Below are 55721 nucleotides of genomic sequence, written 5' to 3'. Positions count from 1 at the left end.
AGTTGAGCAGCCTTCAGCAGCATGCAAACGAAGTTTCTGATATCCGAATCGGTTCATGGTGGAAAATATGTTTAGGAGTGGTTACACCACTTGTACTTGGGTATATGATGTTTGATAACTTCCGAAAAAATATTTCGGAAAATTACGAGCAGTATGCAACAACTTTTGTAGGTCCTTTTGGTTGGGGCGTGGCAGCTCTGGCAGTTATTTTAGGAATTGCTTTTTCTTTTGCACGATGGAAAGATGGGACGATTCGTTTGTCAGTTAAAGAGAAGGAGGTTTCTAAATAATGGATGGAAGTTCAATAACAATGATGGTTGTAGGGATGGTCATCATATGGGGCGGATTGGCCGCGAGTATTGCTCATGCTGTGAAAAAAGCAAAGGAAAGCAAAACATCAGGATAAAAAACAGGAAGCATCAGCTTCCTGTTTTTTTATTTTTTCTTTAGTTCTAAACGATCATTTCGTTCCCACGTTCTTAACTGAGGATATGGGTCAAACGACCACTCATTTTTACCGTTATCTTTATACATTCCATAATGTAAGTGAGGAGGGAATTTCCCAGAAGTTCCAGGAGGTCCATAACCGGAACTTCCTACTCCGCCAATGAGTGTTCCTGGTTCTACAATTTGTCCTACTTTTAAATTTTTTGCAAATCCGCTTAAATGAGCTAAATAGTGATAGTTATTATGAAGGTCACGAATACCGATTCGCCAGCCTCCATATTTATTCCATCCTTTAAGCTCAATAATGCCATAGCAAGGGGATTTTACTGGAACTCCGTAATCTGCAAAAATGTCTGTTCCTTCATGAATTCGTTTGCCACCCCAGCCGCGCGCATCTCCCCATGTACTGCGATAACTGTAGTTCGCACGCAGAGGCACCGGAAATGAAGAACCTTTTAAATCAATGCGTCCATAATGGCGAAAAATTTTGGCATTCCCTAAAATAATATCAACTGCTTTAGCCCGGTGATAATAGTTCCAAAGGGCAATTTTAATATAGTCTTCGGACACCCCGAACGTCCGAATATAATCTGCCATTGTAAAAAGCATATCTTCATCATTAAATTGGTCTGCTTTTTTATCTCCATTCCCATCTTTGCCCATTCCCCCGAGCAGAGAAATAGTAAGTGGGTTTGTATCTTCCAAATTTGGATTTAGAGAACCTGACCATTTTTCTGGAGGATAATAAATGGCGATCGCGCCTTTTTCTCTTGGAATATCTTTATGAGAGCGTCGAATATTTCGTTCATACTGGTCAATCCCAGCAAAATAATACCAAGGAATCGTAGTAGCGGCTTCCATTTGTTTATACAGCTCTAATCTCTTTTGAATAAGTATTTTTTCTTGATCTGCTGAAGATTCAGCTGTTACGTGGTGCCATCCTGTGAATATAGACATGAACATAAAAAGTAAGATAATCGTTTTGCGCATCGTGTTTCCCCCTTTCTAAAAATAGTGTGTAACACTAGTTTGCAGCGAGAAAAAAGATTTCATAAATATTAATTAATGGAAATCGCTCCAAAACTTTTTTAAAGAAGTTTATTCAGAAGATAAATGGAAATTATACGGAGGATGAAAACGCACACATTGGGATGGAAAATAGAAGAAAACTCAGGAAAATAAAGAGCAGACAACTTGTCGAATCTCACTTTTTTATGATAAAGTGACATATAGTTATGTTTTTAATATGTAGTTAAAATTAAGCATATAGGTTATAGACATTTTCTAGATTGGTGGAGTTGATAATATGGCAACAAAAGAAGAGCATGTCCGCAAACCCGAGTGGCTGAAGATTAAGCTAAACACAAACGAAAATTACACAGGCTTAAAGAAAATGATGCGTGAAAAAAACCTTCATACAGTTTGTGAAGAAGCAAGATGTCCGAATATTCATGAGTGTTGGGCTGTTCGTCGTACGGCAACTTTTATGATTTTGGGAGAAGTATGTACACGTGCCTGTCGTTTTTGCGCGGTTAAGACAGGTTTACCAACAGAATTAGATTTAGAAGAGCCAGAACGCGTAGCGGATTCTGTTCAGCTAATGAACTTAAAACATGCGGTTATTACAGTAGTAGCTCGCGATGATTTAAAAGACGGAGGAGCAAGCGTATTAGCTGAAACAATTCGTGCGATTCGTCGTAAAAATCCATTCACAACAATTGAAGTATTGCCTTCTGATATGGGCGGTGTGGAAGAGAACTTACGTATTGTAATGGACGCACGTCCTGATATTTTAAACCATAATATTGAAACAGTACGCAGCCTTACGCCTCGTGTTCGTGCTCGTGCTAAATATGAGCGTTCTCTTGAGTTCCTTCGCCGTGCAAAAGAAATGCAGCCGGATATCCCTACAAAATCAAGTATCATGCTTGGTCTAGGAGAAACAAAAGAAGAAATTATTGAAACGATGGATGATTTGCGTGCGAACAATGTAGATATTATGACGCTAGGCCAATATCTACAGCCAACTAAAAAGCACATAAAAGTTCAAAAATATTACCATCCAAATGAGTTTGAAGAGCTAAAAGAAATTGCATTATCAAAAGGATTCAGCCATGTCGAAGCAGGTCCTCTTGTACGTTCTTCTTACCATGCAGATGAGCAAGTTAACGCTGCTGCAAAAAACAAAGCACAAGAAAGCAAATAAGGTAAAAAGAGGCTGGAACAAAAGTAGTTTAGCCGAAGTGAAAAACGAACCACTAATCAAACTGTTTGATTAGTGGTTCGTTTTTTTTTGTTACGGTTAACGTAAAATTTATCTGTTTTGTTCCTTCTAGCAGTTGATTGGAGGGCAAGGCGAAGACTCCTGCGGGAACAGCGGCCGCTCGCGGAAAGCGAAGCCTTGCACGGAAATCAACTGCGGTGTCACAAGCGGTTCAGCTCATGTGTCTCATTTCTTCGTCTTTCGATTACATTCTTTTAGTTACGTCTCAACTTTTTTGTTTATTCTACCATATCTTTGTCCGTCATCGGTTCATTCAATTCGTTTTTCTCTCTTCCATTTGCATCTTCTCCGCCGTTCATTTTACGTCCTTGGGGAGATTTTAGCATTTGTTGAATAACGGCATCGATTCGTTTTCTAGCATCATTTGTTTGTGTATTCAATTCACTGATATTTTCGATTTGGTCCATATGTTTCGGATTATCTGAGACGTATACATGATAATAACGAGGGACTACAGACATAGCTGTACGTTTTACCTGATCGGCTGCGTTATTCCTATTTTTAGCATCTGTTTTATAAGCAACAAGCACATCTTTATCCGTTACTAGCGTAGCGGCTTGTTTAATATTTGGGATAGCGGTGCTCAGTTTACTAATATTGTCGGCTGCTTCTTCTCGATTAAATGTTCCTATTTGGTTCATATTGGAATTTTGTTCATTTGTGTTTTTAGTGTATCGGACATATCCATAATTTGTGCCGCTATTATTATTTGGATTATAATAATGATTAGGCTCGTTTACATTAATGGCATCTGGGTTGTTTGGTGATAAATTTTCATTTTCAGCTGTATTTTTATTTTGACAGCCAATGGTTAAAATACTTGTTATCAAAGCGATTCCAAGAATAGATTTCTTCACCATTTCCACCTCCTGTAGTTAAATATCGTACGCCAGGTAAACCGGCGAACCCTCATGTGGAGCATAAAAGATCAGTAGGTATACCGATAAAACTCCTACAGGATTAGAGTGCTGCTTATACGTGAAAAATTTCATGTTAATTGATGGTTTCATCATCATAATTATGGTATGGTAAATTTTAAGAGAAGAGGTGTGAGCAATGGTCTGTATCAATAATATTTGTTATGAAGTATTAAAAGATGAGCGCGAAGCATTTAATGAAGAGGCGTTTAGAGGTCGCTTTATTGACGTGCTGAGCCGCTATGACTATATTGTGGGAGATTGGGGATACAATCAGCTTCGACTGCGAGGCTTTTTTGATGACCGAAATCAAAAGGCAACGTATGATACGAAGATTAGTACGCTTCAAGACTATTTACATGAATATTGTAATTTTGGCTGTGCGTATTTTGTCTTAAAAAAAGTCCATAAGTAAAAAAAGGCAAGCCGAAGACACTAATTGTCCTTCACGCTGCCTTTTTTTTTAGATGATTTCATATAAAAATTCGCGAAGTTCCTGACCGTCTTCACTGTTTAATTTAAATACTTCTTCAAGATAGTTTGGTTCTTCAAGGTCATCTTGTCCAATGATGGCAAAGCGTCCTCCTTGAATATCAAGAACAACTTGTTTGCCATAATAACGGTCGGTTTGGATAATAGCTAAATCAAATCGTTGATTTTCGCCCATAAAGCTGACAAAACGGGTCTTTGTAGATACGACATCGTCATATAGATAAAAGCGTTCGCTCATAGGTATACTCCTTTCATAGGTTGTATTTGTATCATATCAAATAAGGTCAAAAACAAAAATGAATTTATCAAATGGATAATGGGTCATGATAAAATAGAACAGGAACCCCGTTTGTTTATGAAAAAAGATTTATAGAGAGCTGACAACTAGGGAGGAAATAATATGTACTTTGTAGATCGTGAAAAAATAGAAGCCACGCTTGTTTTTTTTGATGAGCACGTTCGTTTGTTTGCTGAGCATTCGAGCTGGAACACAGAAATAGAGAAAAAGGCATTAGAGAGAATTGTACATCTTTTAATTGAAAACGTTTTAGATGTAGGAAATGCAATGATTGATGGATTTATTATGAGAGATCCCGGCAGTTACGACGATATTATTGACATTTTAGTTGATGAGAAAGTGGTTAAAAAAGAGGAAGAAATGCCATTAAAAGAGATCGTTCAATTGCGTAAAAGCCTTGTTCAAGAATATGTAGATGTTAATCATCAGGATATTTATCAAAAAGTGATGCAGCATAAAGACGTACTGGCAGCATTTTCAGAGCGCGTAAGGACATATCTAGAGACAGAGTTAGGGCCTGTGTCTGCTTTTCGTAACTAAAGGCAAGCAAGTTGTAGTTGTATAAAAAATAAGCTATGATTTCAAGTATGAGACTTGAAAGGAGATCACACACAACATGAAGGAATATAAAGGATATTTGATTGATTTAGATGGAACAATGTACAAAGGAACAGAGCTAATTGCCGAGGCACGTGATTTTGTTATTAAATTAAAGGAAAAAGGAATTCCTTATTTATTTGTAACAAACAACTCAACAAAAACGCCCGATAAAGTAGCTGAAAAGCTAGAGGCATTTGGCATTCCTGCAACAGAAGAGCAAGTTTTTACAACGAGTCAGGCAACAGCTAATTATTTGCATGAACGCAAAGCAAACGCTTCAGCTTATGTAATTGGTGGAGAAGGAATCCGACATGCATTGCTTGAAAAAGGATTTACCATTGAAGAGGAAGATACGGATTTTGTAGTTGTTGGTTTGGATCAGGAAATTACATATGAAAAATTGGCAAAAGCATGTTTAAACGTTCGAAACGGCGCCTTTTTTGTTTCAACGAACGGAGATATTGCGATTCCTACTGAAAGAGGCTTACTGCCTGGTAATGGATCTATCACGTCCGTTATTACGGTTTCTACTCAAACAAATCCAGTATTTATTGGTAAACCAGAAAGTATTATTATGGAGCAAGCCCTTGAAGTCATCGGTACGCCAAAAGAAGAAACAATCATGATTGGTGATTACTATGATACAGATATTTTAGCAGGGATGAATGCAGGCTTAGATACATTATTAGTCCATACAGGGGTAACAACAAGAGAGTTACTAGAAGGATATGAGAAAAAGCCAACTTATACAGTAGATTCACTAAAAGAGTGGATGGAGCGAATTTAAAAAGCTGTCAATTGACAGCTTTTTTTGTTTTTAAAACCTATTCTTGACTGGCAGCCCGATGCGCTAACCGGCTAGAAGCAGCGGCAGCAATTGCGCCTACTAAATCATCTAAGAAAGTATGGCACTCTCCAGTAGATTTATCGTTTAATCTTTCTAAAATACCCGGCTTTTGTTTATCAATATACCCGTAATTGGTAAAGCCGATTGATCCGTACACATTTACAATCGATAATGCTAAAATCTCGTCGATACCGTATAAACCTTCGTCTTTCTCAAGAATATCCAACAGAGGCGGCTCAATCACTTTTTTTTCCGTGAGGACATCTAGTTGAATACCGGTTAAAATAGCATTTTGAACTTCTCGTTTAGAAATGACGCGCTCAACATTATATAAACAGTCTTCGATTGTTAAGTTTGGGTGATACTTTTTTTGCAAGTAATAGACCAGTTCAGCAATGTCTGTAAGAGCCACGCCGCGTTCTATTAACCATTCTCTTGCTTTTTTTTCTAACTCACTTTGTGTATGTTTTTTCTCCAAGTATCATCACCTGTTTTCTATATATTTTTAAGTCTAAAGTTGTTTCATACTACTAACCCGGAGTAAATAACTATAAATGGTGTATTTCTAATCTATTCATTCTTCCGTAAATATTATGACAAGTAATGTTGTTTTCCATCATATAATTTCTTGAATGAATGAAGAGAGGGATTAAAATGATACAAACCATTTATGAGCATTACGGATTACGTCCAAATGAATTTATGCCCGTAGGTAAATTTGAAGGTTTTCAGTATCGAGATATTTTATATACAATCATTAATGTAAAACAAATGGAACAAGACGAGTTAAATGAACTATATCAAATGAGTCAATTTCTGATGGGCCAAGGTGATCGCCATGTGGCAACATTTATGCCTAATTTGAATGGTGAAATGATTACAGAAACTGAAACTGAAAAATTTATCATTTGCCGCTGTCTTGCGGAAGAGAAAAACCCCAACTTTTCACCTGGGCACGAGCTAGCTGTTTTTCATCAAAAAGGGAGACTGTTTCCTTATGAAGTGGAAAAAGCAAACCGGCTAGGGCAATGGAAGTCCATGTGGGAGAAGCGTCTCGACCAGATGGAGCAATTTTGGTATGGAAGATTACGTGCTTTGCCTAATCAAGAGATGGAAAAACGTTTTTTAGAAACTTTTCCTTATTACCTAGGATTAACGGAAAATGCTATTCAATACCTAGTAGACACGGAAATTGACGATTTGCCTCGTTCAGTTGACGCTGCGACGATTTGTCATCATCGGTTCGGGCAAAAAACATGGGGGGAAGACCACGTTTACAAGCTCCCGGCAGACTGGGTTTTCGATCACCCTAGCAGAGATATTGCTGAATATATAAGGGAACAATATTTATTAACATACGCTGTCGATGAAAGGCACATGCATCAGTTTTTAAGTGAATACGAAAAGGTAAATCCGCTTTCTTCTTTTTCATGGAGACTGTTATATGCTAGACTTCTTTTTCCCGTTCATTATTTTGAGGTCATTGAAGGGTATTACAGTGTACAAGATGAGAGGCAAAAACAAAAGTATTATGAGAAGCTGGAAGGAGTATTAGCTCATTCTTCTCACTACGAAGCTTTTCTGAAGCGCTTTTACCAGTCGGTGGGTATTTCAACGTCTCGTTATCACATTCCTGAATTAACATGGATTCATTAAAAAGCGATTACTATAGAATATGATAAAATAGAAAAATAGGTGTTGGATAATCCAAACCTGTTTTTCTATTTTGTTTTTATGCATGCAGTTTAAAAAGGATAAAGAGGTGGCGTACATATGGACAAGCCGTTTGTATTTATTACGAGAAAAATACCGAATCAATTAATCGAACCTTTAAAGGCAGTAGCGAATGTAGAAATGTGGGATAAAGAAGATGAGGCAGTCCCTCATGAGCTGCTTTGTGAAAAAGCTAAGCACGCACATGCTCTATTAACAATGCTTTCAGATCGTATTGACGGTGAATTGCTTACGCAAGCTCCTCATTTAAAGCTTGTAGCTAACTTGGCGGTCGGATTCGATAATATTGATGTAGAAGCGGCAACTGAACGAGGAATTATCGTTTCTAATACCCCCGATGTTTTATCTGATACAACAGCGGATTTAACGTTTGGTTTATTAATGAGTGTAGCTAGACGTTTAGTAGAAGCTGCTGGATATGTGAAAGAAAATCAGTGGAAAAGCTGGAGTCCATTTTTGTTAGCGGGTAGAGATATTCATCATAAAACATTAGGTATTGTTGGAATGGGGAAAATTGGAGAGACGCTTGCGAAACGTGCTACAGGTTTTGATATGGAAATTCTGTACCACAACCGAAGCCGCAACCTTCAAGCAGAACAAAAGCTCGATGCAGTTTACTGTGAGTTAAATGAGCTGCTTGAACGATCTGATTTTATTGTTTGTTTGACACCATTAACGGACGAAACCAAACATTTATTTAATGCTGAAGCATTTGAACAGATGAAAACAACTGCAATTTTTATTAATGCTTCAAGAGGAGCAGTGGTTGATGAACAAGCATTGTTACATGCGGTTCAATCCGGTGAAATTGCTGGAGCTGGCTTGGATGTATTCGATCAAGAGCCTGTTTCTGCTTCTCACCCTCTTCTTCAATTGCCTAATGTTGTAGCTCTTCCTCATATCGGCAGTGCGAGTATCGAAACGCGCACGGAAATGATTTCTTTATGCGTAAAAAACATTAAAGCAGTGCTCACAAACGAGTCTCCTATTACAATTGTAAATAAAGAAGCGTTTGCGAAAAAATCATAATAAAAAAGGCAATTTCATTTCGGTGAAATTGTCCTTTTTTTATTAAAAAACAGGAGTAGCCATGTTATGATAATAAAATGAAATATTTTAAAAATTTACATTTATCTTTATATACCAATTTTTTTAACAAGTTTACGAGAAAAGATGGCAAGTAAACCTTGTAAAAAAGAAAAATAAGGTCTATAATGTCCTCTATAAGAGAACAAATGTATACGTAGAAAGAACACAGAGGTGAGGAATATGACAAAAAGTATTTCAGTAGGATTATTAGGATTAGGAACGGTAGGAAGCGGAGTAGTCAAAATTATTGAAAATCATCAGGATAAATTAAGTCATCAAGTCGGGTGTCCTGTAGAAGTTAAAAAAGTAGTAGTTAAAGATATTGATAAGAAACGTGACGTGGAGATCAGTGAAGATAAATTAACAACGAATGTTGAAGACGTTTTACATAACGCGGAGATTGACGTTGTCATTGAAGTAATGGGTGGCGTTGAAGAAACAAGAGATTATATCTTAACAGCTCTTCGTAATAAAAAGCATGTTGTAACGGCAAACAAAGATTTAATGGCGGTTTACGGCTCAGAATTGTTAACAGTAGCTTCTGAAAATAATTGTGATTTATTTTATGAAGCAAGTGTAGCTGGCGGTATTCCAATCCTTCGTGGATTAGCAGATGGGTTAGCATCTGATCGTATTACGAAGATGATGGGAATTGTAAATGGGACAACAAACTTCATTTTAACGAAAATGACAAAAGAAGGAAGCGCCTATGATGAAGTGTTAAAAGAAGCTCAGGATTTAGGATATGCTGAAGCGGATCCAACTTCTGACGTAGGTGGTTTAGATGCTGCTCGTAAAATGGCAATCTTAGCTACATTAGGATTTTCAATGAAAATTGACTTGGATGATGTTCGTGTTCAAGGTATTACAGAAGTAACGGAAGAAGACTTGCAATATAGTAAACAACTAGGCTATACGATGAAACTGATTGGATATGCACATCGTGACGGTGACAATGTAGAAGTTAGTGTTCAACCAACTCTTTTAGCAGATACACATCCTCTTGCTTCAGTAAGCGATGAGTATAACGCTGTATATGTATACGGAGAAGCTGTTGGAGAAACTATGTTCTATGGACCGGGGGCGGGAAGCCTGCCAACGGCCACTGCTGTCGTATCCGATTTAGTAGGTGTTATGAAAAACATGCGTTTAGGTGTGAATGGTAAAAGTGCGGTAACACCTCAGTATCCGAAACAGTTAAAAGCAGAAGATGAAATGTTCTCGAAGCATTTCTTACGTATTCATGTTAAAGATCAGGTTGGAGCATTTGCAAAATTAACAACGCTATTTTCAGAGCGTGGCGTGAGCTTCGAAAAAATTATCCAACTTCCTGTGAAAGGAAGCGAATTAGCTGAGATTGTTGTAGTTACACACAAAACATCTCAAAAAGATTATGAGGAAATCCTTCAGCAGCTTCGGGATTTACCAATTGTAGAAAATGTAAAAAGCAGTTACCGCGTAGAGGGAGTTGGCACAGTATGATGTGGAAAGGTCTATTAGCTGAATATAAAGAATTTTTACCTGTAACAGAGAAAACACCTATGCTTACATTACATGAAGGAAATACGCCTTTAATTCATCTTGCTCAGTTATCAAAAGAGCTAGGCATTGATCTACATGTGAAAGTAGAAGGGTTAAATCCAACGGGATCATTTAAAGACCGCGGAATGGTAATGGCTGTAGCAAAAGCAAAAGAAGAAGGAAGCAATACGGTTATTTGTGCATCTACAGGTAACACATCCGCAGCTGCAGCAGCTTATGCATCACGCGCTGGCATGCGCTGTATCGTTGTTATTCCAAATGGAAAAATTGCGATGGGGAAATTAGCTCAAGCTGTTATGTATGGTGCAGAAATTGTAGCAATTGAAGGAAACTTTGACCAAGCACTTTCTATGGTTCGTAAGCTGAGTGAAACATCACCGGTTGCACTTGTAAACTCTGTAAACCCATACCGTATTGAAGGGCAAAAAACAGCTTCTTTCGAGATTTGTGAACAGCTTGGAAAAGCGCCTGACGTTTTAGCTATCCCAGTGGGGAATGCAGGGAATATTACAGCTTACTGGAAAGGCTTCAAAGAATACAGTGAGCGTCACCAAACGTCTCTTCCTCACATGCACGGGTTTGAAGCAGAAGGTGCGGCGGCGATCGTGCGTAATCAAGTTATCGAAAATCCAGAAACAATTGCAACGGCTATTCGAATCGGAAATCCAGCAAGCTGGGATTATGCTGTAAACGCAGCAAAAGAATCAAACGGAAAAATTGATGAAGTAACAGATGAACAAATCTTAGAAGCATATCGTACAATTGCACGCAAAGAAGGTGTATTTGCAGAGCCAGGTTCTTGCGCTTCAATAGCTGGTGTGTTTAAAGATGTAGCTTCTGGTAAAATTGCAAAAGGTTCAACGGTTGTAGCTGTACTAACAGGTAACGGATTAAAAGATCCAAACGTAGCAATCGATGCTCATAATGTAAAGCCAGTGGTTTTACCAAATGATGAAGAAAAGGTATTTGAGTATATCCAAGGTGTCGTTGCTTCATGCTAGAAAATGAGCGTTTTGTCATTACGGTCCCAGCTAGCTCTGCTAATTTAGGGCCAGGATTTGATTCCATTGGAGTGGCTTTATCTCGCTACTTAAGATTAACAGTAGAGTGTCATGAGGAATGGATTTTTATCCCTGAAACGAAAGAAGTGCAAAGTATTCCTACAGGTACAGATAACTTAATGTATGAAGTGGCACAAGACGTGGCTCGTCAATTTAACATTGATCTTCCAAGTGCGAAGGTCAATGTTTGGAGCAACATTCCATTAGCAAGGGGACTTGGAAGCAGCGCATCGGCTATCGTAGCTGGAATCGAGCTGGCCAATGTACTGTGTGATTTGCGTTTATCAAAAAGAGAAAAGCTTCGCATCAGCAGCTTAATGGAAGGGCATCCTGATAACGTCAGCCCCTCTATTTACGGCGGCATCGTTGTTGGTTACCATCATGAAAATGAAACATATATTGCTCAAATACCTGAATTTGATGTCGATATCGTGATGGCTATTCCAGAATATGAATTAAAAACAACCGATGCTCGTGATGTGCTGCCTTTCGATATTAATTATCGCCACGCAGTAGAAGCTGGGGCAATCGGGAACATGCTAGTAGCAGCCCTTTTAAATAAAGATTTACCTCTGGTAGGCGAATTTATGGAGAAAGATTTATATCACGAACCTTATCGTATGAGACTCGTGCCAGAGCTTTCTCTTGTGCGAAAAGAAGCAAAAGCTCTCGGCGCATACGGTGTGTCATTAAGCGGAGCCGGTCCGAGTGTATTATGTTTAGCACCAAAAGGAAAAGGAAAAGCGATTGCTGAACATATGTATGCTTTACTGCCGAATTGCGAAATAGATGTTTTACAAATTGATCGCAAAGGTGTATTTGTAGAAGCTGAAGTCACAACGAGTTAATAAAAAAATCCTCATTCATTTGAATGAGGATTTTTCATTCGCAAGCCCCAATAAAATGGGAGGTTGCTTTTATAATAAAATCAAAGAGATTAGAATACTTGTTCTACTTCGACTACACCAGGTACTTCTTCTAAAAGGGCACGTTCGATACCAGCTTTTAGCGTGATTGTTGAACTTGGGCAGCTTCCGCAAGCGCCTAAAAGACGTAACTTTACAATACCATCCTCTACGTCTACTAGCTCACAGTCTCCACCGTCGCGAAGTAAAAACGGACGAAGTTTTTCCAATACTTCTTGAACTTGCTCGTGCATTTCTGACATAACTATCGACTCCTTTCTTCTACTCTTATTATAAACGGTCTTTCATGAAAAATCTATCGGAGTTATACATCGTAATGTTACCTTAAAAGAAAAAGATGTGCAATGAATCAGTTTTGTGTAAAATAGTATTCATAATGAAGTAAAAGTGTGAATAATCGTACAGTTTGAATGTAAAGATTCAAGGGGGATGTGCTATGCAATCAACTGAGGTAGAAGTGTGTATTTATGGAGCTGAAATTGTTTGTGCAAGCTGCGTTAACCTGCCGTCTTCAAAAGACACCTATGATTGGCTAGAGGCAGCTATTTCTCGTAAATATCCGAATCAGCCGTTTGCTATCACGTATGTAGATATAAACGAGCCGCATACGGATCTGGAAAAAGCAGCTTTTGCCAAGCGTGTGATTGAAGAAGATTTATTCTATCCTGTAGTGGTCATTAACGGAGAAATTGTTGGGGAAGGCAACCCGAAATTAAAGCGCGTATTTGAGGAAATGGAGAAGTATGGTTTCTGCGCATCATAATGAAAAAAGCCGTTAGATTGTCAGTCATCTAACGGCTTTTATTTTATCCACTATGGTGTTTATACATCCAAAGAATACCTGATTTTAATAATCGAGCTACGCGTCCTGTAATTGGACGTTCGGCAACTAAGCCAAATCCATGCTTTTTGCCTAATGAACCAAGTATGCCTTTTAATTTAATAGTTGGCAATTCATCCGGAAGCGCTTCGCCTTTCCAGCGGTGAAGAAGTACTTGCACGATTTGTTCAGCCTGACCTTCTGCCAGCTGAGCGCTTGGTGCATGCGGTAGGCTTGCACAATCACCTAAAATGTAGACATTTTCGTCGTCAGGCAAGTTATGGTATTTCGTTAAGACGACGCGTCCTTGAGGGTCTTTTTCTACGTCTAAATCGCGTACCACTTTATTTGGCTGGATACCTGCTGTCCACACGATTGCATCGCTTTGAATGGGCTCATCATGATTATAAAGAATGTTCGGTTCTACTTTTGTAATATTAGCACTATTTACGATTTCAACACCGTTTGAAGTAAACCAAGTTTGAACGTAGTTACTTAAACGTTCTGGGAAAGCAGACAAAATTAATTTACCGCGGTCAAATAAGATGATTTTTAAATCGGGGCGGCTTTCTCTTAGCTCGCTTGCTAGTTCTACTCCGCTTAACCCAGCTCCTACAATTGAAACAGTAGCGTGGGCTGGCAAGTTGTTTAATGTCTGATAAGTTGCTCGTGAAGCATCAATGGATTGAATGCTGTATGTATGCTCAAGAGCTCCGGGAACTCCATGATATTTATCTTCGCATCCAAGTCCTACAATCAGGTCATCATAAGCGATCATTTGATCATCCACATAGACACATTTCTCTTTTAGGTCTATGCGTTTTACACAGCCGTAGCGAATCTTTAAGCGAGGGTGTTCAGGAAAAGCAACACGAACATGCTGATCAGAAATTGTTCCAGCTGCAAGTGCATAGAATTCAGTTTTTAGTGAGTGATAAGGTGCTTTGTCAATAAGCGTTACTTCTACATCGTTAGGCAATTGATTCGGAAAAAGGCGTTGCAAAACGCGCATACCACCGTATCCGCCGCCCAGTATGACAAGGTTCTTCATGTGAATTTCCCCTTTAGCTTCATGCATTTTTGTTTTCTCTCTATTATTCTTGCTTTTGAGAATAGGAGAGTACAAATTACCGTTAATAAGGATGGTTGCCAAAAAGATATGAAAGGCTATATAAGATAACATATTTTACTTAAATAATAATTTAATATAACCTCGTTTGGTTTTCTATACATAAAAGTATAACTAAATTAATAAAAAACCACAATATGTTTCAACATAATTTAAAGCTATCCCTGTAATAAAGCTTTATTTATACGTTTTTTTGAAAAAGTCTGTGAAGCTAAAAAGCGTGCGCAACATGAACGTGAATTTCCAAAGTTGACGTTGAAAATGAAAGGAGATAGGATAAACTAATAGTAGAGAGGTGAAAAACGTGATACAGCCAATTATTGAATTTTGCGTTAGTAATTTAGCCAGTGGTTCTCAAGGAGCTTTAGAAAAGCTTGAAAAAGATCCAAATCTAGATATTATTGAATACGGATGTTTAGGTTATTGCGGGAAATGTTCACAATCTTTATTTGCCTTGGTAAACGGAGAGATTGTTACAGCGGAAACACCTGAACAGTTAGTGGATAATATTTATATTCATTTAGAAGAAAACCCAATGTTTTAAACTATCCCCGCTGTCGTATCTCTTTTTATCAGGAGAGGGACATGAGGCTAATAGAATAGATGATGTAAGCACGGCTAGTCTTGCCGTGCTTTTTTATGCGATTTTGCGCAAATATCTGCGTTTTAACCATCCTCTTTGCAATCATAATGCTTCTTTAGTTTTTTAATACTCCAAAGGAGGACAAAATAAAAAACCCCTTAATCTTTATGATTAAGGAGCTAAAAAAACGGGGGATGATATTATTGTGTACAAAAGAGAATCACTTTATACTAGAGCTACATAAAAAAATAATGGGTGATAATATGAAAAAATTTCAGTTTACAAAAATGCATGCACTTGGCAACAACTATATCTACGTAAATATGTTTGAAGAACATATAGAAGAGCAAGAGTTAGCACCGCTTGCTGTAAAAGTCTCAAATGTTCATACGGGAATTGGATCGGATGGAATGATTCTTATTTGTCCATCTGAACGTGCAGATGTGAAAATGCGCGTATTTAATAATGACGGCTCGGAAGCAAAAAACTGCGGAAACGGTTTAAGATGTGTAGCTAAATATGCATATGAACATAATTTAGTAACAAGCGAAAGATTTTTTATCGAAACGCTTTCTGGAGTTGTAGAAGCAACGGTGCATCCGCAGGGAAATGAAGTTCCAGAAGTGACAATCGATATGGGAGCACCTATTTTAGCTAGAGAACAAATTCCAATGACGGGAGCAAGCCAAGACCAAGTCGTTAATGAAGAGATGGAATTTGGAAAAGAACGGTTAAAAGGGACGGCTGTATCAATGGGAAATCCTCACGTTGTCTTTTACGTAAATAATATTGAACAAGCGCCTCTTACTACATTAGGGCCTGTGGTTGAAAAAGATTCGCGTTTTCCAGAAGGAGTGAACGTTGAATTTGTCGAGGTAGTGAACGAAAGAGAGCTGAATTTTCGTGTATGGGAAAGAGGTTCGGGTATCACTCAAGCATGTGGAACCGGAGCATGTGCTGCTGTTGTTTCGTCTGTATTAAATGAGAAGACGAAAAAAGATGTTCCTACTGTCGTACACCTCGCTGGAGGAGATTTAACGATTGTTTGGCAAAATAAAGGCAATGTATTAATGACAGGTCCAGCCAATGTGATTTGTGACGGCGCGTATTATTATTAAAAAATGAAGAAGCAGACGATTTGTCGTCGCAGACATTTCGTCGTATACTAAACAAAAAAGGAGGTCTGTTTAAAAATGAGTCAGGATATCCTAACAATTACAGAAGCTGCAAGCTTTCAAATAAAAGATATGATGAAAGAACATGAAGAAGAAAATGCTTATTTACGTGTTAATGTAAATGGAGGAGGCTGTTCAGGTCTTTCTTACGGCATGGGTTTTGCTCACGAAGTAAATGAAAACGATACGCTGTTTGAACAACATGGCATTAAGATTCTTGTAGATAGCGAAAGTGCTCCAATTTTAAAAGATGTAAAAATTGATTACAAGCAATCTATGCTAGGCGGAGGGTTTACAATTGATAACCCAAACGCCATTGCAGCATGCGGCTGCGGCTCTTCTTTCCGTACAGCAAGCAACGCAGGTGCTCCTGAAGAATGCTAAATATATTTTTATCAAGAAGCTTTCTTCACCTCACCTGGTGAAGAAAGCTTTTTTAGTGAGAAATTTTTGTATGTTACATCATCTGTCAAATATGTTGACTGAATAATCAGTCTTTTTTATACTCAATAAAAAAGAGGAGATGAACGGATTTGATAGATGCGCCTCGTTACGACGCGGAACAAGTAGGAGGTTACGGAAGTTTTCGCAAAAAAAATACCCTGCCTATTCTATGGAAGGGGTTTATAAACTGGTTAAAACTTGAAAGTAGCAAAATGGAGTCTAAGGATGTAAAAAGTATTCATTTTAGTGAATCGCATTTATTTGTTCAGCATTTGCCTTTTTCCTCAGGTGAAGCCTGTCATCAAAACTCGTCCTCTGCGCCTCTTAACCATTCTGAACCTTACATTCGCTATTATGAAAATGCTAACGCATCTCTGGCTGAAAGCTACGGAGCAGTTGAAGGAGAGCATATTCTGCTGATTGAACGTATTGCCGGTCAATCAGAGGTAGTAAAATATTTAAGCAAGCTCGAAGGTTTGAAGAACTACAGGATGAGCGTAACTAGTCAAGAAGGAAACCATTCCTTTTATGAAATCTGTTTAATAAGCAGTGATGCGGAAATGATGAGTGAAATCATTCATCGAATGGTTACACCAATCCAGCAATGAAAAAAAGCAGGCGAGAGCCTGCTTTTTTTATGAGAACATTGACGTACTGTGCATAGGCTGTAAGCGAGCCTTTGGATCAATGTATGCTTTAGCGTTATTAACGGCAGTGGGACCTTCGCCAAATCCTGCCACGATGAGTTTTACTTTTCCATCATATGTGCAGACATCACCTGCTGCATAGATGCCAGGAATGTTTGTTTCTTGCTTTGAGTTAACAACAATTGCATTTTTTTCTAAATCTAAGTCCCATTCTTTAATTGGACCTAGAGAAGAAACAAATCCAAAGTTTACAATAACATCATCTACGTCTACTACTGTCTTTTCTTCACCTTTTGTGTTTTCTAACACAACTTGTGTAATACGGTCATCTCCAACAAATTCAACCGGTACATACGGTGTTTTAATATCAACTGATGAATTATGCAAGTTTTCTACGCTGTGTTCATGAGCGCGGAACTTGTCTCGGCGATGCGTTAACGTTACTTTTTCTGCGATTGGCTCTAACATAAGAGACCAGTCTACAGCAGAATCCCCGCCCCCGCATACTAATACTTTGCGGCCTTTGAATTTATTCATATCATCCACAAAATAATGAAGGTTCGTTTGCTCGAACTGTTCTGCGTTTTCTAGCTCGATTTTACGGGGCTTAAATGCACCGTTTCCAGCCGTAATAATAATTGTTTTTGAATAGTGAACTTCAGAATTAGTAGTTAATCGAAATACGCCGTCCGCTTGTTTTTCTACCTTTTCTACGGCTTGCTCTAGTGCAACTGCAGGTTTAAATTGATCCATTTGCTCTTTTAGGTTATTGACTAATTCTTGAGCACGTACTTTTGGAAAACCAGCTACGTCATAGATATATTTTTCAGGATATAAAGCAGAAAGCTGTCCACCAAGCTGTGGTAAGCTTTCAATAATTTTTACGCTCGCTTGACGCATACCGCCATAAAATGCTGTAAATAAGCCTGTAGGGCCGCCTCCGATGATGGTAATATCATATACTTGTTTATCTTCTTTCATTTATAATCACCTCTAGATTGTTCTGTGCCAATGCATATTCTACTTTATGATAGCATAGTAAATTATAAAATATCATTAAAACACGCTGGAATGTTTGAGAAACTTTCTCAACTTAAAGAGCAGTATTTGTAATCATTAACATAAACACACGTTTTGGTCAAATATAAAACTGGGTATACAGGAAAGTAATTGAAAATTAAAAAGCTTGTAAATACAAAGTGAAGGGTTGAAAAACCGATTAAAAAAGCATAAGATGTTTGTGTAAATCAAGCTAGGACTTACGCTTACATTTTTTTTAAAAAGAAAAAATGTATTTTTTTAAAAAAGAACGTGAAGTGATTCACATTGTTTTTCTTATGTGAATAATAAATGGATAGCGATGATCGTTCTTGCTCAAACTAACATAAAAAAGCAAACTAAATAAAATTGCTCTTATCATTATATTTGTAAGACATACTTGTGACTATAACTAAAAAAGGTGGATGACATTCCTATGAAAAAGCCTAAAATCGTCATTTTGGGTGCCGGGTATGGCGGCATTATGACCATTGTTAATTTACAAAAGAAGCTAGGTGCTAGTGATGCGGAAATTGTTTTGGTAAATAAAAACGATTACCATTACGAAACGACATGGCTTCATGAAGTATCAGCAGGTACAATTCATCAAGATCGCTCTCGTGTTCCTGTTAAAAATTTAATTAACACAAATAAGGTTACATTTATCAAAGACACGGTCGTAGATATTAAGTTAGATGAAAAGCGTGTTCTTCTTGAAAACAGTGAGCTAACGTACGATTATTTAGTTGTTGCTTTAGGGTATGAAGCAGAAACTTTCGGAATTAAAGGTTTAAAAGAACATGCATTTACCATTACGAGCATTAATGCAGCACGTCAAATTCGTGAGCATATTGATTATGTGTTTGCGACGTACAACAATGAAGTAGAAAAAAGAGACGAACTTCTGACCATTATTGTTGGGGGTGCTGGCTTTACCGGCATTGAATTTGTGGGAGAATTAGCAAATCGAGTCCCTCAACTTTGCAAAGAGTTTGATATTCCGCGTGAAAAAGTACGCGTTATTTGTGTAGAAGCAGCGCCTACGGCTTTGCCAGGTTTTGATCCAGAACTTGTAGAATATGCGGTAACACAACTAGAACGAAAAGGAATCGAGTTCAAGATCGGAACAGCGATTAAAGAGTGTACAGAAGAAGGAATTGTTGTATCGAAAGATGACCAAGTAGAAGAAATCAAATCAGCAACAGTTGTATGGGCTGCGGGTGTTCGAGGCAGTCATGTGATTGAAAAAGCTGGATTTGAGAACATGCGCGGACGTGTAAAAGTAAGCAATAGCTTGCTGGCACCAGGGCATGAAGATGTGTTTGTTATTGGAGATTGTTCACTAATGATTAACCCTGAAACAGAACGTCCTTATCCGCCAACAGCTCAAATTGCTATGCAGCAAGGCGGTACCTGCGCTGAAAATATTAGCCGTTTGATGAAAGGTCAAAAAGAATTAAGCGAGTTCAAACCAGATATTAAAGGAACGGTATGTTCGTTAGGGCATGATGACGCAATTGGCGTTGTATACGGTCGGAAACTATTTGGTTCAAGCGCATCTTTTATGAAAAAAGTTGTTGATAATCGCTCGCTTTTCCTTCAAGGCGGAGCAGGTCTTGTATTGAAAAAAGGAAAATTTAATTTCTTTTAAAACAAAAAGCAAAAGGTCTTTAAGCCTTTTGCTTTTTTGGTATTAACTTACTTTTCTGTGATTGACGCCTTCATTACTCTTAAGTAAACTGAGAGTATAAAGAATAACGGAGGCGAAAAGCAATGGAAATGAGTGTGCCTGTACTAATTATCTCCATCTTGTTGTTTTTTGTTTTGTTTTTTGGAATCGGTTTCTTATTGAATATGCTGCTTCGCATGTCTTGGATTATGGCCATTATTTATCCCGTGATTTTTATTTTTATTATTGATGATGTAAGAGCGGTTGATTACATTCAACATCCCGCTCACTCCTTTCAGCAGCTAGGGACAAAAGTGCTATCTTTAGCCACAGCTGACATTGCGATTTTAATGGCTGGTTTTATAGGTGCACTAGCTTCAGGCATTACCATTAAATCTTTACGAACAAGAGGGTACCAAATGTTTTAAATGTAAATTCTTCTCGCAAACGAATAATTTGTTTTTATGTTGGAAACAAATAGATTCGTGAGAGGAGTTGTGGAAATCACAATGATTGGAAAAATAGCAAAGCGATTCATTATGTGCCTACTACTGGTCGGAGCGCTGTTTACAACATATGAAGCAATTACTGGCGTCCCAATAACCACAGTCATCAAATATATGCCTTTTATAAACAGTACAGGGCATCCTCTAATGAATGAAAGGCTCTTGCCATCATTTCTAAAACCACTAAGAGCTGAAGCGGCTAGCAATGACAAAGAGCGTCTGACGATTGAAGAAGCATTTGATTGGTCGCGTTATCCAACGAAGAATGTATTGGCTACGGGTTACACAGCTGGTTACGAATCAACTGGGAAAAATCCCAATCATCCAGGGTATGGTATTACATATTCGGGCGTTAAAGTAAAACGTGACTTGTATTCAACTATCGCTGCTGATTTAACCATATTTCCAATCGGCACGATCTTGTTTATTCCGGGCTATGGCTATGGAGTGGTAGCAGATAAAGGTGGGGCTATTAAAGGCAATCATCTTGATTTATATTTTGAGACTGTTTCCGATGTGTACAACATATGGGGTAAAAAAGAATTAAACGTCTATGTAGTGAAATCAGGGGACGGCCGCTTAACTGAAGAAGAGTTAACGATGCTGAATGAAAAGAAGTCGATGCAGGTTTTTCGCCAGCAGGTAAAATAAACGAGAAACACATGAAGAACTCTTCATGTGTTTTCTTATGTTTTATGGCCATACATAATACGTTACAAAAGCAACTGCTATCCCTGTTAAGGCTCCAAAGAAAACTTCGATAGGCTTATGTCCAAGCAGCTCTTTTAGCTTCACTTGTTTTTCGTCTTCTTCATTGGTCGTCCACAGCTTTGCCTCTTTTACCGCGCGCTGAAAGTCTTCAACTAAACGATTTAAAACCGTTGCTTGCTCTCCTGCGTGTCTTCTTACTCCTTTAGCATCGAACATGACAATAATGGCAAAAATAGCGGAGAGAGCAAAAATAGGGGATTTAAGACCTTCTGCTAGCCCAATGGCAGTGGCTAAGGAAGTTACTGCTGCGGAGTGAGAGCTTGGCATACCTCCCGTACTAAAAAATAAGCTGCCGTCTATTTTCTTAGTAGCTACAAAAGAAAGGGGAATCTTAATAAATTGAGCAAAGAAAATAGCGATTAATGAACTCCAAAGTGGAAAATTTGAGAATAACTCCATTGAGACGTCCTCCCTCAACTTAAAATGTCTGAAAAGCTAAACCCATATGATGAAAAAAGCGGTAGATGAAAGTATATGTGTGAAACTAAGGTTTTTGAACTGTGATTAAAAATTGTATTTCTGCTATCATATGTATATAGATGAAAACAGTGGTGAATATGATATATATTCCACTTGCTGAATAGATTAAACAAAGCAGATGATAAATAAAAATAAAATCTCTATACGTAAAAGGGAGGAATTTTATGTTTTCGCATGTAGAAACATTTGGTGTTGATCATCAAACAGAAGCGCTCGTAATTGGGTTATTTAATCAAAACCAACAGTTTGAAGGCCTTCTAAAAGAAATTGATGAAGCTTTAGGTGGACAGCTCATTCATTTGATTAAAGAAGGGGATATACGTGTACAAGAAAAACGTATATCAACGATTCATACACTAGGAAAATTAGGAGCAAAACGTCTTTATTTTGTAGGGCTCGGACGAAAGCAAGCGTTAACTAAAAATGGGCTCAAAGAGAGCTTTGGGCTGTTATTTAAAAAGTTAAAAGAAGCGAAGATTTCAAACGCATCGGTCGCCCTTTCTACATTTGATACAGGAGCGTGGTCAGAGCAAGAAACTGCAGCTTTATTAGGAGAAGCTCAACAGCTTGCTATGTACGAGTTTGAAAACTACAAAAAGAAATCAAACGAACCTGACAAGCAGCTGGAGAAAATTCAACTGTTTTCTTCTTATAAAGACGTTGTACAATCTGCTTTGGTTGGATATACGTATGGAAAAGCAACAAACTCAGCGCGCACCCTTGTTAACTTACCAAGCAATATGCTAACGGCTACAGATTTAGCTAATTATGCAGTAGAAATGGCACATACATATGGTTTTGAATATGAAATTTTAGAAAAAGAAGAGATGGAAACATTGGGAATGGGCGCACTGTTAGCAGTTAATCAAGGTTCCGCAGAGCCTCCTAAAATGATTGTGCTGAAATATCAAGGAAAAGAAAAATGGGAGGACGTTATTGGGTTAGTAGGAAAAGGGATTACCTTTGACACAGGTGGTTACTCTATTAAATCTAAAGACGGGATTGTAGGTATGAAAACAGATATGGGCGGAGCTGCATCTGTTCTTGGTGCAATGGAAGCGATTGGAGAATTAAAACCTCATCAAAACGTAGTAGCTGTCATTCCATCAACTGACAACGTTATTAGCGCGCGTGCTTTTAAGCCAGATGACGTAATTACAGCAATGAATGGAAAGACGATAGAAGTACTGAATACAGATGCTGAAGGGCGTTTAGCGTTAGCTGATGGTATCTCCTATGCCAAACATCACGGAGCAAATTATTTAGTAGACGTGGCGACATTAACGGGTGGTGTAATTGTAGCTCTTGGTACACATACAACGGGGGCAATGACGAATGATTCTGCTTTATTGCAGAAAATAGAAAAAGCGAGCATTGAGACAGGCGAACCGATTTGGGAGCTACCTATTACAGAACGAGACAAAAAGCGTGTTCGGGGAAGTAAGGTAGCAGATTTAAATAACTCTCCTGGACGAGAGGGACACGCAATTATGGCAGGAACCTTTATTGGTGAGTTTGCAGAGCAAACACCATGGGTTCACTTGGATATTGCTGGAACTGCAACATCCGCTGCTTCTCATGAGTTAGGACCTTCAGGTGCAACAGGCGTGATGGTGCGAACACTAGCTGCAATGGTTTGTTCATTTGAAGCCAATTAATGAAAAAAGTATAGCAGGGATAGAAAGAAACGTAAAAAGAAGCATCGATGATGCTTCTTTTTTAATATGTTTACATAATGTTTTTTCTTTTTAGTAAGAAAAGATTATTTAGAAAAATCCTTATATCGTTAAGGGTGTAGAGAAGTTAAACAAACGTTTATTTAGTAAGATGATTGACTTTTTTTCTATACCTAATATAATGAACATGTTGTTTATCTCTCTAATGTTTTAATGAGATAAAGTAAAAAGAAAAATGGAGGTTTCAAAATGAATGCAGTATTAATAGCTGTGCTCGTGATGCTGATTTTGAGCTTATTGCGTATCAACGTTGTCTTTTCTTTAGCAGTCGGAGCGTTAATTGGAGGACTTGTTGGCGGTATCAGCCTCACAGATACAGTAAGTATATACACAGATGGTCTTGGAAACAGTGCTTCTGTTGCATTAAGCTATGCTTTGCTTGGAGGATTTGCAATGGCTGTTTCGCGGACAGGGCTGCCTGATGCCGTTGTTCAACTAGCGTTAAAAATAGTAGGGAAAGAAGGAGAAACGAAAAAGAAGTCACTGTCAAAAGTACTGATCTTATTGATCATCCTTATTATTTCATGTTTTTCTCAAAACGTTATTCCGGTTCACATTGCATTTATTCCGCTTTTAATTCCACCTCTATTAAAAGTATTTAATCAGTTAAAAATCGATCGCCGATTAGTCGCAACCGTTATTACGTTTGGACTGGTTACACCTTATATGTATTTGCCGGCAGGATTCGGTAAGATTTATCACGATATTTTATTTACTAACATCAAAGAAAGTGGACTAACGATTGATAAAGGAGATATTACCGCAGCGATGGCTCTGCCAGCTTTAGGAATGATAGCGGGCTTATTGTTTGCTGTTTTTATTTCATACCGCAAACCACGTCGGTATGAAGACATTGACATTGATCAAGGTGCAGAAGAGAGTACAGGTTATACAACAAGAGGCATTATTATAGCTTTGGTTGCGATTGTAGCAGCTTTAACTGTGCAGCTCTTAGTGGATTCTATGATTTTTGGAGCGCTGGCAGGAATTGTTGTACTTTACTTCAGCGGAGCTTTGAAGTGGAGTGAAGCAGATCCAGTATTAACAAACGGAATGAGAATGATGGCTTTCATTGGATTCGTTATGCTGTCAGCCTCTGGTTTTGCAAAAGTTCTTCAAGAAACTGGAGATGTAGAAGCGCTTGTAAAAGATTCTGTTGCTCTTATTGGCGGAAACCAAATGCTGGGGGCATTTCTTATGCTTGTCATCGGGCTTTTAGTCACAATGGGCATTGGTTCTTCTTTCTCTACCATTCCAATTATCGCGACGATTTTTGTTCCTCTTTGCTTAGAACTTGGTATGAGTCCAATAGCGACGATTTGTATTGTTGGTACAGCAGGAGCGCTTGGAGACGCTGGTTCACCAGCTTCCGACAGTACGCTTGGACCCACATCTGGATTAGCAGTCGATCGTCAGCATGATCATATTTGGGATACGTGTGTACCAACTTTTCTTCACTATAACATTCCACTCATTATTTTTGGATGGATTGCCTCGGTTATCTTGTAAATAGAGGTCTATAATGAAAAAAGCAGCCGATCAAAACCGGCTGCTTTTTTCATGCTTGAGAAAGAGTAGAAGCAGTGCTGTCACAAGTTCCTAATGCTTGCTCTACAGCCTGAAGAGATTGTTCAATACGTTCACGATTTGAATCTTTCTCTACTGTTTGAAGAGCTTGTTCAAGGCTTGCTTTTGCCTGATTTAATGACGTACAAGAATCCTGCACGTAACCTCTAGCGTTTTTAGACATTCTTCTTCCTCCTAACTAACCAAAAATGAGAATCAATAAGTAGTATGAGTAATTTGCAGGGAATTATGAGGAGAAATAATAAAAAGGATTAACTCTTATGAAAGGAGTTAATCCTGTCAGCCTAACTGTTTAAATTGGTTGGAATGTAGAATTTCAAGCACTTTCTTATCAAGCTCCTTAATTTTCTTTACAGCCAAATTATATTCCATTTCACGGTAATGGTGTTTGCCGCCTGGCTCTTCATCAGCTTCATCAGCTAGTTTGACTACTTTTTGAAGAGGGCGTTGTTGAATGGTTCCTTCAGGCAAATATGAGTCTGTGTGTAGTAAAATAGCTAAGGCAATTTCTTTTGCTGCCTGAGGTTCCTCACCTAAACGAATGAGTAATTTATGTGCACGTTCAGCACCTTTAATAGCGTGAATATCATTTTGACGATACTTCTCATAATCCCACTGACCATTTGTGTACCATTCGTAGTGGCCAATATCATGAAGCAGCGCTGCTTTTGTAGCTAAATCGGGGTTTACATTATGCTGGACAGATAGACGAAAAGCATGATAGGCGACGGATACAGCATGCGCAACGCCAGATCGAGTTAAATATTTTTGAGCGATAGGATGCGTGAAAATTTCTACTAGTGTAACATGTCTCATCATGTCATCCCTCCTAAAGAAAAAATATATTTCCAAATACAATATCATATTTATTTCCTAAATACAATTATCGTGTAATTTGTTTTTACATCCAAAAATGGCATATATTATAATATTCGAAACAAAACAACATGTACATCTTTTTAAAAAGAAAATAAGACTTTTTTCCTTGTGTTTTACCATTTAATATTTAACGAAACGTGACAGCAGTTAAATTGGTTATCGGGATGAATAAACGTAATTTTAATATAGTCTGGCGTATAAAAAACATCAATTTTTGCCTTAACGCCCGTTGAAAGAATGAGTCTTTTTACTTCACTCATTTTAGATTCTTGAGCAGCAGCTTTTATTTTTTTTATTAAAGCTGGCGAAGTATTAGCTCTTTGAATAAATATGGTGGCGCTTTGCATGGTAGAGGGAATCACTTTAAGAGATTGCTGGAAAGTCGCTATGTCCGCCTCAGGTAAGCTAGGTACCCTGTATGTATAAGGGTGAGGCATGTAGTACGATGGCCAATAGTAAGACAAGGGAGCAAATGGTTTCATATAAGAATCCTCCTAAAAAACGGATTTTTATTATGTATATGTAGAGGGTTCGTATATGTTGTAGCAAAACCGTTATTGTATACTAGATACAAAGGGAGGTATGGATATGAAAACAAAAGATACGCTGTTAGAAGCATTAGGAATTGAGATTATTAGCGCAAGTGAACAGAGAGTGGAAGCGACGATGCCTGTTGATGAGCGAACGCGTCAGCCATTCGGGCTTTTGCACGGAGGAGCATCGGTGGCGTTAGCCGAAACTGTGGCTAGTCTAGGTGCTATTAAAAGTGTAGATATTGAAAAAGAAATCTGCGTGGGTTTAGAGATTAATGCCAATCATATCAAAGGGAAAAAAGACGGAATCGTTACAGCTATAGGCGTTCCTTTACATAAAGGAAAAAAAACAGCGGTTTGGGAAGTGAAAATTCAAGATGAAGAAGAGAATTTAATCTGTATATCCCGATGCACGCTTGCTATTCTGCCTAAAGCTTAAATATAAGAAAGGCTTAGTCTAAAAAGGTGTGAGGTATGCTTTTGGAGTCGGGAGGGAGCTGCCTCACACACTGAAGTGAGAGCTTAAAGAGAATTGGGAAGAGCGGATACATAAAAAAGTGAAAAAATAGGTAAAAAAAAGAAGCGAAATTATGTCTATTCGTGACAGTTACCCTGCGCATAGAGACATGCTCTAGAATATAGTAGTAGTAAAGTATTCTTTTTATTCAGCAACTAGAATATTCATAATATTAAAAATAAGAACAGAAAATAGACCTTCCGATTGTTCAATCGTGCTATAATAGCATTAATATAGTAGGGCGGTTTATTTTACAAAGGGGTGATAATATTGGATAAGAACTCTCAGTATTTATTCATTGATTTTGAATTTACAATGCCAGAGTATAAAGGTTTTCCAAAAGGCTTTTTTCCGGAAATCATTGAAGTTGGTTTGGTGTTTGTTAAAAATCAAGAAATCATTGATCGTTTCTCCTCTTACGTACAGCCTACACACTTTACAAAATTAACTGAGCGCTGTAAATCATTTCTCCATATCGAACAAAATCAAGTAAATGAAGGAATTACGCTAGAGCAGCTTGTACAGCGACTGGGCATGTATAAAAACAGCACGATTATTACATGGGGGAACATGGATATGAAAGTATTAAGGCAGTGCTGTCAAAAAAATAAGGTGCCGTTTCCTTTTACAGGTAAAGAAATTGATCTTTCGATGGAGTATAAGCGCTTTTTTGGAGATCAAAATCAAACCGGCCTTTGGAAAGCTGTGCAAGAGTATGGTAAAGAAGGAACTGGAAAGCACCACTGCGCGCTTGATGATGCGATGACTACACTCAACATCTTTAAGCTTGTAGAAAAAGATAAGAGGTACCTTCAAAAGCCGGAGCCAACGACCATAGGAGATCGAATCGATTTTTCAAAAGTATTAAATAAATTTGCATTATAAAAGCCAAATCACTTCTATGTGAATTTGGCTTTTTGCTTAATGAATACCGTACTCTTTTTTTAACTCTTCTAAACAGGAAATACTTGCTTGAGCAAAAGCGCTATCTTTGCCTTGTTGTTCAGCTATCTTTAATTCAAGGGCTTTTTTTAGTGAATGCTTATAATCAGGAACGCTGTCTTCATAGAGATGAACCATTTTTTGAGGAATGTTTGCCTGCTCTCGAAACGCAAGTGCTTTTCGCTCGTGAAAAAAAGGTACGTCCACTTGTCCAGGATTATGTAAGTCACCTTGTTCTGGGTGCTTCAACACAGCTTGAATTCGTACAACATAATGCAGATCTCGAACTTGTGTAATTTCACCGATGTATTTCCCGGTTTTATAAAGTGCCGTAACGGTTTGACCAATTGTAAATGTCATATTGCCAGATCTCCTTTAAGTAAAGTGTTTATTATAAACAGTATAAATCAAAACCCACTACCGTTTCTATGAAAGGATGTTGTACATGATGAATTTAATGTTTTTGCTTTATTTTCCGGAAGATAAAACAGAATATATTCCTGCTTTTGCTACAATGGCGATTTTTGTACTAGCAGCAGTTGCAGTCTGGCGGTTCATCATCAAGGTGTCTAAAAAAGAAGAAGAAAAAACGAAGGAATTAGAAGCAAAGCTGAAAGAACAAGAAAATAAGAAGTCACTCTAATGAAATGCAAATAAAATGTAAGCGTTTAAAATGATATGTTGCTGGACAATCTATGGAAAGACATCTAAAACTTTCGCTAGTGCATATGCGATTGGAGGGCAACATGAAAAAACTACTACTCATTGGAACCGTACCTTTTTTCTTGTTAACGGGGTGTATGGAAAAAGAAATATCCAATAAAGAAGTCAAAGTCTATAACGCAGATGGAGATAGCATCGGTACAGTAAAGTTGAAAGAGCAGGCTGATGGAATTGAGTTTACTTACGATTTAAGCGGACTTCCACCTGGGGAACACGGCGTACATATTCATGAAATGGGAATTTGCAAAGCTCCTAACTTTAAAAGTGCAGGAAATCACCTTGATCCTGATAAAAAGAAACACGGACTGTTAAATCCAAAAGGACCGCATTTAGGCGATATGAAAAATATTGTGGTAGAAGACGATCAGACGTATAAAGGAACGGATATGGTTCCTCAAGTCACGTTAAAAGAAGGAAAGACATCTCTCGTTAAGCGTATGGATGGTTCCTCCCTTGTTATTACCGAACAAGGTGATGACGGAATGACAGAGCCATCAGGTAATTCTGGAAAGCGAATCGCGTGTGGAATTATTTCAAAAAAACATTAAAAACAGCGTTCTTTCGTGAGAAAGAACGCTGTTTTTTACGTTAAAGCTATTTTTAAGCGATTTAATCCTTCTTGAAGTTGTTCATGTGAACAGCCAATGTTCAAGCGGATAAAACCTTTTCCATATGTGGAGCTGTATTTTTCGCCTTTTTCTACGGCGATTTTGCCTTTTTTTAATAAGCGTTCATGTAATTCTTCTTCAGATAAGTGCAGCTTGTTGCAGTCAATCCATAGTAAATAAGTTCCTTCTGGCTGAACCACTCGCAGTTCAGGCAAGTTTTCACTTATAAAATGCGTCACGAGATCTACATTTTTCTTCAGGTACACAAGCAGTGCTTCTAGCCATTCTCCACCTTCGCTGTAAGCTGCTTCTAATCCAATGATTCCAAATGTGTTTAAATTAGAAAACCCTTGCTTTTGCTGCTGCTGAACATACTGTGTGCGCAGTTTCTCATTTGGAATAATAACAGCTGAAGCCTGAAGTCCCGGTATATTAAATGTTTTGCTAGGGGCTATACACGTAATGGTTCGATTGGCTGCATCTTCACTCACCATGCTGATGGGAATATGTTTATAAGGCTGGTAAATTAGATCAGAATGGATTTCATCTGAAACAATTAATACATTGTATTTTTCACAAAGATCAGCAAGTTTCTTCAGTTCTTCTTTTGTCCACACGCGTCCTACTGGATTATGAGGGCTGCAAAGAATCATTAATTTTACGCCTTCTGCAAATTTTTTCTCTAAATCTGCAAAATCAATTTCGTATTTATCGCCTGCAAGTTTCAACGGATTTTCAATAACTTCTCGATCATTTACCTTTATCATGTTAAAAAATGGAGTATAGACGGGAGGCTGAATTAAAATTGAATCTCTGGGTTCCGTAAATGCTTGAATAGCCATACTCAGGGCAAACACAACTCCTGGACTGTATGTAATCCATTCATGATCAATGGTCCACTGATGCTTTTTTTCTACCCAAGATGATAAAGCATTCGCCGTAGATTCAGTAGGGGAAGTGTAGCCGAAAATACCGTGTTTGACACGCTCATTAATGGTTTGAAGAACATTAGGCGGCGCTTGGAAATCCATATCAGCTACCCAAAAAGGCAGAACATCTTTTGCTCCAAAAACAAGATCAGTTTTGTCCCACTTTACGGACTGCGTACCTGTACGGTTAATTAATTGATCAAAAGAATAAGTAGACAATAAAAGTACCCCCTTTTTAATACAATAGTTTGATTATTTTTAATACGTTTGTCAACGAAGTTAACTCGTGAAGTTAATAAAGAAAGTGGAAAATTGTTGAAGCACCACTAATAAATTTTTTATTAAAGTTAGCGCTTCTTGTGACATATACGAACTCGCCCCATCATTATTGAGACAGGGCTTGTTCATCGTACAAGAAATCGACCATATGAGACTGCACAATGTCGGGACACTCTTCTGGTAAAAGGTGTCCAATTTCCTTTAAAGAGATAAAGGTAGAGTCTGTTAAATCATCTTTTAACTTACGTCCGAGATGTAAAGGGACAACTCGGTCTTCTTCTCCCCAAATGAGTAAACTTGGTTTTTTTATGTGCTGCAAATCCTTTGAGGATAGGTCTCCTTCTCGATCACGAATCATTCTTGTTAAAGCCATAAACGTACGGTCATCCAAAAATGGTTCAGTATAGCCATCAATCATTTCTTCGTCGATTAACTGATGATCAAATACGACATTTTGCAAGTTGCCTAATACACCTTTGCGAGACAGCCACGTTTTTACCCACAGATAAAAGAATGGAACATAAGAAGACATGACCAACCCATAATGTGAAGGGCCTAAATAAGCTGAGCTGCACAGAAGAACAAGTTTTGATACGCAAGAAGGCTTTAATTTTGCTACGTTTAAACAAACCTGTCCTCCCATTGAGTGTCCCGATAGTACAACATCTTTCAAGTTTAAATATTCAATCAACTCGATGACAATTTTGGCTAAGTTTTTATACGAGTATTGAAAGGTTAACGATTTTTCACTTCGCCCAAATGGCGGAAGATCCAGCGTAATGATAGAAAACGTATCTTCAAATAAAGGAATTAAACGCCGAAAGCTAAAACTGGATGATAAAAAGCCGTGAATAAATACAATAGCTGGTTTATCAGGGTGATAGTTATGACATTCGTAGTAAACATTGACTCCATTAAAAGTACGCTGGTGGCAAGTAATTTTAGATTCAGTCAATTTGTTTCACTCCATCTTTTTCTTTCTAGTCTGTCCTAATTTCCAGCAATCTATAAAATGAAACTCAATTACCGGTATAGATTTCACATTAAAGATATGTTTAAATTTGATATAATGGAAAAAGTGAAAAAATTTAATCGGTGTAGGAGGGGAACGCGGTGTTCTTAGAAGAAAAAGAGTTAGAAATTTTAGAAATTCTAGAAAAAAATAGCCGTATTTCAATAGATAGTATTTCAAAAATGGTGGATTTAACGTTTGACGAAACCTCTAATATTGTTAAAAAGCTAGAGAGAGAAAAAGTAATTGTGCAATATTCAGCTGATATTAACTGGAGACGAGTAGATGGACATGAGGGCGTCACCGCTATGATAGATGTAAAAGTTGCACCAAAGCGAGGAGTAGGCTTTGATGAGATTGCGGAGCGCATCTATCGTTTTCAAGAAGTGAAATCCGTGTACCTAATGTCAGGAGCATATGATTTGTCTGTTATTATTGAAGAAAAATCAATGTCTGAAGTAGCATTTTTTGTTTCTGAAAAGCTTTCTACGCTAGACTCTGTTTTATCTACGACGACTCACTTTATCATGAAAAAATACAAGCACGATGGTACCATCTACGACCAAGGCGATGAAGATCGCAGAATCGTGGTGTCTCCGTAATGAAAGAGCGCTTGTCAACAACTGTACAACAGCTGAAACCTTCAGGTATTCGCCGCTTTTTTGATTTAGCAGCAAGTATGGATAACGTCATTTCTCTTGGAGTAGGTGAACCTGATTTTGTCACATCTTGGGCTGTTCGAGAAGCGAGTATTTTATCGTTGGAAAGAGGGTATACCTCTTATACGGCAAATGCGGGGCTTTTAGAGCTCCGCTTTGAAATTATGAAGTATATGAAAAGAAATTTTAACGTCTCGTATGATTATAAAGATGATATTATCGTGACCGTTGGAGGAAGTCAGGCTTTAGACATTACAATGAGGGCTTTGATTAACCCTGAAGATGAGATTATTGTCGTGGAGCCAAACTTTGTGTCTTACAGCCCGTTAATTTCACTAGCAGGAGGAGTTCCTGTGGCAATTGAAACAACGGCAGAAACAGAGTTTAAACTGCAGCCTAGACAGATTGAAGAAGTCATTACAAGCAACACGAAAGCTCTTCTTTTATGCTCTCCTAATAATCCAACAGGAAGTTCACTATCTAAAGAAGAGCTGCAGGCTATTGCGGATATTGTAATCAAGCATGACTTGCTTGTTATCACGGATGAAATATATGCAGAATTAACATATGATGAAGAATTTACATCTATTGCTTCTTTAGAAGGAATGAAAGAACGAACTATTATTATTTCTGGCTTTTCTAAAGGGTTTGCTATGACTGGATGGCGTCTTGGGTACATATGTGCACCAACTGAGATTGCGAAAGCAATGCTGAAAATTCATCAGTATACAATGATGTGTGCGCCTACCATGGCACAATATGGAGCAATTGAAGCACTACAAAACGGGCAGCATGACGTAGAAGAGATGAGAAAAAGCTATCGCAGAAGACGGAACTACATGGTGAAGTCATTAAATCAAATTGGTCTGGAATGCCATTCTCCCGGAGGAGCGTTTTATGTGTTCCCCTCTGTCAAGAAAACGGGATTGTCATCGGAAGAATTCGCTGAGCAGCTTTTGCTTGAAGAGCGAGTAGCTGTGGTGCCAGGCAATGTATTTGGAAAAGGCGGAGAGGGACATATTCGCTGTTCATACGCCTCTTCAATGGAATCATTAGAAGAATCCATAAAACGGATTAGCCGTTTTGTTGAAAATAAGTTATAATAAAAATAAGATATTATGTCATATCGTATAGACGGTTTGATATAATATCTTTTTTGCTATGATGAAATGTAGTGTTAGTTTATATTTGTGACGAAATTGGTAAATAATAAATATAGTATAACTACTTTTTGATTCAATCTATGAACTGTGCTATAATTTTAAATTGGCTATAGTGATGAAAATAATAAGGTATCTAGGAGTGTTTATATGTCAAAATTTGAAATCGGTACTGTTACAAAAGGTAAAGTAACAGGAATTCAACCATACGGTGCATTCGTTGCATTAAATGAAGAAACTCAAGGATTAGTTCATATCTCAGAAGTAAAACATGGCTTCGTTAAAGATATTAACGAACATTTATCAGTAGGAGACGAAGTAAACGTTAAAGTTTTATCTGTTGATGAGTCAACTGGTAAAATTGGTTTATCTATTCGTGCAACTGAGCCAGCTCCAGAAAAAACTGAAGCTTCTGCACCTAAAAAACCTGCTAAAAAGCGTCAAGGTCAAGCAACAGTTCATACTGAATCTACTCAAGGATTCAACACATTAAAAGAAAAATTAGAAGAGTGGATTGAGCAATCAAACCGCGAAGATCTAATTAAGAAATAAGAAAAAAAGAAGGATAGCTGAGCTATCCTTCTTTTTTAATGTTCCGTTCTAGGTGCTGTACGCTCTACTTCAGCAGAAGGTTTAAATAATAGACCTAGGTTAATCAGTCCTGCGATTCCAACCAATCCATAAATAATGCGGGAGAAAGCAGATGTTTGACCGCCGAAGATTGCTGCTACTAAATCAAATTGAAAAAAGCCAATAAGTCCCCAGTTAATTGCTCCAATAATCGTTAATACGAGCGCAATACGTTGAATACCACTCATGATGAACCCTCCTTGTTTTGTAGTTCACTTATTAGCCTGCTTTTTTTAGAGGGAAATATGCATATTTGCTTTTGGAAGATACAGACAAATAAACGTTCATTTGGGCGGGGTGAGCATCTAGCCAACAGGGAATAATCTTTAGGAAGTCAATTTTCTTTACAATCAAAAAGTTGTTCTTCATAATGATGCATGTAATCAAGCTCGTAAGGAGGAGTTTATAGTGAACAATTTTACATTTTATAACCCTACAAAATTAATTTTTGGTAAAGGTCAATTAGAGCAATTAAAAACAGAAGCAAGTCGCTTTGGTAAAAAGATATTATTAGTATACGGCGGAGGAAGCGTAAAACGCAGCGGTTTATACGATCAAGTAATGGATGTACTGAATGACATGAATGCAGAGGTACATGAGTTAGCGGGAGTAGAGCCGAATCCTCGTCTGACAACTGTTCGAAAAGGAATCGATATTTGTAAAGAAAACGGTATTGAATTTTTACTTGCAGTAGGTGGAGGAAGCGTAATCGATTGTACAAAAGCAATCGCAGCAGGCGCAAAATATGATGGAGACGTATGGGACATCATTAACCGCGACGTATTCGCAGCTGAAGCTCTTCCATTTGGAACAGTGCTAACATTAGCGGCAACAGGTTCAGAAATGAATGCTGGTTCTGTTATTACAAATTGGGAAACACAAGAAAAATACGGCTGGGGCAGCCCGGCAACATTCCCTCAATTCTCTATTTTAGATCCCGTTAATACATTTACTGTACCAAAAAATCAAACAGTTTATGGCATGGTCGACATGATGAGCCACGTATTTGAACAGTATTTCCATGCTGCAACAAATACGCCGCTTCAAGATCGCATGTGTGAAGGAGTACTGCAAACGGTTATTGAAACGGGACCAAAATTATTAAACGACTTAGAGAACTACGAGTTACGTGAAACGATTTTATACAATGGGACAATCGCATTAAACGGTATGTTACAAATGGGACACCAAGGCGATTGGGCTACTCATAATATTGAGCATGCGGTATCAGCTGTATATGACATTCCTCATGCGGGTGGACTCGCAATTTTATTCCCGAACTGGATGAAACACGTAATGGATGAGAACGTAGATCGCTTCAAGCAAGTAGCTGTACGCGTATTTAACGTAGATACGGAAGGCAAGACGGATAAAGAAGTAGCACTTGAAGGTGTTGATAAGCTTCGTGAATTCTGGTCAAGCCTAGGTGCACCAACTCGCTTAGCAGATTATAATATTGGTGAAGACAAATTAGATCTTATGGCTGATCGTGCGATGGCTAAAGGTGAATTTGGTAAATTTAAAAAATTAAACAAAGAAGATGTACTAGCAATCCTACGCGCTTCTTTATAAGATTTTCGATAAAAAACGCCGTGCAAACCGCACGGCGTTTTTTTCTATTCATGATGGGTAAGCTTTTTCTGCTGTTTGGTTTTCAAATCATCCCGAACGGTTTTATCAGAAAGGGGAACTCTGCTGTAATAAGCCGCTCTTCCTAGTAAATGTCCAGCAATAGGAGAGGTGATAAACACAAAGACAATCGCTAAAATTAACCGTGCACTAATATGGCCAGTGTCAATCCAAAAGTAGAGTAAGCAGCCCACTAATATAAATAGGACGCCTAAGGTAGCACTTTTGGAGGCAGCGTGACTTCTTGTATACGTATCAGGCAAGCGAATAAGCCCAATCATGGTCACAACTGTCAGAAGAGACCCTATTAGTACCAAAGCTCCTACAATGATTTCACTGATCACGTTCATATTCAATCACTTCTCCTTTCTCTAAAAACTTAGAAAAAGCAACGGTACCTACAAAGGCTATGATGCCTAGCAGTAAAATGACTTCGAAAAAAGCCTGGGTTCGAAAGATAATCGAGATGATGGCCGTGATAGCAATGATGTTAATTCCAATAGCATCAAGGGCCATTGCTCGATCAGCGGTTGACGGACCTTTTACCACTCGGTAAACAAACCCAATAGTTGAAGCAGAAATGAGAATGAGCGAAACGTTTAAAAAAATATCGAGCATTTAACGACTCACCTCCATAATAGCTTTTTCGAATGTTTGCTGAATATCTGTAATAATGTCATCAATATCGTCTGTATTGATTGCATGAATATAGATAGTAGAATTATCATCTGATACATCCATTACCAGTGTGCCTGGCGTTAGCGTAATTAAAAGAGAAAGAATGGTAATTTCCCATTCACTCTCCAGACGGGTTGGCATTGCAAAGATGGCTGGCTGAATATTTAATTTAGGGCGCAATACGTCTTTAGTAACTGCAATATTGGCTTTGAATAATTCTCGTATGAAAATAAACAGCAGCTTAATGATCGCATACACTTTATGCAAGTAAAAACGTCTGTGAAAAAAACGGCGGAAAACAAACAGCAGTACCGCTCCCCAGAAAAATCCTATAATAAAAGAAGGTAGTGTCCAAATCCCTCTCAAAAACATCCATGTGAATGCAATGATTACGTTTAATAATAGTTGAAATGACATGCAGATCTACTCCTTTAACACCGATTGGATATAAATTGAAGGATCCATAAGCGTTTGAGCGGCTGTCGACACATAAGGAATAACAGCTTCTGCACCTAGTCCTAAAAAGACAGAAACAGCAAGTAAGATAGCGGATGGGTATAGAATACCTTTAAGAGATACTTTTTTATGCTCAGAAGAAAGCGTAGGTTCACCCCAGAAGCAGCTCATGAAAATCTTAATGGCAGAATATAAAACGAGCAGGCTTGAAGCTAGTAAAACTCCTACAAACGTGTAGCTCTCTGATTCTAAACCGCCTTGAACTAAAAGGAATTTTCCAATAAAGCCGCTTAGGGGAGGAATTCCTGCCAACGAAATAGTAGCGATAAAAAACATCCAGCCAAGCAGCGGATAGTCTTTAATTAACCCGCCCATTTTCTTTAATTTTGTTGTTCCAGTTATTCGAATGATGCTTCCAGCAAGAAGGAAGAGAGCTGCTTTAATAATCATGTCGTGAATTAAATAATAGATGGCTCCTTCAAAACCTGCTTTTGTTGTTAAAGTTACACCGTAGACAATGACTCCGACAGCAATAATAATGTTATAAATTAAAATTTTATTCACATCTGAATAAGCAATGGCGCCTACTGCACCAACAACGATAGTCAAAAGCGCAACGTAACCGATAATTTGATGAGTGAATTCAGGATGGTGATAAAACAGTAAAGTGAAAGTCCTGAAAATAGAGTAAACTCCTACTTTTGTTAGCAACGCACCAAATAATCCGATAATAACGGGTGGAGGTGCACTGTACGAACCTGGAAGCCAGAAATACATTGGAAATAAAGCTGCTTTTAATGCAAATACAATAAATAAAAGCATGCCAATGGTTGTTAAAATTCCCGGCTGGTTAGCCTCTGCAATTCGTTGCGAAAGGTCTGCCATGTTGAGAGTTCCTGTTACGGCGTACAAATAAGCAACAGCAATTACAAACAAAGCGGATGAAATGACATTGACTAAAATATACTTAAGAGACTCTCGAAGCTGTGCTTTTGTACCCCCAATTACAATAAGAGCGTATGAAGACATAAGCATGACTTCAAAAAAGACAAATAAGTTAAAGATATCACCTGTCAAGAAGGCGCCAAATACGCCTACTAATAAAAACTGCACAAATGAATAAAAGTAAAAGCGTTCACGTCTCTCGCCAATTGTATGAAAAGCAAAAAGAACGCAGCATAGTGTTACGATACTAGCAGTAAGTACGAGAAGGGAAGCGAACATGTCCGCTACTAGAATAATTCCAAAAGGAGGTTTCCAGTTCCCTAGCTCGTGAGTTAAAACTCCTTTTGATTGAACCAACTGTACTAAATAGGCAGCAAAAGCAGTGGTGGTGATTAATGATAAAACACTGATTATCCTTTGAAGTTTAATATTGTCTTTGAAAAAAATGAGCACAACACCTACAACAAACGGGATAAGCAGTGGGATGATTACAAAATTACTCGTCATGTTCATTTCCCCTTAACTTGTCCATATCGTCTGTTCCGAGTTCTTGGTAAGCCCTGTACGCTAGTACAAGGAAAAAAGAAGTGACGCCAAAGCTTATGACAATGGCAGTTAAAATTAGAGCTTGAGGTAAAGGATCTGTATAAGAAGAAGCCTTTTCTCCCAGAAGGGGAACACTCCCCCCTTTTAATCCGCCCATCGTTAAAATTAACAAGTGAACACCGTGGCTTAATAAGCCTGTTCCAATAATAATTCGCAGTAAACTGCGGGATAACATGAGATATACAGCGGCAGTGAATAGAATCCCTGCCACTATGGACATTAATATTTCCACTATTCACTCTCTCCAATCGTTTGAATAATGGTCATCGTAACACCAACAACTACTAGATATACACCTAGATCAAACAGTACAACGGTAGCTAAAGATGTTTTCCCGAGAAGGGGAAGGTTAAAGTAGCTATATGTGTGAGTTAGAAATGGGACTTTGAAAATAAATGACCCAAGCCCGGTTAAAATAGCTAGCAGCAGTCCGGAAGCCGCGACCTTCTTATAATCAAATGGGATGACTTTCGATACGGTTTTTATATCGAAAGCCAGCAGTAGTAATACAAGAGCTGCTGAGGTAGTAAGTCCTCCAACAAACCCTCCCCCCGGTGTATAATGACCTGCAAAGAAAAGATGAATGGCAAAAATGATAATAATAAACGTGACTACTTTCGTTGTGGTTTGTAGTATCAAATCATTTTTTTTCACTCTTCTTCCTCCTTTGTTAACCGAAGACGAATCATGCCATAGATAGCAAGAGCTGCTATACAAAGTACGGTAATTTCAAATAATGTATCAAATCCGCGGAAGTCAACAAGGATTACGTTCACCATGTTTTCGCCGCCTGCTTTTTCATAGCTGTTTTCAATAAAGTAATGTGAAATCGATTCAAATAGTTTCGTACTGTTTGCTGATATGCCAAGCAGTGTAACAGTCGTTCCGACAAGAAGAGCAACCAGTAAGTTTGGCAGCTGAAACTTCACCCTTACTTTTCGCTTCCGAAACTCGGGCAAGTAGTAGAAACATAGTAAAAATAGGGATACGGATACAGTTTCAATCACTAATTGAGTCAAAGCTAAGTCAGGAGCTCGGAATAATACGAAAAATAAAGAGAGCGTATACCCGACAACTCCTAGAGAAATAATGGCTGTGAGGCGTGATTTTGCTAATAAAGTTGTAATAGTAGCTGCAACCATTACGACTGCTAATATGGCCTCATAAACGCCTATAGAAGCAGTATCTTTTAAATCAATCGCAAAGGCATTCTGAGAAAAGAGCGTCACGAGAAGTAAAATGCCTATGAAAGTAAAAATGATTAAAAGATAGTCTCTAATAAATCCTGTCATTAATGTTTTCATGATACGTGTTGACCCTTTTTCCATCCCTTTAATTCCATAATTATAGCCGTTATTAAGCGTTAAAGAAGAAGGGAATCGTGGGTAGATTTTTAACCACTTTTGAATCGTCATAAATAACAAAACACCAAATATGATGACCCCTAGCGTCATAAATAATTCTGGCGTAAAGCCGTGCCAAAATTTAATATGCACTTGATATTCTTTACCTTCAGCTAGCAGGCTAGGTGCGATAGAGGCCATTGTTGGCTCAATAAGGGTTGATTCTAATAAGTTAGGAGCAAAGCCGAAAATAATAACCAGTGATGCTAAAATAACAGGTGAAATAAGCATGCCTACTGGTGCTTCATGCGGCTTCTTCTCTAGTTTTTCGGGCTGGTATTTGCCTGTAAAGGTTTTAAAGACAAAAATCATACTATAGACGAAAGTGAAAATACTTCCTAACCAAGCGATGACAGGCAGCAAAATTCCCCACGTCTGCATGCTATACATATCCATTTTTGTCACGTTTACCATACCTGTAAAAAACATCTCTTTACTTAAGAATCCATTAAAAGGAGGAAGACCCGCCATTGAAAATCCCCCGATGATAGCAATGGTAAATGTCACAGGCATGAAGCTCATTAACCCGCCTAACTTTCTAATGTCACGCGTGCCTGTTTCATGATCGACAATCCCTACTACCATAAACAAACTGCCTTTGAAGGTAGCGTGGTTAATCAAATGGAAAACCGCTGCAGTAAGAGCTACTAAGTAGATATTATCGTCTAAAAAATCATAGTGAAGAGCTGCGCTACCTACTCCTATAAGTGACATAATCATCCCGAGCTGACTAATGGTTGAAAAAGCTAAAATCCCTTTCAGATCTTGCTGCTTTACTGCTGAAAATGAGCCCCAAAACAGTGTAATTAGTCCTGTAATTGAAATAGCAAAAAACCAAGTGGCGCTTATAGCAAAAACAGGGCTGAGTCTTGCTAAAAGATAAATTCCCGCTTTTACCATTGTGGCTGAATGAAGGTATGCACTCACTGGGGTTGGAGCTTCCATTGCATCTGGCAGCCAAATATGAAAAGGAAACTGAGCAGATTTTGTAAAGGCCCCTAATAAAATGAGGACTAGAGCTGGAATGAATAGATGACTTGATGTGACTACATCTACGTTTGAGATAATTTCGCGTATGCTGAAAGTACCTGTCATGACGTATAAAAGCATAATTCCTGCTAATAGGGAAAGTCCTCCGAATACGGTAATAAGCATAGATTTTAAGGCTCCGTATTGAGATTTCTCCCGTTTGTACCAATAACCAATCAATAAAAAAGATGAAAGGCTTGTTAATTCCCAAAAGCTATACAGGCTCATTAGATTGTCTGATAATACAACTCCTAGCATAGACCCCATAAAAAGAAGCAAATAGACATAAAACGAATGCAGCGCTTCTTTTGTCTTAGAAAGATAATAAATGGAGTAAAGAATAACAAGTGTCCCAATTCCGGTGATTAACAGAGAGAATAGAAGACCGAGTCCATCCACGTAAGCATCAAAGTTAATACCCAGACTAGGTATCCATTTCATTGAATGTAGGTAGTTTTCCCCTTTAGAAACACCACTGATATATTGTGTGAAATAAATGAACAACACAAGTGGAAGAGGCAAAACGAACCACCCTGTATGAATACGCTGGAATTTCCTATACAGAAGCGGGACAAAAAAGGCTAATAAAAAAGGCGATAAAATCACCAAGTGCAACCACGACAAAAGACAAACCTCCTTGTGATATTCAATTCTGTAACCGATTATATAATAATTTAATTATGCATGCATCCATGCTAATTCTTAGTATCAGCAGAATTTTCAAGGCTTATTAAATAAATAGAAACTCGTCACAAAATCCATAAAAAAAACATAAAAAAATTTTTTTCGACGTATAAAAATCATGCGAAATTGTCACTCTAAGAGTGAGGTGATGGAAATGTATAGGAAACAAATAGCCATCAGTTTTCTCATTTTTACTGCACTATGTATGAGTGGATTTGTGCTAAATAATCACTTGGAAATGAAAGAAGAAAACAGGATGCTGCTCACTTCTAAAAACGAAGCTGGAAATTCCATATCAATAGACTCTTCCCTTTTAAAAGCCTCTTATAAACCGAGACAATATGTGAAGATAGGTGAAATGAACTATATTGCACCACCCAATAAGCAAATAAAAAACGATTGAAGACCACTCCTTAGTCGTTTTTTATTTGCTTATTATTTGCGTAATCGTGCATGAATTACGTCCTGTAATCAAAGAACATTAGTTGACTTCACAACTGAATTTATCGTTAAATAAAAGGGTACATACAATGATTGCAGTTTCAACAAACTATAATGATTGTGTCAAATTGTAAGTGGATTCACTTGAATTCAGCTAACAGTTTCGATAAAGTGAAAAATAAAGATATTTTAATGGAGGAACAGACTATGACACATGTTCGTTTTGATTATTCAAACGCGTTATCATTTTTTGGTGAACATGAACTTACATACTTACGTGATGCCGTGAAAGTAGCTCACCATTCAATTCATGAGAAAACAGGTGCTGGAAACGACTTTTTAGGATGGGTCGACCTTCCTACGGAGTATGACAAAGAAGAATTTGCACGCATTCAAAAAAGTGCAGAAAAAATTAAATCTGATTCAGATGTATTAATTGTTATCGGTATTGGAGGATCTTACTTAGGTGCTCGTGCTGCTATTGAAATGCTTCAGCATTCATTCTATAACACATTATCAAAAGAACAGCGTAAAACTCCGCAAGTTATTTTTGCTGGTAACAACATCAGCTCAACATACATGAAAGACTTAATGGATGTTTTACAAGATAAAGATTTCTCTATTAATGTTATTTCAAAATCTGGTACAACAACAGAACCGGCGATTGCTTTCCGTATCTTCCGTAAATTATTAGAAGAGAAATACGGCAAAGAAGAAGCACGCAAGCGTATTTATGCAACAACAGATAAAGCGCGCGGCGCATTAAAAACATTAGCGGACGAAGAAGGCTATGAAACATTTGTTATTCCAGATGATGTAGGCGGCCGTTATTCAGTATTAACAGCGGTTGGCTTATTACCAATTGCCGCTGCGGGTCTTGATATCGAACAAATGATGAAAGGGGCAGCTGATGCTCAAGAAGCATTCTCATCATCAGAGCTAGAAGAGAACCCAGCTTATCAATATGCTGTAGCTCGTAATGTGCTTTATAATAAAGGAAAAACAATTGAAATGCTGATTAACTATGAGCCAGCTCTTCAATACTTTGCTGAGTGGTGGAAACAGTTATTTGGCGAAAGTGAAGGAAAAGACCAAAAAGGTATTTACCCTTCATCTGCTAACTTCTCAACGGATCTTCATTCTTTAGGTCAATATGTACAAGAAGGTCGCCGTGATATTTTTGAAACAATTGTACAAGTTCAAGATTCTCGTCATGAGCTAACAATTGAAGAAGATGCAGCGGACTTAGATGGATTAAATTACTTAGCTGGTGAAACAGTTGACTTTGTAAATAAAAAAGCGTTCCAAGGTACAATGCTTGCTCACACAGATGGAGGCGTTCCAAACTTAGTTGTGAACATTCCTGCGCTAGATGAGTATACGTTCGGATATGTTGTATATTTCTTCGAAAAAGCATGTGCAATCAGCGGCTATTTATTAGGCGTAAACCCATTCGATCAGCCGGGAGTAGAAGCATACAAAGTAAATATGTTTGCTCTTCTTGGAAAACCTGGTTTTGAAGAGAAAAAAGCAGAATTAGAAAAGCGTTTGAAATAAGTAAAAAGAGGGCGGTACAAAAGTATTTTAGCCCAAGTGAAAAACGAACCATTGATCAACATGTTTGATTAGTGGTTCGTTTTTTTTGTTATGGTGAATATAGTTTCATCTGTTTAGGTCCTTCTAGCAGTTGATTGGAGGGCAAGGCGGAGACTCCTGCGGGAAAAGCGCAAGCGACGAGGGGGCTCAGCGCCCGCCCGCGGAAAGCGAAGCCTTGCACGGACATCACGGTGTCACAAGCGATTTATACGAGCTACTTTATCCAGTTTGTTCGTCTTTAGGTTGGATTCATTTAGTTATATCTCAATCTCTTTTTTGCTTTTGAGATAAAGGATAAAACGCTGGAAAAAGGACATGTTAAAACAGAGGAGGGATAACATGATTGAATTATCTTCAAGATTAGAGGGCACATTATTCAAGCTTTATGAATTAGAAAAAACGCTTAAGCCGCTTGGGTATAACATTGGAGGGAATTGGGATTATGACCATGGTTCATTCGACTATAAGATGAATGATGAAGTCGGCTATCAATTTTTACGTATCCCGTTTACAGCTACGAATGGAGAGCTGGATTCTAAAGGAACAACCGTACAGATTGGCACGCCATTTTTACTTTCACATAAATATCAAATTGGTCTAGACGACGATGTTCACAATGGAAATGTGAGTGCTTCATTTAATCAGTTTGCAGAACCCCAAGACGCAGACGCTTCATTTCCAGAAAAGTATATCAGCTTAGGAGAAGAGCTAATTAGAGAGGCAGAAGATGCGCTGCTTCAGTAATTGAAGGAACTATTCTTTTTTTAAACTCTCTACTTTTTTCACAAAAATATGTTCGTACATGACTTGACTAATCAACTCGTTTGTTTTAATCATTTCATTCACCCCCAAATTTTGTGCATTTTGAATATGCTTTTTTGTTAACAGTTCAACGATGCTGTAAATAGAAGGGTTCAATCCTTGCAGAGCGACTAACGTAACAATCGTATTCATGTCTGCATATTCTTCTGTCTTATGTTGATCGGCAGTAATCAGCACTTTTTTTGCGTACCGAGCGTTGGCAAGTTCTAATACTTCATAATGAGAGGGACTTCCTTTAATAAAATGAACGCGATCACAAATCATGGGATTTTTAGTCAGAGAGTCGTCGATAAGAACAATGTCTTCTTTATGAAATGCGTCGCGATAAGACTCTAACACGAGTTTGGCGCGCTCATTCCACCCAACAACGATAAAGTGATCTTTTCCATAAAATTTTAAATTCCCTTCCAAATAAGCGCTCTCAGCGGAAACAGCAATTTTAGAAAGCGTAACAAAATAAGTAGTAATAAATCCCGTTCCGATCAGGACTAAAATAATTGCAGCTAACCTTCCAATCGTAGTGGTCGGAGCAAAATCACCGTACCCTATAGTAGAAATTGTAATAATAACCCACCAAATTCCTTCAAACACATTCCCAAACGTTTGCGGCTCTAGGAAATGTATAAGCATGCCGAAAAGCAGAACAAGGCAGCCGATAATAAAAAGAAGCCGCACTAAAATAGAACGACGAAAAAGTCGAAATAATAGCCATTCCATCATAAAAAAACCTCCAGTGATTAGTCATAACCACAGTATGACCATTTTCTACTGAAGGTATAAGATATCTTTATCTTTTTACTTCGTAATATTCAATCCATTCTTTGTCTGGACCGTAGAAAAATAAGTATCTTGCTCCATTTGGCAAAGTTACAATGTTTTCTTCAACAAATGAAACGCCTGCTGATTTTAAACGCTCAAACTCCTCTTCAATTCCGTCTACTGCCAGGGCAAAATGATGAACTTTACCTTCGTTAGGTAAGCTTGAGTTATACCCTTGAATTAACTCTACGATTACATTGCCTTCTAAACCTAGAAAAGCTAGCTTCAAAGATGGATCGGTATGTGGTAGTGTTTCGATGAGCTCTAATCCCACTTTTTGCGTATAGAACTCAATAGATTCTTCTATATCCTTTACTTGAACGCCTACATGTTCAAATTTTAAAATTGTCATATGCATCACCCGTATCTATAGTATGTAAAAACTATGAAATATATTAAAGAGAAAGGATATAGAAGTCAAGATAGGGCTGCTTATCAGGAAAGGGCTCTTAAATCATATTTTTGCTGGAGTGAATAGGGTAGAGGCTTCCATCAAGAGCAAACGAAATTTTGCCTGTTTCTTCAGATACAACTAAAATTAATGCATCCGATTTTTCCGACATTCCAATGGCTGCACGGTGGCGTGTTCCCAATTTTTTGGTCGTTGAAATAATAGACGAGAGAGGTAAAACATTAGCAGCTGAGATAAGCTGATTATTTCTAATCAAGACGGCTCCGTCATGTAAGGGTGTCCCTGGATAGAACAGCGTCTCAACTAGCGTAGCGCTGACAGGAGCTTGAATAGGGATTCCTTTTTGAATAAGAGAGTCTACATTTTGTTCCCGTTCAATGACAATTAAAGCGCCGTGACGTTTCTCAGAAAGGTTATGAATAGCTAAGGACAGAGCAGCATATTCAAATGTATAAGGCGATAGATAATGACGCAAATAATAAGAGGCAGCCGTAGCTTGAACATCTTGAAATAACTTTCGCATCTCCTCAAAATCACATAGGATACAATGATCACTCGTGTCTAAATGTTTAATTAAATTAGAGGCTTCAGTTGAAATCTGCTGTAAATATGTTCGCACATTATTTTTAATTGTATCGTCTAATTGAAAGGGTTGTCTCTCCATCTTATATAGCTCCTATCTGTCAGTCAGTGTTATCTGTAATGTGTGCTAATGTGGGTGAATTATCCGTAAAGCTTATAAATCCCTTATTAATTTTATAGAGAGGTTTTGTGTTTTATTTAGCAAGAGAATATAAAAAGTTGGAGAAAAAAGAAAGCGTTTTATAAACTGATACGTTCACATTTGGGTTAAATTTACATATGTTGTTTTAAATAAAAGTATAGATATTTCTGTGAATTTAAAGTATAGTTTTCTTATCGGATATATGATTTTTAATGTTGACAAATATTCTAAATATGCTAAAATTTTTAAAAAATGCTTATCAAGAGTGGTGGAGGGATCTGGCCCGCTGAACCCCGGCAACCTGCTTAGCAAGGTGCTAATTCCAGCAAAGTGTGTATCATTTTGAAAGATAAGGTGAAAAATTATTGCCTACCCAGTCTTTCAATATGGAAGACTTTTTATTTTGATATAGCGCAAGCGATAATTTGAGGAGGGACACCAATGACTGTAACCCCCGACTTAAAACAAATCTTTGAGCATGTTGAAGCAAAGTAAGAATTAAATAGTTTCGCTGACTAGACACACTAGAGGCGGTTTTATCCAATTCTAGTGGGTAAAACCGTCTTTTTTTATTGGATAACGCGGATAACTAAGAATTGGAGTGAAGAAAATGGCAGACTTATATACGTACGAAAACTGGAGTGATACATTTCCAGAGTTCGACAGTGAAGATGAAACAAAAGGAGCCCTTTCAGCATTGCAGTGGGCGTATGATACCTACGGAGATTCAATTATTTACGCATCAAGCTTTGGTATCGAGGGGATCGTGTTAATTGATTTAATTTCAAAAGTGAAAAAAGATGCTGAAATCGTCTTTTTAGATACGGGCGTTCATTTTAAAGAAACATATGAAGTAATTGATGCAATTAAAGAACGCTTTCCTGATTTGCGTATTCGTATGAAAAAACCGGATTTAACGCTTGCAGAACAAGCTGAGAAACATGGAGATGAACTTTGGAAGAGTCAGCCTAACCTATGCTGTCAAATTCGAAAAATCATCCCGCTAAGGGAATCTCTTGCTCCTTATGATGCGTGGATTTCTGGTTTGAGACGCGAGCAGTCTGAATCTCGTGCCAACACGAATTATTTTAATAAAGATGAGAAATTCAAGAAAGTGAAAGTCTGCCCGTTAATTCATTGGTCCTGGAAAGAAGTTTGGCGCTATGTGTATAAGCATGATTTACCATATAACAAACTTCATGATCAAGGCTACCCAAGTATTGGCTGTGAGCCCTGTACCGCACCTGCCTACAATGTAGACGATTTACGTTCAGGAAGATGGGCAGGTACACAAAAAGTTGAATGCGGATTACACGAATCTTAAATACGAAAGAGCTGAATAAATGATGCTTTTATATGTTGCCTTTATCATTGCGCTTTTTTTTGCAATGAATATTGGAGCAAGTGGTGCAGCAGCAGCTATGGGCGTTTCATACGGCTCCGGTGCGATTAAAAAGAAAAGAGTAGCCCTGTTCATCTGTGCTATAGGTATTGTGCTCGGAGCCATTATCGGAGGCGGCGAGGTGGTAAAAACTATCAGTTCAGGTATCATACCTGAAAAATTGCTGTCAGTAGAATTAGTTATTATCATTCTGGCTGCTGCAACGCTGTCACTCTTTTTCGCGAATTTAATTGGTATTCCTCTATCAACAAGTGAAGTAACGGTTGGTTCAGTTGTTGGAGTAGGCGTAGCTTATCAATCTCTGTATGTGGAAAAACTTTTAGTTGTCATGTCTTTTTGGATTATTGTTCCGCTGGTTTCATTTGTCATTGCTTTTTTGATTGGAAAAGTGATAAAACGCAGAGCGCATAAAAAAGAAGCAGAGGGAAAGTGGAAAAGAGTTTTAACGATTTTAGTTATAGCGACGGGATTCTTTGAAGCCTTCTCAGCTGGAATGAATAACGTGGCAAATGCTGTCGGTCCTCTAGTAGGAGCTGGATTAATGGATGCCACAACGGGTGTCATAGCAGGAGGATTGGCAGTGGCGCTCGGAGCTCTTTTACTAGGAGGCCGAGTTATTGAAACAAACGGGAAAAAAATTACTCGCTATTCTGTAGGGGAAGGGTGCATTATCTCGGGTACTGGTGCTTCTCTTGTCACAGTCGCTTCACTGTTTGGTTTGCCAGTACCGCTTACACAGGTCACTACGTCTTCTATTATTGGAATAGGAGCAGCGAAAACGGGATTCACGAAAGAACAGCGCGAAGTGGTCATTCAAATGTTAAAGGTTTGGGTGGTATCCCCTGTATTTTCACTCGTAATCTCATATGTTCTTGTGAAATTAGTACTTGAAAGCGACTTATATTCATTTGTAGTGCTAGCTAGCGGATGTATTGCCACAGCAGGTGTTCTAAGCTTAGCTAGAGCGACTAGAAGAAAAAGAGCAAGCTTGCAGTCGGAAAAAGAAAAAATGACTGCGTGATTCAAGTGCTTTTTATTATATTGTGTTAATTATTTAAGGAGGATTTTACAAAATGACAACAATTCAAGCACACGGTGGAGAATTAATTAATTTATATCAACCAACATATGACTACACGTCACTAACAAAAGAAATCGAAGTAGATAACATGGCTCTAAGTGATTTAGAACTAATTGGAATTGGTGCTTACAGCCCAATTACAGGATTTTTAGGAGAAAAAGATTATCAATCAGTTGTTGAAAATATGCGTTTAGCAGATGGAACAGTATGGAGTATTCCTATCACTCTTCCTGTAACAGAAGAGCAAGCTAAAGAATTAAACATTGGCGACAAAGTAAAACTTGTTCAAAACGGCGTAACGTATGGTGTTTTAGAAGTTTCTGAAGTATATACGCCAAATAAAGAAAAAGAAGCGGAGAACGTGTACCGTACAGCAGAACTTGCTCATCCTGGCGTAAAAAAAATGATGGAACGCCCAAATGTATACGTAGCAGGTCCAATCGTACTTGTAGAGCGTACACCTAAAACGCGTTTTGAAAAGTATTACCTAGATCCAACTGAAACAAGAGCAGCATTTGAAGAACGCGGTTGGAAAACGGTTGTTGGATTCCAAACTCGTAACCCTGTTCACCGTGCGCACGAATATATTCAAAAAACGGCATTAGAAATTGTAGACGGCCTATTTTTAAATCCACTTGTAGGAGAAACAAAGTCAGATGATATCCCAGCAGATATCCGTATGGAAAGTTATGAAGTACTTTTAGAGAACTATTATCCTAGCGATCGTGTAGCTTTAGCAGTTTTCCCTGCTGCGATGCGCTATGCTGGACCTAGAGAAGCTATTTTCCATGCAATGGTTCGAAAAAACTTTGGATGCACACATTTCATTGTAGGCCGTGACCACGCTGGTGTGGGTGACTACTATGGAACATATGATGCACAAAAAATCTTCAGTAACTTTACAGCAGATGAATTAGGAATTACACCTTTATTCTTTGAACACAGCTTCTATTGCAAAAAGTGTGAAGCGATGGCATCAACGAAAACATGCCCTCACAGCAAGGAAGATCATATGATTCTATCTGGAACAAAGGTACGTGAAATGCTTCGTAACGGAGAAGTGCCACCAAGCACATTCAGCCGCAAAGAAGTAATTGAAGTGTTAATTAAAGGATTAGCAAAACAAAAAGTATCTTCAAAATAAGGAGCGGTTGAAGTGAGCAAATCAACAAACATTACGTGGCATGATGCTGGAATTACAAAAGAGGAAAGGCGCGAGCAAAATAATCATCACAGTTTTGTATTATGGTTTACAGGTCTTTCGGGTTCAGGTAAATCTACCGTAGCAAACGCAGTGGCAAAAGCGCTTTTTGATAAAAATATTCGCAACTATGTATTAGATGGTGACAATGTTCGTTTCGGCTTAAATAAGAATCTAGGGTTTTCTGCTGAAGATCGTACAGAAAATATTCGCCGTATCGGTGAGGTTTCTAAGCTATTTGTAGACAGCGGTCAAGTGGTACTAACAGCATTTATCTCTCCATTCCAAGAGGACCGAGCTCAAGTGCGTGAGATCTTAGAGGGGAATGAATTTTTGGAAGTATACGTGGAGTGTCCGTTAGAAGAATGTGAAAAAAGAGATCCAAAAGGCCTTTACAAAAAAGCAAGAAGCGGAGAAATCCGTGACTTTACAGGAATTGATTCTCCGTATGAGTCACCGGCTAACCCTGAATTAACAATTAATACAAGCACACAGTCTGTAGAAGAATGTGTACAAACTGTTATTGAATATTTAGCTAACCGAAAGTTTATCTAAATGACAGCGGACTTTGTCCGCTGTTCTAATTCAAATTAAAATGTGGGAGCGCTGCGGAGACGTGGAAATGATGGAAGGGTGAAAGGCATTCATGGGGAAAGTATATCTAGTCGGTGCAGGACCGGGAGATCCAGATTTAATTACATTAAAAGGGTTGAAAGCAATTCAACAAGCAGATGTTATCTTATATGATCGTTTAGTGAATAAGGACCTGCTGGAGTATGCTAAAAGTGATGCGGATATCATTTACTGCGGAAAGCTTCCGAACTACCATACCCTCAAGCAAGAAACAATTAACAACTTTTTAGTGAAATTCGCTAAAAAAGGAAAAATTGTAACGCGCTTAAAAGGCGGAGATCCATTTGTTTTTGGACGCGGAGGGGAAGAAGCAGAAGCTCTCGTGCAGCAGGGCATTTCATTTGAAATTGTTCCAGGAATTACATCAGGTATCGCAGCCGCTGCTTATGCAGGAATCCCTGTCACTCACCGGGAATACAGCGCAAGCTTTGCTTTTGTAGCAGGTCATCGTAAAGATAGCGAGCATGATGCAATCAAATGGGATAGCCTAGCCAAAGGTGTAGATACTCTTGCAATTTATATGGGGGTGCGGAACTTACCGTACATTTGCCAACAGTTAATGAAACACGGAAAAACTTCAGCTACGCCAATTGCATTGATTCACTGGGGAACATGTGCGCACCAGCGCACTGTAACTGGAACTCTTGGTACAATTGTTGATATTGTTAAAGAAGAACAAATTGAAAATCCAAGTATGATTATCGTTGGTGAAGTTGTGAATTTTCATGATCGATTAAATTGGTTTGAGAAGACTGGACAGCATTACTATTCGTTTGCACAAGAAGCTTACTAAAGAGGTTGATTATATGGATGCAGTTTTATATGTTTGCCATGGCAGCCGCGTAAAAGAAGGCGCTGATCAGGCAGTTGCTTTTATTGAAAGATGTAAAAAAAATCTAGATGTACCGATTCAAGAAGTTTGTTTCCTAGAACTAGCTTCCCCCACTATTGACCAAGGATTTGAAGCATGCATTGAACAAGGTGCTACTCGTATTGCAATTGTGCCTCTTCTGTTATTAACAGCTGCGCATGCAAAGCATGATATACCCGAAGAAATACACAAAGTATATGAACGTTATCCCCAGGTAGAAGTCCTGTACGGAGAACCGTTCGGCGTAGACGAACGAATTGTTGATATCTTGCTAGAGAGAATCAATGAAACCAATGTGGATAAGCATGAAGATTCGATGGTATTGTTGGTCGGCAGAGGAAGCAGTGATCCTGCTGTAAAAAAAGATTTTAACGAAATAGCTCAACTGCTAAAAGGGAAAGGTGCTTTTAAAGAAGTGAGCACATGTTATTTAGCTGCAGCTTCTCCTAATTTAAAAGAAGGCCTGCACCTTGCTAAACGAACTTCGTATAAGCAAGTATTCGTTCTTCCATACCTTTTGTTTACCGGTATTTTAATGAACGAAATTAAGGAAGAATTGGAGCAGCTATCAACAGATGCCCAGCAGTTTATCTTAGCCAACTACCTAGGTTATCATGATGGACTTGCACACATTTTAAGTCACCAAGTAAAAACGTTATTATCCAGCAAAGGAAATCAATACGATGTATACCGTTATGCTTGATTTAAAGGGTCGTTCGGTCTTAGTAGTTGGGGGCGGAACAATCGCAACTCGTAGAATTAAAGGTTTTTTACAAGAAGGAGCAGCCATTACAGTGGTTGCTCCAACTGTTTCAGCTGAAATAAATGAATGGGAAGTTAAAGATCAGCTGCGTGTAAAAAGAAAAAAAGTAGGAGAAGAAGACTTACTTAATGTCTTTTTAATTGTTGTGGCTACAAATGATCAAGCTGTGAATAAGTTTGTTAAGCAGCATATTAAAAATGATCAGTTGGTTAATATGGCCAGCAGTTTTTCCGATGGAAATATTCAAATCCCTGCACAGTTTTCTAGAGGGAGATTATCGCTAGCAATATCCACAGATGGCGCTAGTCCTTTGTTGACAAAACGAATCAAAGAAGACTTATCCTCAAATTATGATGAGAGTTACACACAGTATACACAGTTTTTGTATGAATGCAGAGTTCTTATCCACAGATTGAATGTGTCAAAGAGCCGTAAACATGAGTTATTAACAGAAATTATCGATGATCAATACCGGCTGTCTCTAGTAAAACAGCGGGAATTTTTACAACAGATTGAAAAATATAAATAAAAAACGGCCAATTGGCCGTTTTTTATTTATACATTTTCAACTTCAATGCTTCGAATACCGCTGATTTTTTGAATTTCGTAATACACTTCTGTAGTAGGGCGCTGGTTATTAACTGACACTTTCATTCGTATATACAATTCATTGGTGTCTAAATCTTTGATTCGAATATTTTTAATTGTAATATTCTTTTCTCTAATGCTATTAGTTGTATCAAAGATATTGTGCTTATCCGCCAGCTTGAGTTGAAGAATAAGTTCTTTCTCGCGCAGTTGCCTAGGCCCCAAAATAGTAATAAGGAAGGGAAGAAGTTCAACGCTGATAATGAGCAGTACAACTCCGGTAATAGCCTCAGGATAAAACCCTGCACCTACAGCAATGCCTATACCTGCTGCTCCCCAGATAATAGCCGCTGTTGTAAGCCCTGAGATGCTGTCATTTTCTTTTCGTAAAATGACGCCCGCCCCTAAAAAACCAATTCCAGAAACAATTTGAGCGGCCAGACGAAGCGGGTCCATTGTGATATGATCACCTTTATTAAAAATTTGAGAAGACTCAATCGAAACAATTGTGAGTAAACAGCTAATAATGGAAATTACGAGAGATGTTTTTAAACCAACAGGCTTTCGTTTTAGTTCCCTTTCAATTCCAATAATAAGACCAAGTACAGCGGAAATACCTAATTTAAGCAACATTTCATTTTCCATTATTTTCACCTATTTCAATAAACATTGTTGTTTATATCTGTATGAAAGAAGAAAAACAGATATGTATTAGTATAGTAAACTTTTCTTCATAATAACAGGTGGAATTCAAAAAAATCTGATTATTTATAAAGCGCTACAATCTTTTCTTTCAATTTATATTTTTGAATCTTGCCGGAGGCCGTCATGGGAAAGTCGTCTATAAAATAAATATGTTCCGGAATTTTGAAATGAGCAAGCTTACCTTTGCAAAAGTCTTTGATTTCTTGAGCGGTAAGAAAAGAATGTTGCTTGAGTTTAATGCATGCAGCAACTCGTTCTCCATACTTTGGATCAGGAATACCGACAATTTGCACATCTTCTACCTCGGGTATTCTATATAAAAACTCTTCAATCTCTCTTGGGTAAATGTTTTCTCCGCCTCTAATAATCATATCTTTTAGACGTCCTGTAATTTTTACATAGCCATCCTTATCGATGGTAGCTAAATCTCCTGTATGTAGCCAATCTTTTACAATTGTTTTTTCTGTTTCTTCCGGCATTTTATAATACCCTTTCATTGTTAAATATCCTTTTGCACAAAGTTCTCCTTGTTCTCCGAAAGAAGCTGGTTTACCTGTAACTGGATTAATAATTTGAATCTGTACATGATTATGAACTTTGCCAACCGTTTGTACTCGCCGCTCGATAGAATCAGTTGGGGTTGTTTGGGTGATTACAGGAGATGTTTCGGTTTGACCATACGCGATCGTAATTTCATTGATGCCCATGTCATGTATGACTCGTTTCATTACTTCTGCTGGACAATTAGAACCAGCCATGATTCCTGTGCGAAGAGTAGATAAATCATATTGATTAAACTCAAGTGCATTTAATTCCGCAATAAACATAGTTGGTACACCGTGAAGAGCTGTACATTTTTCGTTCTCTACGGTGCGTAAAACAGAGGCAGGTTGAAATTCAATAATCGGTAGCATAGTAGCACCTACAGATACGCATGCTAGAACACCCAGCACACATCCAAAGCAATGAAAGAAAGGAACTGGGATGCATAAGCGGTCTTCGTTAGTCAGTTTCATAGACTGAGCAACTAAAAAGCCGTTGTTTACTATATTATGGTGACTTAGCATAACTCCTTTTGGAAAACCTGTTGTTCCGGAAGTATATTGCATATTGATAACATCATGGATATGTAGGTATTGTTCATGCTTATCGAGAACCTCATCCGAGATCATTAAGCTACTCATTAAAAACTCATTCCAAGATGTATGTTCGCTTGATCCACTTAAGTTTATAAGATGTTTTAGTTTGGGAAGGTTATGTTCAATACTAGTGATAATAGACGTATAAGAAGTGCTTTTAAATTCATCAATGAAAAATAGCGCTGTTGTATCAGAATGACTCAATACATACTCTAATTCAGAGGATTGATAACTTGTATTAAGGGTAACCAAAACAGCGCCTATTCTAGCTGCTGCGAATTGAAGAAGCAACCATTCCGGCACATTGGTAGCCCAGATAGCGATATGGTCGCCTTTTTTGAGACCGGTGGCTAGAAGTGCCTTTGCAACTCGAGAGGTTTCTTGATAAAATTCCGCGTACGTATAGCGAATATTTTGTTCAGAGTAGATAACCGCTTCTTGATGCCCAAACTTTTTTGTACTTTCTTTTAAAAGTTCTCCAACTGTTAATTCAAGCAATGGTTTCATTTGGTTTCCTCCTTGAATAATGTTAAAGTATAAATGAAAGCGTTTTCTAAAAGTAGTTTATCAAATTTAAAGAAAGTGTTCCAAAAAATCATTCGACAAATTCCTTCACTGTCCATCGTACGTATAGAAGAAGAGGAGTGACTGAAGTTATCGCATTGATTTCAATAAGTAAGTATACTGAATGCGAATATTGTAATAAAATAAAGAAATGTCTCCTTTTTATAAGAAGACAACGCATGTTAATAAAGAATGGTATAAAAATATGAAGTAAACAAACAAAAAATCATGCTGAATGTTGAAAGTGAAATAAATGAAAGGCCGTTGACCTTGCCTTCTTTATTAGACATTTGAATTGATTCCCAATAAGCAAGTGAAATTAAGAGAATAGACATACAAAAGGACAAATAGAGTGCAGCTGCAATTAAGGTATCCAAGTGAACGCCTCCTTGGCGGATAATGATTTAATAGACATTATGCTAGTGTGGCTCTAGATATGCTAGTATCTATTAATTGGCGAACGTTTCGTTTGTAAGAAAATAGTTTTTAAAAATATATCGAAAAACTATTGCACAATAAAAGAAGGCATGGTATATTATTAAATGTCGCTAAGATGAACTGCTAAAGCAAACATCGAAGTGATAAACAAATAAAAAAACTTGTTGACAACTAGGTTGCAACTTGTTATGATAGTAAAGTCGCCTAAGAGCGGCGGTTGAACTTTGAAAACTGAACAAAGCGACAAACGTCAACGTTAAATTTTATTTTTTAATTGAGCAAGTCAAACATTTCTTCGGAGAGTTTGATCCTGGCTCAGGATGAACGCTGGCGGCGTGCCTAATACATGCAAGTCGAGCGAACTGATTAGAAGCTTGCTTCTATGACGTTAGCGGCGGA

General features: G+C 38.0%; 67 protein-coding genes, 1 rRNA gene and 1 riboswitch (1 of these 69 running past the window's edge). Of the genes, 40 read left to right on the top strand and 28 right to left on the bottom strand.

Features of this window, described 5'->3' with window-relative positions; genetic code table 11:
• Both AC0C45_RS22385 and AC0C45_RS22380 read left to right on the top strand, forming a co-directional pair.
• On the top strand, positions 1-290 hold the final stretch of the coding sequence (locus AC0C45_RS22385; protein WP_047931103.1) for a sodium-dependent transporter. Its footprint begins 1225 nt before the window's first position; the window shows 290 of its 1515 coding nt (coding positions 1226-1515); the start codon falls outside the window, past its left edge; it ends in the stop codon at positions 288-290.
• A complete protein-coding gene (locus tag AC0C45_RS22380) occupies positions 290-406 on the top strand; it encodes a methionine/alanine import family NSS transporter small subunit (protein WP_080967536.1) in 117 nt (38 codons plus the stop codon). The genes AC0C45_RS22385 and AC0C45_RS22380 overlap by 1 nt, the downstream gene beginning before the upstream one ends.
• Positions 407-435: 29 nt before the next feature.
• Here AC0C45_RS22380 and AC0C45_RS22375 read toward each other — a convergent pair whose 3' ends face one another.
• Complete coding sequence (locus tag AC0C45_RS22375) at positions 436-1437, bottom strand: M23 family metallopeptidase (RefSeq protein WP_016765822.1); 1002 nt, start codon at positions 1435-1437, stop codon at positions 436-438.
• 316 nt (positions 1438-1753) lie between these two features.
• Between AC0C45_RS22375 and lipA the strand changes: the two genes are divergently transcribed.
• The gene (gene lipA / locus AC0C45_RS22370; RefSeq protein ID WP_013059637.1) at positions 1754-2653 is read left to right on the top strand and encodes a lipoyl synthase; all 900 of its coding nucleotides are present in this window, start codon (positions 1754-1756) and stop codon (positions 2651-2653) included.
• 296 nt (positions 2654-2949) lie between these two features.
• Here lipA and AC0C45_RS22365 read toward each other — a convergent pair whose 3' ends face one another.
• Positions 2950-3591, bottom strand: a complete 642-nt coding sequence (locus tag AC0C45_RS22365; protein WP_280168754.1) for a YhcN/YlaJ family sporulation lipoprotein — start codon at positions 3589-3591, stop codon at positions 2950-2952.
• A 196-nt stretch (positions 3592-3787) separates the two neighbouring features.
• Between AC0C45_RS22365 and AC0C45_RS22360 the strand changes: the two genes are divergently transcribed.
• Entirely contained in the window at positions 3788-4063 is a 276-nt protein-coding gene (locus tag AC0C45_RS22360) for a YutD family protein (RefSeq protein ID WP_013059635.1), read from the top strand.
• Positions 4064-4111: 48 nt separating this feature from the next.
• On the opposite strand, the gene AC0C45_RS22355 is transcribed toward AC0C45_RS22360, so the two are convergent.
• The gene (locus AC0C45_RS22355) at positions 4112-4378 is read right to left on the bottom strand and encodes a DUF3055 domain-containing protein (RefSeq protein ID WP_013059634.1); all 267 of its coding nucleotides are present in this window, start codon (positions 4376-4378) and stop codon (positions 4112-4114) included.
• Between the two features lie 162 nt (positions 4379-4540).
• On the opposite strand from AC0C45_RS22355, the gene AC0C45_RS22350 reads away from it, so the two are divergent.
• Both AC0C45_RS22350 and AC0C45_RS22345 read left to right on the top strand, forming a co-directional pair.
• Entirely contained in the window at positions 4541-4978 is a 438-nt protein-coding gene (locus AC0C45_RS22350; RefSeq protein ID WP_047931102.1) for a DUF86 domain-containing protein, read from the top strand.
• A 76-nt stretch (positions 4979-5054) separates the two neighbouring features.
• The gene (locus AC0C45_RS22345; RefSeq protein ID WP_013059632.1) at positions 5055-5825 is read left to right on the top strand and encodes a TIGR01457 family HAD-type hydrolase; all 771 of its coding nucleotides are present in this window, start codon (positions 5055-5057) and stop codon (positions 5823-5825) included.
• Positions 5826-5862: 37 nt separating this feature from the next.
• Here AC0C45_RS22345 and AC0C45_RS22340 read toward each other — a convergent pair whose 3' ends face one another.
• On the bottom strand, positions 5863-6363 hold the full coding sequence (locus tag AC0C45_RS22340; protein WP_013059631.1) for a phosphatidylglycerophosphatase A family protein: 501 nt from the start codon (positions 6361-6363) through the stop codon (positions 5863-5865).
• Positions 6364-6539: 176 nt separating this feature from the next.
• Between AC0C45_RS22340 and yutH the strand changes: the two genes are divergently transcribed.
• From yutH to thrB, 5 genes are all read left to right on the top strand, one after another.
• Positions 6540-7541 (top strand): spore coat putative kinase YutH, encoded by a 1002-nt coding sequence (yutH, locus tag AC0C45_RS22335; protein WP_034648503.1) that lies wholly within the window; start codon positions 6540-6542, stop codon positions 7539-7541.
• Between the two features lie 117 nt (positions 7542-7658).
• Positions 7659-8648 carry a 2-hydroxyacid dehydrogenase gene (locus tag AC0C45_RS22330; RefSeq protein WP_472928825.1) on the top strand — a complete coding sequence of 330 codons (990 nt, stop codon included), beginning with the start codon at positions 7659-7661 and terminating at the stop codon, positions 8646-8648.
• A gap of 240 nt (positions 8649-8888) precedes the next feature.
• Positions 8889-10190 carry a homoserine dehydrogenase gene (locus AC0C45_RS22325; protein WP_013059628.1) on the top strand — a complete coding sequence of 434 codons (1302 nt, stop codon included), beginning with the start codon at positions 8889-8891 and terminating at the stop codon, positions 10188-10190.
• Positions 10190-11251 carry a threonine synthase gene (gene thrC / locus AC0C45_RS22320; protein WP_026106720.1) on the top strand — a complete coding sequence of 354 codons (1062 nt, stop codon included), beginning with the start codon at positions 10190-10192 and terminating at the stop codon, positions 11249-11251. Before AC0C45_RS22325 ends, thrC begins: the two co-directional genes overlap by 1 nt.
• Positions 11245-12159 carry a homoserine kinase gene (gene thrB, locus AC0C45_RS22315; RefSeq protein WP_047931100.1) on the top strand — a complete coding sequence of 305 codons (915 nt, stop codon included), beginning with the start codon at positions 11245-11247 and terminating at the stop codon, positions 12157-12159. Before thrC ends, thrB begins: the two co-directional genes overlap by 7 nt.
• Before the next feature lie 89 nt (positions 12160-12248).
• Here the strand turns inward: thrB and AC0C45_RS22310 are convergent, their stop codons facing one another.
• Positions 12249-12479: a NifU family protein gene (locus tag AC0C45_RS22310; protein WP_013059625.1), complete on the bottom strand. Its 231-nt coding sequence runs from the start codon at positions 12477-12479 to the stop codon at positions 12249-12251.
• A gap of 194 nt (positions 12480-12673) precedes the next feature.
• On the opposite strand from AC0C45_RS22310, the gene AC0C45_RS22305 reads away from it, so the two are divergent.
• The gene (locus AC0C45_RS22305; protein ID WP_047931099.1) at positions 12674-13000 is read left to right on the top strand and encodes a YuzD family protein; all 327 of its coding nucleotides are present in this window, start codon (positions 12674-12676) and stop codon (positions 12998-13000) included.
• Between the two features lie 43 nt (positions 13001-13043).
• Here the strand turns inward: AC0C45_RS22305 and AC0C45_RS22300 are convergent, their stop codons facing one another.
• Entirely contained in the window at positions 13044-14108 is a 1065-nt protein-coding gene (locus AC0C45_RS22300) for an NAD(P)/FAD-dependent oxidoreductase (protein ID WP_013085326.1), read from the bottom strand.
• Between the two features lie 382 nt (positions 14109-14490).
• Here AC0C45_RS22300 and AC0C45_RS22295 point away from each other — a divergent pair, with 382 nt between their 5' ends.
• From AC0C45_RS22295 to AC0C45_RS22280, 4 genes are all read left to right on the top strand, one after another.
• Positions 14491-14730, top strand: a complete 240-nt coding sequence (locus AC0C45_RS22295) for a YuzB family protein (protein WP_047931145.1) — start codon at positions 14491-14493, stop codon at positions 14728-14730.
• 302 nt (positions 14731-15032) lie between these two features.
• Positions 15033-15887, top strand: a complete 855-nt coding sequence (gene dapF, locus AC0C45_RS22290; protein WP_026106717.1) for a diaminopimelate epimerase — start codon at positions 15033-15035, stop codon at positions 15885-15887.
• A 75-nt stretch (positions 15888-15962) separates the two neighbouring features.
• Positions 15963-16328: a HesB/IscA family protein gene (locus AC0C45_RS22285; protein WP_013059620.1), complete on the top strand. Its 366-nt coding sequence runs from the start codon at positions 15963-15965 to the stop codon at positions 16326-16328.
• A 149-nt stretch (positions 16329-16477) separates the two neighbouring features.
• Positions 16478-16996 carry a hypothetical protein gene (locus AC0C45_RS22280; RefSeq protein WP_472928824.1) on the top strand — a complete coding sequence of 173 codons (519 nt, stop codon included), beginning with the start codon at positions 16478-16480 and terminating at the stop codon, positions 16994-16996.
• A 27-nt stretch (positions 16997-17023) separates the two neighbouring features.
• Here AC0C45_RS22280 and AC0C45_RS22275 read toward each other — a convergent pair whose 3' ends face one another.
• Positions 17024-18016: an NAD(P)/FAD-dependent oxidoreductase gene (locus tag AC0C45_RS22275; RefSeq protein WP_013085323.1), complete on the bottom strand. Its 993-nt coding sequence runs from the start codon at positions 18014-18016 to the stop codon at positions 17024-17026.
• A gap of 493 nt (positions 18017-18509) precedes the next feature.
• On the opposite strand from AC0C45_RS22275, the gene AC0C45_RS22270 reads away from it, so the two are divergent.
• From AC0C45_RS22270 to AC0C45_RS22260, 3 genes are all read left to right on the top strand, one after another.
• Positions 18510-19724, top strand: coding sequence for an NAD(P)/FAD-dependent oxidoreductase (locus AC0C45_RS22270; protein WP_013085322.1), 1215 nt, complete (start codon positions 18510-18512; stop codon positions 19722-19724).
• A 122-nt stretch (positions 19725-19846) separates the two neighbouring features.
• Positions 19847-20170, top strand: coding sequence for a YuiB family protein (locus AC0C45_RS22265; protein ID WP_013059616.1), 324 nt, complete (start codon positions 19847-19849; stop codon positions 20168-20170).
• An 81-nt stretch (positions 20171-20251) separates the two neighbouring features.
• Complete coding sequence (locus AC0C45_RS22260) at positions 20252-20899, top strand: 3D domain-containing protein (protein WP_013085320.1); 648 nt, start codon at positions 20252-20254, stop codon at positions 20897-20899.
• Between the two features lie 42 nt (positions 20900-20941).
• Here AC0C45_RS22260 and AC0C45_RS22255 read toward each other — a convergent pair whose 3' ends face one another.
• Positions 20942-21418, bottom strand: coding sequence for a divergent PAP2 family protein (locus AC0C45_RS22255; protein ID WP_013085319.1), 477 nt, complete (start codon positions 21416-21418; stop codon positions 20942-20944).
• Between the two features lie 245 nt (positions 21419-21663).
• Between AC0C45_RS22255 and AC0C45_RS22250 the strand changes: the two genes are divergently transcribed.
• Positions 21664-23157 (top strand): leucyl aminopeptidase, encoded by a 1494-nt coding sequence (locus AC0C45_RS22250; protein WP_047931097.1) that lies wholly within the window; start codon positions 21664-21666, stop codon positions 23155-23157.
• A 267-nt stretch (positions 23158-23424) separates the two neighbouring features.
• On the top strand, positions 23425-24744 hold the full coding sequence (locus tag AC0C45_RS22245) for a Na+/H+ antiporter family protein (RefSeq protein WP_016765810.1): 1320 nt from the start codon (positions 23425-23427) through the stop codon (positions 24742-24744).
• 49 nt (positions 24745-24793) lie between these two features.
• On the opposite strand, the gene AC0C45_RS22240 is transcribed toward AC0C45_RS22245, so the two are convergent.
• From AC0C45_RS22240 to AC0C45_RS22230, 3 genes are all read right to left on the bottom strand, one after another.
• Positions 24794-24985, bottom strand: coding sequence for a hypothetical protein (locus AC0C45_RS22240; protein WP_016765809.1), 192 nt, complete (start codon positions 24983-24985; stop codon positions 24794-24796).
• 116 nt (positions 24986-25101) lie between these two features.
• Positions 25102-25638 (bottom strand): HD domain-containing protein, encoded by a 537-nt coding sequence (locus tag AC0C45_RS22235; RefSeq protein WP_016765808.1) that lies wholly within the window; start codon positions 25636-25638, stop codon positions 25102-25104.
• Positions 25639-25814: 176 nt separating this feature from the next.
• The gene (locus AC0C45_RS22230) at positions 25815-26183 is read right to left on the bottom strand and encodes a YuzC family spore coat inner layer protein (protein WP_016765807.1); all 369 of its coding nucleotides are present in this window, start codon (positions 26181-26183) and stop codon (positions 25815-25817) included.
• A 106-nt stretch (positions 26184-26289) separates the two neighbouring features.
• Between AC0C45_RS22230 and AC0C45_RS22225 the strand changes: the two genes are divergently transcribed.
• Together AC0C45_RS22225 and kapD are read left to right on the top strand one after the other, a co-directional pair.
• Complete coding sequence (locus AC0C45_RS22225) at positions 26290-26673, top strand: hotdog fold thioesterase (protein ID WP_013085313.1); 384 nt, start codon at positions 26290-26292, stop codon at positions 26671-26673.
• Positions 26674-27021: 348 nt separating this feature from the next.
• On the top strand, positions 27022-27636 hold the full coding sequence (gene kapD, locus AC0C45_RS22220) for a 3'-5' exonuclease KapD (protein ID WP_013085312.1): 615 nt from the start codon (positions 27022-27024) through the stop codon (positions 27634-27636).
• 36 nt (positions 27637-27672) lie between these two features.
• Here the strand turns inward: kapD and kapB are convergent, their stop codons facing one another.
• A complete protein-coding gene (gene kapB, locus AC0C45_RS22215) occupies positions 27673-28053 on the bottom strand; it encodes a kinase-associated lipoprotein KapB (RefSeq protein WP_016765806.1) in 381 nt (126 codons plus the stop codon).
• Between the two features lie 85 nt (positions 28054-28138).
• Here kapB and AC0C45_RS22210 point away from each other — a divergent pair, with 85 nt between their 5' ends.
• Positions 28139-28336, top strand: a complete 198-nt coding sequence (locus AC0C45_RS22210; RefSeq protein ID WP_034648533.1) for a hypothetical protein — start codon at positions 28139-28141, stop codon at positions 28334-28336.
• 103 nt (positions 28337-28439) lie between these two features.
• Positions 28440-28964 carry a superoxide dismutase family protein gene (locus AC0C45_RS22205; protein ID WP_013085309.1) on the top strand — a complete coding sequence of 175 codons (525 nt, stop codon included), beginning with the start codon at positions 28440-28442 and terminating at the stop codon, positions 28962-28964.
• Positions 28965-28999: 35 nt separating this feature from the next.
• Here AC0C45_RS22205 and AC0C45_RS22200 read toward each other — a convergent pair whose 3' ends face one another.
• Positions 29000-30172, bottom strand: a complete 1173-nt coding sequence (locus tag AC0C45_RS22200) for a MalY/PatB family protein (RefSeq protein WP_472928818.1) — start codon at positions 30170-30172, stop codon at positions 29000-29002.
• 166 nt (positions 30173-30338) lie between these two features.
• Positions 30339-31187: an alpha/beta fold hydrolase gene (locus tag AC0C45_RS22195; RefSeq protein WP_013085307.1), complete on the bottom strand. Its 849-nt coding sequence runs from the start codon at positions 31185-31187 to the stop codon at positions 30339-30341.
• A gap of 158 nt (positions 31188-31345) precedes the next feature.
• Between AC0C45_RS22195 and AC0C45_RS22190 the strand changes: the two genes are divergently transcribed.
• The 3 genes from AC0C45_RS22190 (at position 31346) to yugI (ending at position 33615) form a co-directional block, all read left to right on the top strand.
• Complete coding sequence (locus AC0C45_RS22190; protein WP_013085306.1) at positions 31346-31846, top strand: Lrp/AsnC family transcriptional regulator; 501 nt, start codon at positions 31346-31348, stop codon at positions 31844-31846.
• Positions 31846-33006 (top strand): aminotransferase, encoded by a 1161-nt coding sequence (locus tag AC0C45_RS22185; RefSeq protein WP_016765803.1) that lies wholly within the window; start codon positions 31846-31848, stop codon positions 33004-33006. The genes AC0C45_RS22190 and AC0C45_RS22185 overlap by 1 nt, the downstream gene beginning before the upstream one ends.
• 207 nt (positions 33007-33213) lie before the next feature.
• Entirely contained in the window at positions 33214-33615 is a 402-nt protein-coding gene (gene yugI, locus AC0C45_RS22180) for a S1 domain-containing post-transcriptional regulator GSP13 (RefSeq protein ID WP_013059599.1), read from the top strand.
• Positions 33616-33650: 35 nt separating this feature from the next.
• Here the strand turns inward: yugI and AC0C45_RS22175 are convergent, their stop codons facing one another.
• Positions 33651-33881, bottom strand: a complete 231-nt coding sequence (locus AC0C45_RS22175; RefSeq protein WP_047931093.1) for a DUF378 domain-containing protein — start codon at positions 33879-33881, stop codon at positions 33651-33653.
• A gap of 220 nt (positions 33882-34101) precedes the next feature.
• Here AC0C45_RS22175 and AC0C45_RS22170 point away from each other — a divergent pair, with 220 nt between their 5' ends.
• Entirely contained in the window at positions 34102-35265 is a 1164-nt protein-coding gene (locus tag AC0C45_RS22170) for an iron-containing alcohol dehydrogenase (protein ID WP_165635030.1), read from the top strand.
• 44 nt (positions 35266-35309) lie between these two features.
• Here the strand turns inward: AC0C45_RS22170 and mnhG are convergent, their stop codons facing one another.
• From mnhG to AC0C45_RS22135, 7 genes are read right to left on the bottom strand one after another with little or no spacing between them, the layout of a single operon-like run.
• Positions 35310-35672 carry a monovalent cation/H(+) antiporter subunit G gene (mnhG, locus tag AC0C45_RS22165; protein WP_016765801.1) on the bottom strand — a complete coding sequence of 121 codons (363 nt, stop codon included), beginning with the start codon at positions 35670-35672 and terminating at the stop codon, positions 35310-35312.
• Positions 35656-35940 (bottom strand): Na(+)/H(+) antiporter subunit F1, encoded by a 285-nt coding sequence (locus tag AC0C45_RS22160; protein WP_013059595.1) that lies wholly within the window; start codon positions 35938-35940, stop codon positions 35656-35658. Before AC0C45_RS22160 ends, mnhG begins: the two co-directional genes overlap by 17 nt.
• Positions 35941-36417 carry a Na+/H+ antiporter subunit E gene (locus AC0C45_RS22155; RefSeq protein ID WP_013059594.1) on the bottom strand — a complete coding sequence of 159 codons (477 nt, stop codon included), beginning with the start codon at positions 36415-36417 and terminating at the stop codon, positions 35941-35943.
• Between the two features lie 6 nt (positions 36418-36423).
• A complete protein-coding gene (locus tag AC0C45_RS22150; protein WP_047931090.1) occupies positions 36424-37908 on the bottom strand; it encodes a Na+/H+ antiporter subunit D in 1485 nt (494 codons plus the stop codon).
• Complete coding sequence (locus tag AC0C45_RS22145; RefSeq protein ID WP_013059592.1) at positions 37898-38239, bottom strand: Na(+)/H(+) antiporter subunit C; 342 nt, start codon at positions 38237-38239, stop codon at positions 37898-37900. Before AC0C45_RS22145 ends, AC0C45_RS22150 begins: the two co-directional genes overlap by 11 nt.
• Positions 38239-38661, bottom strand: coding sequence for a Na(+)/H(+) antiporter subunit B (locus AC0C45_RS22140; RefSeq protein WP_013085301.1), 423 nt, complete (start codon positions 38659-38661; stop codon positions 38239-38241). The genes AC0C45_RS22145 and AC0C45_RS22140 overlap by 1 nt, the downstream gene beginning before the upstream one ends.
• The gene (locus AC0C45_RS22135; RefSeq protein ID WP_472928813.1) at positions 38658-41063 is read right to left on the bottom strand and encodes a Na+/H+ antiporter subunit A; all 2406 of its coding nucleotides are present in this window, start codon (positions 41061-41063) and stop codon (positions 38658-38660) included. Before AC0C45_RS22135 ends, AC0C45_RS22140 begins: the two co-directional genes overlap by 4 nt.
• Before the next feature lie 708 nt (positions 41064-41771).
• Here AC0C45_RS22135 and AC0C45_RS22130 point away from each other — a divergent pair.
• The 3 genes from AC0C45_RS22130 to AC0C45_RS22120 all read left to right on the top strand — a co-directional run bounded on the left by AC0C45_RS22130 (position 41772) and on the right by AC0C45_RS22120 (position 43904).
• Positions 41772-43121 (top strand): glucose-6-phosphate isomerase, encoded by a 1350-nt coding sequence (locus tag AC0C45_RS22130; RefSeq protein ID WP_013059589.1) that lies wholly within the window; start codon positions 41772-41774, stop codon positions 43119-43121.
• 130 nt (positions 43122-43251) lie between these two features.
• Positions 43252-43446 (top strand): hypothetical protein, encoded by a 195-nt coding sequence (locus tag AC0C45_RS22125; protein WP_230586502.1) that lies wholly within the window; start codon positions 43252-43254, stop codon positions 43444-43446.
• Positions 43447-43499: 53 nt separating this feature from the next.
• A complete protein-coding gene (locus AC0C45_RS22120) occupies positions 43500-43904 on the top strand; it encodes a YugN-like family protein (protein WP_016765797.1) in 405 nt (134 codons plus the stop codon).
• A 9-nt stretch (positions 43905-43913) separates the two neighbouring features.
• On the opposite strand, the gene AC0C45_RS22115 is transcribed toward AC0C45_RS22120, so the two are convergent.
• The 3 genes from AC0C45_RS22115 to cdaS all read right to left on the bottom strand — a co-directional run bounded on the left by AC0C45_RS22115 (position 43914) and on the right by cdaS (position 45877).
• Positions 43914-44702, bottom strand: coding sequence for a potassium channel family protein (locus tag AC0C45_RS22115; protein ID WP_013085298.1), 789 nt, complete (start codon positions 44700-44702; stop codon positions 43914-43916).
• A gap of 67 nt (positions 44703-44769) precedes the next feature.
• Positions 44770-45153 (bottom strand): VOC family protein, encoded by a 384-nt coding sequence (locus AC0C45_RS22110; protein WP_013085297.1) that lies wholly within the window; start codon positions 45151-45153, stop codon positions 44770-44772.
• A gap of 97 nt (positions 45154-45250) precedes the next feature.
• Positions 45251-45877 carry a sporulation-specific diadenylate cyclase CdaS gene (cdaS, locus tag AC0C45_RS22105; RefSeq protein ID WP_016765796.1) on the bottom strand — a complete coding sequence of 209 codons (627 nt, stop codon included), beginning with the start codon at positions 45875-45877 and terminating at the stop codon, positions 45251-45253.
• 313 nt (positions 45878-46190) lie between these two features.
• A riboswitch (SAM riboswitch) is annotated at positions 46191-46293 on the top strand.
• A gap of 254 nt (positions 46294-46547) precedes the next feature.
• On the opposite strand from cdaS, the gene AC0C45_RS22100 reads away from it, so the two are divergent.
• From AC0C45_RS22100 to AC0C45_RS22070, 7 genes are all read left to right on the top strand, one after another.
• Positions 46548-47261 (top strand): phosphoadenylyl-sulfate reductase, encoded by a 714-nt coding sequence (locus AC0C45_RS22100; RefSeq protein WP_016765795.1) that lies wholly within the window; start codon positions 46548-46550, stop codon positions 47259-47261.
• Between the two features lie 19 nt (positions 47262-47280).
• On the top strand, positions 47281-48360 hold the full coding sequence (locus tag AC0C45_RS22095) for an inorganic phosphate transporter (protein WP_016765794.1): 1080 nt from the start codon (positions 47281-47283) through the stop codon (positions 48358-48360).
• 52 nt (positions 48361-48412) lie between these two features.
• Positions 48413-49564 carry a sulfate adenylyltransferase gene (gene sat / locus AC0C45_RS22090; RefSeq protein ID WP_013059582.1) on the top strand — a complete coding sequence of 384 codons (1152 nt, stop codon included), beginning with the start codon at positions 48413-48415 and terminating at the stop codon, positions 49562-49564.
• A gap of 12 nt (positions 49565-49576) precedes the next feature.
• Positions 49577-50176, top strand: coding sequence for an adenylyl-sulfate kinase (gene cysC / locus AC0C45_RS22085; RefSeq protein ID WP_014457932.1), 600 nt, complete (start codon positions 49577-49579; stop codon positions 50174-50176).
• A gap of 91 nt (positions 50177-50267) precedes the next feature.
• The gene (gene cobA / locus AC0C45_RS22080; protein WP_016765793.1) at positions 50268-51047 is read left to right on the top strand and encodes a uroporphyrinogen-III C-methyltransferase; all 780 of its coding nucleotides are present in this window, start codon (positions 50268-50270) and stop codon (positions 51045-51047) included.
• Positions 51048-51060: 13 nt separating this feature from the next.
• Positions 51061-51828, top strand: coding sequence for a sirohydrochlorin chelatase (locus tag AC0C45_RS22075; protein WP_047931086.1), 768 nt, complete (start codon positions 51061-51063; stop codon positions 51826-51828).
• A complete protein-coding gene (locus AC0C45_RS22070) occupies positions 51809-52417 on the top strand; it encodes an NAD(P)-binding protein (protein WP_013085291.1) in 609 nt (202 codons plus the stop codon). Before AC0C45_RS22075 ends, AC0C45_RS22070 begins: the two co-directional genes overlap by 20 nt.
• Before the next feature lie 26 nt (positions 52418-52443).
• On the opposite strand, the gene AC0C45_RS22065 is transcribed toward AC0C45_RS22070, so the two are convergent.
• From AC0C45_RS22065 to AC0C45_RS22055, 3 genes are all read right to left on the bottom strand, one after another.
• Complete coding sequence (locus AC0C45_RS22065; protein ID WP_013059577.1) at positions 52444-53121, bottom strand: MgtC/SapB family protein; 678 nt, start codon at positions 53119-53121, stop codon at positions 52444-52446.
• Positions 53122-53240: 119 nt separating this feature from the next.
• Positions 53241-54827, bottom strand: coding sequence for an AMP-binding protein (locus tag AC0C45_RS22060; protein WP_472928808.1), 1587 nt, complete (start codon positions 54825-54827; stop codon positions 53241-53243).
• 239 nt (positions 54828-55066) lie between these two features.
• The gene (locus AC0C45_RS22055; protein WP_013059575.1) at positions 55067-55261 is read right to left on the bottom strand and encodes a hypothetical protein; all 195 of its coding nucleotides are present in this window, start codon (positions 55259-55261) and stop codon (positions 55067-55069) included.
• Between the two features lie 353 nt (positions 55262-55614).
• Here AC0C45_RS22055 and AC0C45_RS22050 point away from each other — a divergent pair.
• A 16S ribosomal RNA gene (locus AC0C45_RS22050) occupies positions 55615-55721 on the top strand; the annotation flags it as partial.

The sequence above is a fragment of the Priestia sp. VA7 genome (genome assembly GCF_055710015.1).
The sequence above is the reverse complement of the archived record's forward strand: the minus strand, read 5'-3'. Positions and strand labels throughout refer to the sequence as shown.

Bases quoted from the DNA above. Each gene is read 5' to 3' on its own strand.
- AC0C45_RS22380 (WP_080967536.1), top strand. From the start codon at position 290: ATGGATGGAAGTTCAATAACAATGATGGTTGTAGGGATGGTCATCATA.
- AC0C45_RS22375 (WP_016765822.1), bottom strand. From the start codon at position 1,437: ATGCGCAAAACGATTATCTTACTTTTTATGTTCATGTCTATATTCACA.
- lipA (WP_013059637.1), top strand. From the start codon at position 1,754: ATGGCAACAAAAGAAGAGCATGTCCGCAAACCCGAGTGGCTGAAGATT.
- AC0C45_RS22365 (WP_280168754.1), bottom strand. From the start codon at position 3,591: ATGGTGAAGAAATCTATTCTTGGAATCGCTTTGATAACAAGTATTTTA.
- AC0C45_RS22360 (WP_013059635.1), top strand. From the start codon at position 3,788: ATGGTCTGTATCAATAATATTTGTTATGAAGTATTAAAAGATGAGCGC.
- AC0C45_RS22355 (WP_013059634.1), bottom strand. From the start codon at position 4,378: ATGAGCGAACGCTTTTATCTATATGACGATGTCGTATCTACAAAGACC.
- AC0C45_RS22350 (WP_047931102.1), top strand. From the start codon at position 4,541: ATGTACTTTGTAGATCGTGAAAAAATAGAAGCCACGCTTGTTTTTTTT.
- AC0C45_RS22345 (WP_013059632.1), top strand. From the start codon at position 5,055: ATGAAGGAATATAAAGGATATTTGATTGATTTAGATGGAACAATGTAC.
- yutH (WP_034648503.1), top strand. From the start codon at position 6,540: ATGATACAAACCATTTATGAGCATTACGGATTACGTCCAAATGAATTT.
- AC0C45_RS22330 (WP_472928825.1), top strand. From the start codon at position 7,659: ATGGACAAGCCGTTTGTATTTATTACGAGAAAAATACCGAATCAATTA.
- AC0C45_RS22325 (WP_013059628.1), top strand. From the start codon at position 8,889: ATGACAAAAAGTATTTCAGTAGGATTATTAGGATTAGGAACGGTAGGA.
- thrC (WP_026106720.1), top strand. From the start codon at position 10,190: ATGTGGAAAGGTCTATTAGCTGAATATAAAGAATTTTTACCTGTAACA.
- thrB (WP_047931100.1), top strand. From the start codon at position 11,245: ATGCTAGAAAATGAGCGTTTTGTCATTACGGTCCCAGCTAGCTCTGCT.
- AC0C45_RS22310 (WP_013059625.1), bottom strand. From the start codon at position 12,479: ATGTCAGAAATGCACGAGCAAGTTCAAGAAGTATTGGAAAAACTTCGT.
- AC0C45_RS22305 (WP_047931099.1), top strand. From the start codon at position 12,674: ATGCAATCAACTGAGGTAGAAGTGTGTATTTATGGAGCTGAAATTGTT.
- AC0C45_RS22300 (WP_013085326.1), bottom strand. From the start codon at position 14,108: ATGAAGAACCTTGTCATACTGGGCGGCGGATACGGTGGTATGCGCGTT.
- dapF (WP_026106717.1), top strand. From the start codon at position 15,033: ATGAAAAAATTTCAGTTTACAAAAATGCATGCACTTGGCAACAACTAT.
- AC0C45_RS22285 (WP_013059620.1), top strand. From the start codon at position 15,963: ATGAGTCAGGATATCCTAACAATTACAGAAGCTGCAAGCTTTCAAATA.
- AC0C45_RS22275 (WP_013085323.1), bottom strand. From the start codon at position 18,016: ATGAAAGAAGATAAACAAGTATATGATATTACCATCATCGGAGGCGGC.
- AC0C45_RS22270 (WP_013085322.1), top strand. From the start codon at position 18,510: ATGAAAAAGCCTAAAATCGTCATTTTGGGTGCCGGGTATGGCGGCATT.
- AC0C45_RS22265 (WP_013059616.1), top strand. From the start codon at position 19,847: ATGGAAATGAGTGTGCCTGTACTAATTATCTCCATCTTGTTGTTTTTT.
- AC0C45_RS22260 (WP_013085320.1), top strand. From the start codon at position 20,252: ATGATTGGAAAAATAGCAAAGCGATTCATTATGTGCCTACTACTGGTC.
- AC0C45_RS22255 (WP_013085319.1), bottom strand. From the start codon at position 21,418: ATGGAGTTATTCTCAAATTTTCCACTTTGGAGTTCATTAATCGCTATT.
- AC0C45_RS22250 (WP_047931097.1), top strand. From the start codon at position 21,664: ATGTTTTCGCATGTAGAAACATTTGGTGTTGATCATCAAACAGAAGCG.
- AC0C45_RS22245 (WP_016765810.1), top strand. From the start codon at position 23,425: ATGAATGCAGTATTAATAGCTGTGCTCGTGATGCTGATTTTGAGCTTA.
- AC0C45_RS22240 (WP_016765809.1), bottom strand. From the start codon at position 24,985: ATGTCTAAAAACGCTAGAGGTTACGTGCAGGATTCTTGTACGTCATTA.
- AC0C45_RS22235 (WP_016765808.1), bottom strand. From the start codon at position 25,638: ATGAGACATGTTACACTAGTAGAAATTTTCACGCATCCTATCGCTCAA.
- AC0C45_RS22230 (WP_016765807.1), bottom strand. From the start codon at position 26,183: ATGAAACCATTTGCTCCCTTGTCTTACTATTGGCCATCGTACTACATG.
- AC0C45_RS22225 (WP_013085313.1), top strand. From the start codon at position 26,290: ATGAAAACAAAAGATACGCTGTTAGAAGCATTAGGAATTGAGATTATT.
- kapB (WP_016765806.1), bottom strand. From the start codon at position 28,053: ATGACATTTACAATTGGTCAAACCGTTACGGCACTTTATAAAACCGGG.
- AC0C45_RS22210 (WP_034648533.1), top strand. From the start codon at position 28,139: ATGATGAATTTAATGTTTTTGCTTTATTTTCCGGAAGATAAAACAGAA.
- AC0C45_RS22205 (WP_013085309.1), top strand. From the start codon at position 28,440: ATGAAAAAACTACTACTCATTGGAACCGTACCTTTTTTCTTGTTAACG.
- AC0C45_RS22185 (WP_016765803.1), top strand. From the start codon at position 31,846: ATGAAAGAGCGCTTGTCAACAACTGTACAACAGCTGAAACCTTCAGGT.
- yugI (WP_013059599.1), top strand. From the start codon at position 33,214: ATGTCAAAATTTGAAATCGGTACTGTTACAAAAGGTAAAGTAACAGGA.
- AC0C45_RS22175 (WP_047931093.1), bottom strand. From the start codon at position 33,881: ATGAGTGGTATTCAACGTATTGCGCTCGTATTAACGATTATTGGAGCA.
- mnhG (WP_016765801.1), bottom strand. From the start codon at position 35,672: ATGAACGTGATCAGTGAAATCATTGTAGGAGCTTTGGTACTAATAGGG.
- AC0C45_RS22160 (WP_013059595.1), bottom strand. From the start codon at position 35,940: ATGCTCGATATTTTTTTAAACGTTTCGCTCATTCTCATTTCTGCTTCA.
- AC0C45_RS22155 (WP_013059594.1), bottom strand. From the start codon at position 36,417: ATGTCATTTCAACTATTATTAAACGTAATCATTGCATTCACATGGATG.
- AC0C45_RS22150 (WP_047931090.1), bottom strand. From the start codon at position 37,908: ATGACGAGTAATTTTGTAATCATCCCACTGCTTATCCCGTTTGTTGTA.
- AC0C45_RS22130 (WP_013059589.1), top strand. From the start codon at position 41,772: ATGACACATGTTCGTTTTGATTATTCAAACGCGTTATCATTTTTTGGT.
- AC0C45_RS22120 (WP_016765797.1), top strand. From the start codon at position 43,500: ATGATTGAATTATCTTCAAGATTAGAGGGCACATTATTCAAGCTTTAT.
- AC0C45_RS22115 (WP_013085298.1), bottom strand. From the start codon at position 44,702: ATGATGGAATGGCTATTATTTCGACTTTTTCGTCGTTCTATTTTAGTG.
- AC0C45_RS22110 (WP_013085297.1), bottom strand. From the start codon at position 45,153: ATGACAATTTTAAAATTTGAACATGTAGGCGTTCAAGTAAAGGATATA.
- cdaS (WP_016765796.1), bottom strand. From the start codon at position 45,877: ATGGAGAGACAACCCTTTCAATTAGACGATACAATTAAAAATAATGTG.
- AC0C45_RS22100 (WP_016765795.1), top strand. From the start codon at position 46,548: ATGGCAGACTTATATACGTACGAAAACTGGAGTGATACATTTCCAGAG.
- AC0C45_RS22095 (WP_016765794.1), top strand. From the start codon at position 47,281: ATGATGCTTTTATATGTTGCCTTTATCATTGCGCTTTTTTTTGCAATG.
- sat (WP_013059582.1), top strand. From the start codon at position 48,413: ATGACAACAATTCAAGCACACGGTGGAGAATTAATTAATTTATATCAA.
- cobA (WP_016765793.1), top strand. From the start codon at position 50,268: ATGGGGAAAGTATATCTAGTCGGTGCAGGACCGGGAGATCCAGATTTA.
- AC0C45_RS22075 (WP_047931086.1), top strand. From the start codon at position 51,061: ATGGATGCAGTTTTATATGTTTGCCATGGCAGCCGCGTAAAAGAAGGC.
- AC0C45_RS22070 (WP_013085291.1), top strand. From the start codon at position 51,809: ATGTATACCGTTATGCTTGATTTAAAGGGTCGTTCGGTCTTAGTAGTT.
- AC0C45_RS22065 (WP_013059577.1), bottom strand. From the start codon at position 53,121: ATGGAAAATGAAATGTTGCTTAAATTAGGTATTTCCGCTGTACTTGGT.
- AC0C45_RS22060 (WP_472928808.1), bottom strand. From the start codon at position 54,827: ATGAAACCATTGCTTGAATTAACAGTTGGAGAACTTTTAAAAGAAAGT.